We start from the raw sequence: 57,671 nt of genomic DNA, 5'->3' as shown, positions 1-57,671 counted from the left end.
AGCCTGCCCGATATCGTCAATGTGGGCGGGATCGGTGGGAGATCATCGATACTGAACCATTGTGCATCCTCTATTTCGCCCGGCTCGGGCACGATCTCGCCTGAATCGTACTCAGCCAGAAAGCCCAGCATCAGCTGATGTGGAAAGGGCCAGGCTTCAGATTCGATGTAACGGATCGACTTGAGCAGGACGCCCGTCTCCTCACGAACCTCTCTATGCACGGTCATTTCCACCGACTCACCAGGATCGACGAATCCGGCGACGCAGCTGTAGAGCCCGCGACTCTTGAGGGCCACATTCTGTGCCAGCAGCAGTTCGCCTGGTCGATAGACCGCCGCGATCATGCAGGGCGCTACGCGGGGATAGACAGGACGGACGCAGGAGCGGCAGAACAAGGCAAGCTCTTTTTCGGCATTCTCCAGCCTGCCACCACATTGCTCACAGTATCTGGTCTGCAGTACCCAGTGGCTCCATTGCACCAGGCGATTGAACAGGCGGTGTTCCGCCCGGTCCAGCTGAAACAGGGCCGTTCTGAGGGGGATGAGCGCATAGCCGGGAGGTAGGGCAAGCGCTTCCAGCTGCACCTGGTCGACGGCCAGCACCGGCAGGATGTCAGCCTCTACCGACGCTGCCTGATGCAATGGCAGTGCAGCCAGCGCGGCATCGAGATAAATCAGGAAATGCCCAACTTCCACACCTTCGAGTCCCCTCAACGCTGCAGCAAACTCGCGAACAGGCAATTCCAGCGCCGAGCCCCCGCCTGGCTGCGAGGACATGACAGAACGATCAGGCAGCACGATGTGCGAATTCGAGATCAGCATGAACTGATCGTGCCCGGCTTTTGCGAGCAAGGCTTGCGTATAGGGCAGCCGCCCGTGGAAGCCTGGACGGCCGGCCACTGCACCGGGCGGCGTCAATAAGGTGTCGAACTTTGGCAAGGCTGGTCCCCTCGTGCTTTGCGAGCCGTCGCCCGTCAAATTGGCGGGCAGAAAAAAGCCGGTTAAAGAGTAGGAAGACTTTGCTACACTTGCCGCCCAAGATGCTCTGATAAGGTAATTGAGTACCGGATGATAGCGCGCCGGCTCGCATACTTCATCATTGCCTGTACCTGCGCTGAGCTACCGGGCCTGACAACAGAACCATGCATATAATAAGTTCCTACTTTTTCACGCTGCTTCGCAAGATTCTTTTCCTTTGGGTACGCACCGATGTCATCGGCAACGATGCCAGCAAGCTTGGTCTCGATCCGGCCAGGCCAGTGGTCTATGTGTTGCAGCACAAATCTCTCAGCAACCGTCTGGTACTCGAGCAGGAAGTCCTCAAGGCTGGACTACCAAGCTCACAGGCTGCACTTCACCTGGGCAATGAAACACTCCGCAGAAGTCATTTCTTTCTGTACAAGAAGCGTGGCCGAACCTTTCGCAAACGGCCGTCACCGACCATCAGTGACCGGCTACGCAAGCTCATCGAGGCCAGCCACAGCAATGAACTGGATGTGCAGGTCGTACCGGTCACGCTCTACTGGGGCCGCGCGCCGGAAAAGGAACAGTCCCTGTTCAAGCTGCTCCTGAACGACGCCTGGTCGGTGAGTGGCCGACTCAAGCAGCTCTTCATCATCCTCGTCCATGGCAAGAACGTCTTCCTGCAGTTCAGCAAACCGGTCTCTCTCAGTCATATTCTGGCAGGCTCTCCGGATACTGCGCGAGCAACGCGCAAGACCGCCAGACTGCTACGGGTTCACTTCAGGATGATGCGTCAGGCCGTGGTCGGGCCGGACCTGTCCCACCGTAGAACACTGGTCTCGCGGCTCATTCGCATGCCGGAGGTGGAGCTGGCAATTGAACGCGAAATGCGTACCGCCAAGATTGACCGGGAGAAGGCCCAGTTGCGTGCGAAAAAATACGCCGAGGAGATCGCCTCCAACGTTTCGATTGGTGCCGTGCAATTTCTGGACATCGTGCTCTCCTGGGTCTGGAACAAGATCTACAATGGTGTCGCCGTCAGCAATATCGAGCGAGTGAAGGATGTCGCTCAACAGGGCAGCATCATCTATGTGCCCTGTCACAGGAGTCATATCGACTACCTGCTGCTGAGCTATGTGCTCTACAACAATGGCTTGATGGTGCCGCATATTGCAGCCGGGATTAACCTCAATATGCCAGTACTCGGCTCGTTTCTCCGCCGGGGTGGTGCCTTTTTCATGCGCCGCACCTTCAAGAGCAACCAGCTGTATGCAGCAGTATTTACCGAATACATGCACTCCATGTTCGTCAAGGGCTTTCCCGTCGAATACTTCGTAGAGGGCGGCCGCAGCCGGACTGGCAGAACGCTGGCCCCGAAGGCGGGCATGGTAGCAATGACGGTTCGCTCCTACCTGCGTGAACCAAAGAAAGAGCTCATCTTCGTGCCGGTATATGTCGGCTATGAAAAAATCCTCGAAGCAGGCTCGTATCTCGGGGAGCTTCGCGGCAAGAAGAAACAGCAGGAGTCATTGCTGTCAGTATTCAAGTCCATCAGGAATCTGCGTAATACCTTCGGCCAGGTCAGCGTGAATTTCGGTGAGCCCATGTATCTGTCCCACATGCTCGATCAGCATCGTCCTGAGTGGCGCGAGCAGCAACCACTGCAACCGACAGACCGGCCCAGCTGGCTGAAGCCAGTGGTTGAAGAAGTCGCCAATCGTATCGTTGTCGGTATCAACTCAGCTGCCGCGCTTAACCCCGTGAATATCCTGTCGACCTTCCTGTTGGCTACGCCGAGGCAGTCCATCGATGCCACCATTCTGATTCGGCAAAGTGAGTTGCTGGTACGCCTGCTGCGCGCCTGCCCCTACAGTGCAGACGTGACCTGCCCTGATGTCGATGGCCCGCGCTGGATCGACTACCTGGTAGAGATGGGACTGGTCGAAATACGTCCGCAGAAGCTCGGTGACATCGTCCAGCTCGATGCGCGTAATGCGATATTGCTGACCTATTATCGCAACAACATTCTGCACCTGCTGGCCCTGCCCGGCCTCATTGCGACCTTTTTCCAGCACGAGAACGAACTCAAGGCTGAGCGCCTGCACTGGATGATGGAGTCGATCTATCCCTATATTCGCTCTGAGCTGTTCCTGCGCTGGTCAGAGGATGAGCTGGCGGCCCGCGTCGACGAATGGCTGACTGCCCTGATAGAAGCGGGCATGCTATCAAGTAGCGGAGATGTTTATCATGCGCCACCACCTGGCTCATTGCAGGCGGTCTGTCTGCAGAGCCTGGCGAGAAGTATCCTGCCCACTCTGGAGCGCTACTATACGGTGATTGCCATATTGCGGCGTCACGGCTCTGGCCGCCTGACCGACCTCGAGCTGGAAGAGCGCAGCACAGCCATGGCCGAGCGCATGTCGATTCTATATGGCCTCAATGCGCCGGAGTTCTTCGACAAGACCCTGTTCCGCAATTTCATCCATATCCTGCGCTCGCAGCGGGTGGTGACCCATAATGAAGAGGGCTTCATCGTCTATAACCGGAAGCTGGATCGCATCGCAGATGAGGCACGTTTTGTGCTGGATTCAGATCTCAGACAGAGCATCATTGAAGTGGCTGAGGACCAGGTGACTCGCAAGTCTGGCCCTGGAGCTGGAGCCGCCGCCTGATGTCAGCCAGTATGGAGACCGACATGACACCAATGCTGAGCGTACTGTCAGTTGACGACCATCCGATTTATAGCCAGGGTCTGGCCCTGGCCCTGAACGCCATGAAGGACAGTCTGGTGCGAAGCCAGCACGGACCCCTGCGCTTCGAGTATGCCGATTCACTGCAGGCTGCTTCCGCTCGGCTTCAGCGCCAGCCAGGCTTCAATTTGCTGCTGCTGGACATGGTGTTGCCCGACGGCAACGGCCACGAATTACTCGCTCACCTTCAGCGACATCAACCGGACCTGCCGGTGGTCATTCTGTCGGCCAACGACTCACCCAGTGATGTCACCATGGCTATCAGCGCCGGCGCGAATGGTTTCATCAGTAAATCTGCACCCCTGGCAGAAGTCGATCAGGCGCTGTGTGACGTGTTGTCGAACAAGATCGTCACGCCGTCGAACTACTCACGGGCGACCGGGGTGGAAGCGACGGTTCAGTTGGACGAGGCCATACCGAGTCTCACACCAAGGCAAATAGAGGTTCTGGGACTATTGGCTCGAGGTCTTCCGAACAAGCGTATCGCGAGCATATTGCAGTGCCAGGAAGATACCGTGAAGAGCCATCTCAAGGCGCTCTTCAGCAAGCTGGAGGCTCACAATCGTACTGAATGTGTAAGGCGTGGTTTTCAGTTAGGTCTCCTCGGGCACAACGATAGCTGACGCTCAGGCGATTTGTTTTTCAAGTTCGCAGCCGTCATCGAACAGGTCCGAAGGCACTTCGATAATCAGCTGGGTACCTCCACGACGCTCGATGCCACTCGTCTCAGGCCCGCTCGAGGCCATGATACGGCTGGCGCGAATCTGCATGCCGAGCAGCCGGGCCAGCTCGGTGGCAGTGACCAGTCCCAGACCGGTGCCTTTTGCGTTTGCAAAGAACTCGCTCCGATCTTCGGGTGGGTCGTTGATATGGGCAATCAACTCCTTACTCAACCCGGTACCATTGTCACATATGGCAAGCACCAGGCTGTCCCCCGCTTGTTTCGGCAAGCGCACGGTCAGTTCATGACGCGTCGCTCGGGCATGCTTGACGGCGTTATCCATCAGATTGCTGCAGATTCTTTCGAACAGACTTCGGTCTGAGGCAAGTACGATATCAGGCCGGTCGACATCCCCGTCTTCAACACTAAAGAGAAAAGTGGGAAACTCAGCTTCCAGCCCGCGGAGGACATCGTTCAGACCAAACCGCTGCAGCGCGGGGCTGATGACACCAAGCTCCAGGCTGCTGAGATCAAGAAACGAGCGTAATTGTCTCTGTAGCAGGTCGCTCGATAATTTCAGATGCTGCACGATCATCAACAATTCTTCGACGTTGGGGCTTGGAGGCTCGCCCTGGGCCCGTGAGCTCTGCTGAACAGGCCGCGCCTCAGGGAGGGCCCTTACCTGATCACCTAAACCACTCAGTAACAGCTGTATGGCACCTAGTGGCTGGCGCAAGTCATGACTGGCCGAGGCCAGAAACCTGGTCTTGCTGCGGTTGTCCTGCACTGCCCGCTTTCGCGCTGACTCGATATAGCAGAGTTGACGAAAGTTCTGCCGCTCGGAGCGCTCCAGCAGAATGGCACCAATGACCCCGAGAATATTGGCGCTGAGCAGGAAGTAGGCTTCCAGAAGCCAGGAAATATGCGCAAAATCATAGGCCCAGGCCAGTGCAAGATATACCAGGGTATACCCGAAGGAGATGAGACTGGCGAGAAGCACTGGCAGTGCAATCAGGTAGTAACCGAAAGCCAGTGCGAGAAACAGTCCGTCATAAGGCACCGGCACCGCGTTCAAGTGACTGATGGTAATCACGGCGACGACACTGAGTCCGGCGGCCAGATAGCTGCCCGCATAGACTGTGAGGAACCTGTTGTATGGCCAGTCGCGATGATGCGCCCACAGCACCAGTAGCATGCACGGCGTGACTACCAGCAGACGAAGTGAAACGGTCACCGCCGCCACGCGTGCAGGGAAAAGTAGATAGTCCAGTATGCTGTAGATGATGAAGAACATCAGCACTGCAGCATAGACCAGATTGAGCCTGCGCTTGATTTGCGCAAGTCTGTACTCGCGCCAATCAGGGACGGCAGCGGTATCGTTCACACTTGTACTCACTATTTGATTATTTTTTTTATAGACGGTATCGCGATCAGCGATACCAGAACTTCCTAATGCGCGCCAGCTCTTATCAAACCACCAAGCCCATGTTGCTCCAGCACCTCGGTCAAGCGCTGACGAATGGCGGACTCCGTCTTCATCAACTGCACTTCATTCCACACCGAGACGGCGACTGACTGCGGAATACTTCTGATGACCCACTTCGTTTTGGGCAAGGTATAGGCCGACATGCTCAGCTGGTCTATACCCATGCCCATGAGCAGAATAACGGCTGCGGGATCGGCAGCCATTTCGCCGCAGAGGCTTGTCGGCAGCCCCAGCGCCTTGGCCTGAGTGACCACTGACTTTAGCCCACGCAGCACTGCTGGCTGGAACCAGCTATAGAGCTGCGAGACCTTGACGTTATTCCGGTCGACGGCCAGCAGATACTGCGTAAAATCGTTGCTGCCAATGGAAATAAAGTCAATATGTTCCGCCAGTTGATCGAGAATCAGCATGGCAGATGGTACTTCGATCATGATACCGAGTCTTGGCAGGACGATCTCATATCCTTCGCTTTCAAGTTGCAGCACAGCTTCTGTCAGCAACTGCTTGAACTCGAGCACTTCATCGAGCCGGCTGATCATCGGCAGCAGCAGACTGAGATTATTCAAGCCGATATTAGCGCGTAACATCGCCCTGATCTGGGAAAGAAAAATGCTCGAATTATCCAGAGTGAAGCGAATACCTCGCCAACCCAGGAAGGGATTGTCTTCGGTAAAGACAAAATACGGCAGATTCTTGTCGCCACCGATATCCAGTGTGCGCATGCAGACAGGCTTGGGATGGTAGGCCTCCAGCACCGGCCGGTAGATGTCCACCTGCTCGCCTTCCGAGGGGAAGGATTCATGCATCATGAAAGGGATTTCGGAACGATACAGCCCGATGCCCTGCGCACCCCTGGAGAGGCCCGGCGTGATGTCGGCCAGCAAGCCGGTATTCGCCAGAAGCGTGATGGCCGTGCCGTCTGGCGTTTCAGCTGGCAGATCCCGCAGGGCATCCAGACCCTTGAGTAACGCCGACTCCTGGGTCAGAAGCTTGCGATACTCGCGCTGTAACTGTTCAACCGGCTTGAAGATGACGATGGCACGATAGCCGTCAAGAATGGTTTCCGCCTTGTCGATCCGGTTTGGATCGAGCTCACCCACACCGAGTACGGCAGGTACTCCAAGGGCGTTGGCCAATATGGCAAGGTGAGAGAGTGCTGAGCCTTTGGTACAGACGATACCGGCAAGATGCTGTGTCGGAAATTCGGCAATGTCGCTTATGCTGAGATCGGCACCGACCAGAATGGTAGGGCCGCTGACGGCTGCGATATCATCTTCTTCCCCCCGTAACTGGGCATATACGCGCTGACCTATATGAAGGATATCCTCGGCTTTCGCCTTGAGGTAATCGTCTTCCATGGTTTCGAAAGCGCGAGCGTGATTCTTCACCGTCTTGCGCAGGGCAGTCGCCGCCGTCCAGCCAGCCTTGATATAGGTTTCGATTTCGTCGGCCAGGCTACGGTCTTCGAGAATCATTCTGTACATGCCATAGAGCGCCAGCACATCTTTGGGCAGATTACCGCGCATGCGCTCTTTCTGTTCTTTCAGGTCTTCCTTGGCGGCAGACAGCGCCACTCTGAAGCGCTGTATCTCGGCATCACGGTCGGCATCACGGTCGGCGGACACGTCGGCCAGTCTGGTATCTACAATTCCTGCAAGCGTGTGCTTGCGCTTGACCCAGAGTGCCTTGCCCATTGCCAGACCGCTGGCACCCTTGACGCCACGAAAGCGGATGTTAACGTCCGGAACACGCTCATCACGCAGATGAAGGTCGCCATTGTCCAGCGACTGATCTAGCGGGCCAGCCAACTGAGCCGCGATGGTGATTGCAAAGGCCTCCTGCTCGAGCGTGAACTTCTCGGCAGCATGCTTCTGGATGGTCAACACCCCGATCAACTTGCGGAAATGGACGATGGGGGTGCCAAGAAAGGACTCGAAAGCCTGTTCGCCAGTCTGCGGGAAGAATACGAAATTTGGATGAGTCGACGCGCGTTCGACATTGAGCAGCGCCTGGTGCTCGGCGATATAGCCCACCAGCCCTTCACCACGTGGCAGACGCACCTGATTGATAGCGCTCTTGTCGAGACCCTCGGTCGCCTTGAGAACGAAACAGTCCTCGACCGCATCAAGCAAATAGATACTGCAGACTTCAGCCTTCAGTGCCAGACGAACCCGGGAAACGATCAGTTCAAGGAGCTGACCCGGCTCGTCCAGATCGGCTGCCACCTGGAATATTTCTCTGAGGGTATTCAACGGCTCTAGCATAAAACGGGCATTCCGGATCGAGACGGCGGCAAGGTCCCTAGACTAGCAAGAAATGCCAGTGCTGAATACTGATCGCCGCTCTCCACGGCCACCGGCGCTGAAATATGCCAGATATTCAGATGCATCGGCGATTGCCATAAATTTGAAGTCTGTTACAATCCACGCTGCCCAAGAGGGTGTGCTACCAGTTTTTGTCGGTAGTGCCTTTTCAGGGTCTGTAGCTCAATTGGATAGAGTAGTGGCCTTCGAAGCCATTGGTTGCAGGTTCGAGTCCTGCCAGGCCCACCATCACTGCCCCCTGGTTCGTCCGGTCTTCATACAAGTCATTGTTTCCAGCGATCGGCAAAGCTGCCATCCGGATCGTAGCGCTCAGCCTGTTCTTGCAGATTGAAACGTCGCTGCCCCCGTGGATCGGTGCCGACCCCGGCGAGATACTGCCAGTTGCCCCAGTTACTCGCGACATCGTAATCGACAAGCCACTGCTCGAACCAGGCAGCGCCATAGCGCCAGTCCACCTGTAATTCGTTTACCAGACAGCTGGCGACCAGTTGGCGGGCACGGTTGGACATCCAGCCAGTCAGTTTCAGCTGCCGCATGGCCGCGTTGACGATGGGCCATTCAGTGCTGCCTTCACACCAGGACTTGAACGCCTGTGGATAGAAGGTCGTGAGTTTGCGCTTCTGCTGTATGCCCTTCTTCGTGAACAGGCGCTTGCCATATTTATACAGCAGCCATTGATAATACTCCCGCCACAGCAACTCGAAATACAGCCAGTAGGTCGACTCATTGCTGCCATGGGCTGCCTCATACCTGAAAACGGCCTCGGCCACCTGAACTGGCGACAAGCAGCCGGCAGCCAGCCAGGGCGACAGCTTTGATGAAAAATCCCAACCATCGAGATCATTTCTCGTCTCTTTATAACGACTGATCAGCCTGCTCTGTAGCGTGTAGTAGTTCAACTGCTCGAGGCCAGCACCTGCCCCGCCTCTGAGTCGCGCTGACAGTTCGGCAACAGGCGCCTCCAGTCCAGCCAATACTTCAGGCTTGTGCAGCTGTGGAATGTCTGGAGGACTGTCATCTGAAAGGCTACGTCTGAGTAGCAGACTGCCATCGTCAGCCTGAACCACTCGCAGGGGCACCAGACTTCTGAGGCTCTCGACCCCACCAGCAGCTGGCAGCTTCCCCAGCGTCGTCTGTCGGCGTGGCTTGCGCCCTTCGACAAGTTTTCTGAAAGGCGTAAAACCATCGGGCATGTCAGGCAGTTCGAATGGTAGCTGTTCTGGTTCGAACAGCGTACTGCCAAACTCTTCAACAAGGGTCAGGTCCGGAAAATACTGTCTCGTCGCTTCGATAGTATCGTTTTCATAGGGGCCTGGGTGGGCGCTGAGCCCAAGCGTGGTGCTGCCAGTAGCCGCCAGAACTTGTGGCAGCAGCCGGCGGGGCTGACCGTAAAACACGTGAAGCTCCTGGCCAAGCGACCACAGTGAAGAATCAAGCGCGTACAGTGACTCCAGCAAAAAGCGCCAGCGATGGTAGCCGATGCGGCGCAGTTGCAGCTCGGTATGGCTGAACAGCGAAGCATTGATGAGGTAGACACAGAAGAGATGATCGACCTCGCGCGCCATTCGCTGCAAGGCCGGGTTATCTTCCAGTCGGAGGTCGTTCTGGAACAGAAAAAGGCCGGTAATCATCAGGGCTTCCAGTAGCGCCGGCAGCTGAACGAGTACATCATGCGAGAAGACAGATTCGTTCAGACAGCTCGTTGGTGAACACTCGGGTATTTTCAGAGTAATCGATTGGCACATCGACGATATGAACACCGCCGGCCTTGAAGCAGTGCTCGAGCAGTGAAACGATATCACCCGCGGCTTCAACACGGTGACCGGCAGCACCATAGGCCTCAGCGTATTTCACGAAGTCAGGATTACCGAAGCTCAGGCCAAAGTCTTCGAAGCCTTCCTGTGACTGCTTCCACTTGATCATGCCATAGGCGGCGTCATTGACGATGAGCACGACCAGATTGAGTTTCATGCGCACGGCCGTCTCCATCTCCTGGCTATTCATCATGAAGCCGCCATCACCACAGATGGCCAGCACAGGGGTTTGTGGGTAGAGATAGGCTGCCATCATGGCACTCGGCAGGCCGGCGCCCATGCTCGCGAGTGCGTTGTCGAGCAGCACTGTGTTCGCCTTGTGGGCTTTGTAGTTCCTTGCGAACCAGATCTTGTACATGCCGTTGTCGAGCGCAATCACGCCATCATCAGGCATTACCTTGCGCACATCGGCGACCAGGCGCTGTGGTAGGACCGGAAAGGCCTCAGAGTCGCTGCGCTCCATGATCTGACGCTCGACTTCGACTTTAACCTTCTCGAAATATTCCAGATCGTGCTGGATGTCATGAGACTGATTTACCCGAGCTGCGGCCAGCGCTCGTTCCAGATCCTGCAGAGCGTTGGCGATATCACCAACGACCTCGACCTGAGGAAAATAGACACGATGAACATCTGCTGGGCTGAAGTTGATGTGAATGACTTTCTTGCCGCCAGGCTCCATGAAGAACGGTGGTTTTTCCACGACATCATGGCCGACATTGATAATCAGGTCGGCGTAATCAATGGCACAGTGGACGTAGTCCCCGCTCGAGAGCGCCGCTGTGCCCAGGAAATGCGCGTGGCGTTCGTCCACGACACCCTTCCCCATCTGCGTATCAAAGAAATAGAAGCCAGATGATTCGATAAAGCTCTGCAGAGCCTCGGATACTCTCTTTCTATTTGCCCCGGCGCCAATGAGTACAAGCGGGTGTCGGCTCTCGGCGATCAGCCTGACCGCTTCTTCGATGCTTGCGCTACTCGCCGATGGACGCCTGACGAAGCTGCGCTCGAAGATATGCACATCGCGATCAGGCAGCTCCTTCGCAATATCTTCCGGCAGTTCCAAATGAACAGGGCCAGGCCGCTCATCTTCAGCCAGCCGGAACGCCTCCCTGATCCTCGCCGGTATGTTATTGGCGTTGATCAACTGATGGGTGAACTTGGTCAAAGGCATCATCATGCCGACGGTATCGATGATCTGGAACAGGCCCTGTTTGGACTTTTTCACCGGTTTCTGTCCGGTAATCATCAGCATCGGCATGGCCCCCAGCTTGGCGTAGGCGGCGCCGGTCACGAGATTGGTTGCGCCTGGCCCAAGTGTCGACAGGCAGACGCCGACCTGGCCGGTCAGACGACCGAAGGTAGCCGCCATGAAGGCAGCCGCCTGTTCATGACGAACCAGAATGAGTTCGATGGTGGACTTGCGAATCGACTCGAGCAGGTCAAGATTCTCTTCACCAGGCACGCCAAGAATGAATTTCACGCCTTCTTTTTCGAGCGCCTGGATGAAGAGATCCGACGCCTTGATCTGCTGCACGTCCGTCGCCGATACAGTCACTTTCTCGCTCATATGGCCATCCGCTGCTGTTGAAATCCGATGAGTTGAACTTACAGCATACGAATTCTGCCGTCATCCGCGCCTCTGCCACCGATGGGCTGATTGTAAAAAGTGCCTTCATTTACCCTGGGACATGGCCAAGCGTTGTCCAAATTACAATCTGCCGCGAGGCGCCCGGGTCACTTCGAGCTCACTGAGCTGGCCACCTTCAAAGATATCAATGACATCCGTGATGGCCCCGGCAGGCCTTTGGCATGGTGGCTGTCGAGTTCTTCGATAGTCGATTGCCGACGGCAAACCAGGTTTTCTCTTCACATTCCACATATAGAATGGCACGCAAAGTGCTGATATGTAGATGAATACAACCTAAACTTCAGGGAGAGTATGGTTATGAAAGTCTTAGATCCGAAAGTTCACGGTGTGCTCGATTATCTGCTGGCAATCGCATTTCTGATTGCACCTAGCGTGTTCGGCTTTGTCGAGGTGGCCGCCACTGTGTCTTACGTCATTGGTGTCATATATTTGCTGACGTCAATAGTGACAAAGTACCCACTCGGTCTCGTCAAACTATTGCCATTTCCGGTGCATGGCGTACTGGAGGGGATCATGGCAGCGGCCTGGATCGTCTTCCCGTGGATATTTGGTTTCGCGGACGATGCAGCAGCCAGAAACTTCTTTATCATCGCTGGTGTTGGTCTGCTGGTTGTCGTGGCGCTCACTGACTATAAAGGCGTCCACGTCGAGCACAGCCATAACACCCACGCGAGAGTGTGACCTGGCAGTTTGATTGATCCAAAGGGCCCTGGCGGGCCCTTTTTCGTTTCAGTCGACTTTAGCTGCAGCATCACCGCCAGTATTGTCTGACCGGAGCGATGCAAAATCGAAAAGCTGGGTATCACATAATTGCGATGGCGCAATGTTCTGTAGGGCGGCAAACATATTGTCCAGTCGACCGGGCGTTTCGCGCTCCCAGCCCTGCAACATGTCCTTGATGTTCTGCCGCTGAAGATTCTCCTGACTTCCGCACAGGTTGCAAGGAATGATGGGGAAGGCTTTCAGTTCAGCAAACTTGCTGAGGTCTTTTTCAGCACAGTAGGCCAGCGGTCTGATGACGACGTTTCGACCATCGTCACTCTTGAGCTTGGGCGGCATGGCACTAAGCTTGGCACCGAAGAACATGTTGAGGAACAGTGTCTCCAGGATATCGTCCCGGTGATGGCCAAGCGCAATCTTATTACAGCCATTCTCCTGGGCAAAATTGTAGAGAATGCCACGACGTAGTCGCGAACATAGTCCACAGGTGGTTTTGCCTTCCGGAATACGGTCCTTGACGATGCTATAGGTATCACGTTCGACGATGCGATAGTCCACACCAAGGCGGTCCAGATATGCTGGTAGCACGTGCTCGGGAAAGCCGGGTTGTTTCTGATCCAGATTCACCGCGAGCAGGGAAAACTCAACCGGCGCACTGCGTTGTAGCGCCATAAGTATATCCAGCATGGCATAACTGTCCTTGCCGCCGCTCAGACATACCATGATCCTGTCGCCGGCCTCGATCATGCTGAAGTCGGCAATGGCCTTGCCGACGTTTCGCCGAATTCTTTTTTCAAGCTTGTTCGCATTCACTGATCCAGGACGCAGTCCGGGCTGCTGTCCTTCAGCGTCATCCACAGCTCTCAGGGGAATTCGCGCGCTCGCCGAATCTGCAAAGGCATCAGTGTACTGAACGGTGGAATCCATGGAGCGTTCAGCGGCATCTGTATTGATCGACATGGGCGTGGGTGAACCTCGAAGCGGCAAAACCGCTATGATACTACATGAGGCCAATCGTCCACAGCCTACTCATTGGCCGATATCGTTCAGCGACCAGTCATAGTTGTAATCGATATCTGCTGGCGCCTTGCCATCGGTTAACAGCCTGTCCTTGTGAAAGGCCTGCAGGTGCTGAAACAGCTCCGCCTCGGTCCCAAAATCCTCGCCGTACCAGTCGTAGATCGACGACAGTTCGAAGCGCCCTTCTCCCAGCGAGGCGACACCTTTGCGCTGGTTGATGAAGGTGCTTGCCGCAGCGTCCAGCTGCTGTTCGAGCTTATCGGCCTCGTAGGCATTTGCGGCAAGGTTCGGGCAGCCAATACTGGCGCAGTTCACGGCATAATGAATGCGCTTGTCCTGCCAGATTGGCCGCAGGATACGATGCTCGATATCGTTCAGTGTCAGCGCCTCATTCGCAATCGTGACGACTTCCTCATCCCATGGTCCCTTGTTGAAAAAACCACCCTTGACCTTCTTGATGCTGGAGACCGGGTAGGCCTCGATAACCAGCTGCACGGTGAGCGCGTTATAGAGATTGAACCAGTAAGCCATCTGCTCGGGCTTGCGTAGTGTTCTGGGATCGATCTCCGCAAGGCTAGCGATATAGCGCTTCAAGGACGCTGCGTCCTGCTTATTCACGGCAGCATAATCGACGAGGGCATTACCGCGGTCATCGTGACTGACATACCGCTCCAGAATGGCTGACCATTCACCATGGTCGACCTGACGGGTCGACTGTTCATCAGCCTTGTCCCAGAAAGACCATAGATCAGCTTCCGGCGCTGCGGAGAGGTGAGCACTGCCAAACAGGAGGCAAAGCAGGATGATAAGACCTAGACTGGAAGTTCGCGTTTGAATGCCGTGGGCCATGCGAGGTCTGAACGAATTGATCAAACTGTCTTCTCCTTGAATAAGTGGCTTGCCGAATGTCCAGATCGCTATCTCAGCAAAATACGTTCAACCGGAGGGTCGGGACCAGAAGCCTTGACCAGTGCGTTTCAGCCGATGCTCAAGATGACGTCCGAATGGCAGTGAATCGCCAGGTCAGGGCGCTGGAACTGGCAATTGAGGAAGTTTTGGTCGCCGAGCGAGGTCCGATGACCGAGCAACAGCTCATACAGAGGCTCTCCGAGGCACCATACACCCTCATCAATGCCGGCAGCCTGCGCACACAGCTAGGGCTGTTTCAGGTGCATTTCCTCATCTTCCATAGCCTCTATCGCCTGCGTGAGCGAGCGCCACGATTGCTGATCCATACCCTGCACATTGGCTTTCGAAACGCTCATTCGGATTCAGCCGGTTGGCAGTCGGATACGAAGGCCGCGGGCGGCTCTGCGATGAACGAAGCTGACTGTGTCCAGCATATGCGCGATTCAGCCGAAGCCCTGTCACGCTACTATCTGGACCTCGAACATCTCTTCTCGACGTCATCTGGTGATGTGCGTGCGCTGCTGGATAGCTTCTGGAAAACCTTCGAGACGGGCCTGACTGGGCCGTCAACAGGCTCAGCCCCTACCCTCCGGGACCGCCAACAGGACTGAGTTGGACGGTGCCGTGCCTGGCGTGGCTGAGCACATCAGGGTCATACTCGTCAGGATAAACCACGCTCTTACGCGACTGGTCGCGTTGACGCGACAGCACTACGGCATATGATTCCTGTGCAGGATCCAGTTCGATGAAGCCCTCGAGATAGGCTCTTCGAAACCAGGACTCAGGCTCATAGCTGTACACGATATCATTGAATAGGCGTACTGGATTCCAGTTCTTGTCCAGGGTTAACACAGCAGGATAGAAGAGATCAGACTTGTTGGCGTTGACGAAGGAACGCAGGCGCACACGTCGGCTATCCTGCAGATCATCCAGACTGATCACCCTGAAGAGACTGCGCCCGGTCCCGAAGCCATAGTCAGCCTCATCCGCCTCGATATTCAACACGATCCCGTCCTCACCGTCGATGTCATCGACCGGGTATTCCAGTTTTCGCATGTAATCGAGCAGCACAGTGCAACAGTCTTCGGCTAGTCTGTCGATATCACGCTCAGGCTGCGCCTCATCGAGCCCCAGTATTCTGGCAGCTTCATCATCCACCGCTTCAGGGACGTCTTGCCGTCGGAGCCATTGTTCCTCAGCCAGTATCTGCTGACCGGCGACCTCCCCTGCTGTCGCTGGCGCCACCTGACCCACATCCTCGTAGGGCCTGCTGCGAAACTGACCAGCCTCATCAATATAGGTGTAGAACTTCTGCCGTCCATCACGCTGGAAGCCAGCCTGCTCGAGCTCGGCAGCGTCGATATAGCTCTCATCGGGCTCGAAGCGCTCACCCTGCTCCTCGACAGGGGCCACCACCCGTTCATCGGCCGGTGTTGGCTGCTGTTGGGGGCTTGACGGCCCTGCCGCAGATTCGCTGTTTTCAGGAGCCTTGTCGCTCGTCTCGGCCTTGTCCACCGCGCTTTCGGCTTCTACCGGCACAGTCTCGCGTTCCGCCTCGGGGGCTTCGACACGACGAACCTCTACGCCACCATCGTCACGAATGATGGTTTCATAGCGCTCCGCCTGAGCCGGCTGAACAGTGCCAACAAGCATGAGGACAAGCACAAGCCCTCTCAGGGAGGCAGACCCTGAGCTCAGTAACATCGCCATAAGCCGAATTGTCCCATGACTAGAACTTGGTCGTGAACGAGATGGCGGCCTGCACAATCTTGGTCGTGGTTCTGATATTCAGACCGGCATACGGGTTCAGAATGATATTGTTGATGGCCGTGGAGTTGGCGTTCAAACTCGTATTTGGTGGTATTTCGACTGCTGAACGCAAATAGCCTATAGCCACGTCAATTGTTGAATCACGATCCCATTTGTAGCCCAGGCCTGCGCCATACAGTGTGGCATCGCCAAGCGGCGCCGCAGTATCGCGGCGGTTCCGTGGAATTGGCGAGTCGCGGAATTCGACGCCCAGGCGCAGATCAAGACGGCTGGTAGCGTGAAATTCAGCCCCGAGCGCCAGGTTCCAGACGTCCTGATATTCCAGCGGGAGCGTCAAGGTGGTTTCTGTAGCATTCGGAGACAGCAGTCGTGCTGCACCCAGAAACTCCAGTGGCCGGTCGAACGTAAAGTCGAAGGCATCCCACGAGCTATAGTCGGTCCAACCCAGATCGGCATTCAGCGTCAGACCATGATTGACCTTGACGCTCACGCCGGTCTGAAAATGAGCCGGATGCGTGAAGTCCATTGAAACGTTACCAGACTCCTTCGGCACACCACTTGGCAAGCCAAAGATGGCACCGCCGATAGCACCGAAGAGTGAGCCGGTGAAACGTTGCCAGAATCCTTGCCAGTCCTCCGAATACTGGACCTCAAACTGGCCCTTGAGCTTCATTTTCGCTTCACTGGTGTAGCTGGCACCCCAGCTGAACCAGTCAGTGGGCGTCCAGGTCACACCGAGCACGTACTTCGGCGACAGGGTCTCCTGGGTTTCGATGGTAATGCCACCGATGTCGTCCCAGGGGCCGATATCACCACCACACAGGCCGAGAAATGGAGCCAGCGGCTCGTTGCCTGTTTCACAGTTGAAAGCTGTCTGCAGTTCTTCCGCAACACCCACCAGCAGGTTTGGCGCCCGTGCGAAGGTATCGATGGCAATGGCCTGTTGCGAAAAGTGAATGCCCATCCCTACAGACCACTGATCATCGATCTGGTAAGCGACTGTCGGCGAAAGATAAGTAAAGCGCTGCAGCACCGCAGCCTTGGCAAGATAACGACCAGGATCGTTGTGGGAACGATAATACCCCACAAGATCCGGTGCATAGGTCATGTTGCCAAAGGTGAATTTTGAACCTGGCGGATTGTATGAAAATCCCGTTGATGGAAGAACACCCGGGCCTTTCGGCAGACGGATAATACCCCAACCGGGCAGATACGCTGCGAGCGTGATGGTTCGACCGTTACCACTCTTGGATAGAATTGGATCGTTTTCCACCCCGTCGATGCCGAAGATGTTATATCCCGGCGGTGCATCAAATTTTGTCTGGATGCTAGCCCTGATGTTCAGCAATGTCACATTGAGATTGCGACCTTCAAGTTTAGTCAGTCCAGCGGGATTGAAATGAATGGCCGCAATCCCGGGCGTGTCCGCAGTCACGGCATTGCCGAGCGCCAAGGCTTTTGGCGAAGTGATCAGGTTGGTAGCAAGCTGGGCCTGTGCCGTTTGCGTCACAAGCGCCAGCGCCAGGAGCGGAAAAGCCACGCCTTTGCTGAAGCTCTTTCCACTGGCGCGAGCGGCACAGTTCGCTGGCCGGGCGACGAGTTTCGATTTCATAGCATGAGCCCCGGCTTATTCAGCGTCTTTCAGGCCGTCGATGTTGATGGGGATCGAGACACCCAGCAGCACGTCCGGTGATTCTTCTGTGAGACCAAAGCCAACGCTGGTATTGATGATTTTCGTCTCCGATACGCGAATACCAAGCGCGAAACTCATCAGGCCACTCACCTGATCCTCAGCGGTAATTGACGCTGAGGCTCCACCTGTGCCAGTCAGTTTCAGCCTCGTCTCATCTGAATAAGACAACTGGGAAGACACGCTGAGGGACACGTCATAAGACAGGGCATAGGAGAAGCCAGTAGACAGGGACAGTGAATTCGCCGGCTCGACTTCACGCAGTATGAGACTGCCACGGACCTGATTCAGGTCGGTCTGATTCACACCATAGCTGAGCGAGAGACTACTGAAGACGACGACTGGATCGAGCACCTTGGACCAGCTCGCGCCGCCACTGAAGCTGTAGTAACCACTACCAGTGGAAATCTGACGATTGAGATCGATCTCGTAGGGGCTGGTACCAGTCTTGGTCTTGAAGCCGCCGAACAGCGTGTAGGACGCTTCACCCGGGACATAGGCGAAGGGCTGCCATCTCGCGGTGAGGGTCACATCGCCCCAATCAGTGTTGGCACGTTCTTCCTGGGTGTCGTATTTCGCCACAAGCGGTATACGTGCCGACAGGGTCAGGTTATCGAGCAGGCCGAAATCGATACTGAAACTATTGGTGAATGTGTGCTGGGCAGATGGCACGACGTCGAAGTTGCGGGGGGTCCCGTTGACAATATCGATATCGAGCCGCTGATCACCGAAATAGCTGTAGTCAAAGGCATAGGTCAGTGACTTCTTGCCCTTCTTCAGCAACGAATAATTTTTCTCCGCCGCCTGAAAGACTTCTTCCAGTTGCTGAGCGGAATCCGTATCGCCCTCGCCCTGAGTCAAGGCCTCACGAGCTTTGTCGACTGACGAGGACTCCTCCTCGGCCTGCAGATGCGGACTGCCTATGATCATAGTCGTCACAACGCCAAGACGTACTACCCAGTGTCTCATTTAAATTCCTTTCTAGTTATTGTCTCTCTGCACTGCAGGCTGATGTCCCCCGGTATGAACCGCATCGGCCAGCGCTTAGTTGCGTTTGAAGTGTAGAAACTTATTTGTATTTTCAACCGTTCCATCGGGTTTGTTCTTTGCTCGTTCGAAGGCATTCTGTAACTTGAACTGTGTCGCCTCGTGGAACTCCGGAAAGTGCCGGTAGGCATTCAGTGTAAAGGTCTGTTCGTCGATGAAGCGCATGTCCTCCTCTCTCAGCTCCAGACCGTCTATCGGCTTCGCGGTCCCGGGAAACACGATGAACAAGACATTCTGATCCCAATGCTCCTTGAAGAGTTCTTCTGTGAAGGTCATGTTGCCCAGCGAAGGATCGGCAATGAAGACACGGCCGTTCCTGACCGCCCTGACGACGACAAAGTGCTTGAAGCCACCATATTCGATAGGGACAATTGCCGGATGGTCCAGCGCCCTGAGATCTTCCATTTCTGCTTTGAACCCACCAGAGGGATAGCCGAGCGCTGTCACCAGGCGTTTGAAGTCCAGCATCGAAAAGCCGCGCCGTTCGACGATGCGATCAGCATCACCATAGTGAAGTAGCCCTTCCATGATCTGGCGCTCCTCGAAGGTCCGGCCGAGGTAGTGCTCGAGAACAGTGGTCAATGCAGCTGAACCACAACTGTAGTCGTAGGCCTGCTTGGTAATGTTGCGGAATTTCTGGACCTTTGCCGGTTCGACTTCGTAGTTATACCTGACGAATGCCAGATCCGCGTTGCTCACATTGATGCCGTACTGATGCACGTACTGTCCGTCTTCATAAGGCGGGGAGAGCACGAACTCGTCCACCGTCTTGAAGGCCAGTATCGAACCTGTGAGTATCAGAAACATAACTCTGCGCCGGGCGGTATGGTTTTCGATGATCAGCTACAGCATCGAAACGTGTCAGAACGCCCGCTGTAGCTGATAACATTTGCTTACACAAAACTTTGGCAACAGTACCCGATTATCGATCTGTTTAAAGATAACCAGTTAGCAAACTGCCCCCGCAGCGGGCTGCGCTTCTAGGGTTTTTCGACTTCAGCAGTTTCCCGCAAGCGCTGGTAGTAGAGGCTGAGCTCCTGCTGGGCAACCCTGTTCTGCAGCAGGGCCCGCAGCGTGCCGCGCTCCGCTGTAGACAGCTTTTCTTCAGGATGGCTGACATCCTGGAGGGCAATCACGAATACGGCTCCCCCTTCAGTAAATATCTCGACAGGTATCTGCGCGTCGCCCTCGGCAGGCCGCTGCATGGTAAAGGCCAGTCGCGCCGCATCAGGATGCTCACCATTCTGTCTGGCACTGTTATCGACCTCGGTCCACTCAGCACCTTCAAGTTCAGGCAGAGCTGATGCCTCAGTGGGCTCAGATTCCCGGAAGGTGTCCAGTTCCCTGGTGACCCTGGCCTGCAGCTGCTCAAGCGCCTTATCGCGGGCAAGACTCTTTCGGATATCGTCTGAGACATCTGCCAGTGGCTGTACTGAAGCCTCTTGCCGCTCAGCAACCCTTACGACGACACTATTGCTGTCATCGACCTCGATGAGCTCGCTGTTATTACCGTCCTCGAGTACATCGGCAGAAAACGCCTGGGCCCTGACAGTAGGATTACCGATGAGACGCTTTTCAAACGCATCGAGTTCGGCATCAGCTGAACCATGGATCTTGCCGGTCCGGTCGATCATGGGCGTCTCCAGCACTTCCAGACCCAACTCTTCTGCAGGCCCCTGGAGATCACCCGCGCTGTAGCTCAAGTCAGCGAGCTTCTCACTTTGCTCAAGCAGCCGACTCTCCGCCTGACGCTGACGCATCGAGTTCAGCAGCCTTGGACGAGCTTCATCAAAATCTGGTATGTCAGCAATTTCGATGGCATCAACTTTCAATATGTGGACACCGTAATCGGAGACCACTGGCTCACTGACCGCCCCCTCTTCGAGAGAAAATATCTCTTCGTCGAGCTCAGGTAAGGTGCCCTTGGCGATCAGTCCGAGGCTACCACCTTCGTCTTTGGTGCCCAGGTCTTCGGAATGCTCGGCTGCGAGCTCGGCAAAGTCCGCACCCCCTTCAAGCTGTTCCACAAGCTCCGCTGCTGCCTCCAGAGCCTGTTCTTCGTTACGGTCGTCATTCACCTCTAGCAGGATGTGGCGAACCCGGCGCTCCTCACTTCCGGTCAGGGTCGCCTTCTCTTCTTCATACAAGGCTTTGAGCTCAGCCTCCGTAGGTTCGATACCAGCGGCGACATCATCGCTATTGAGACGCACATATCTCAGCCTGACACGCTCAGGCAAAGCATAGGCAGTCTGATTGGCATCATAGTAAGCTTTGATCTCGTCTTCACCGACCGTCACGTCGTTTGCGAGTTCAGCTGCGTCAAGGCGCGCATAGGCGAAGGATCGCTGCTCTCGATCGATGCGCAGGATATTGTCCAGCTCTGCCTGCGTCACGATAGCGGTCTGACTCAGGCCGTTAGCCAGCTGGTTGAGCATCAGATCCTTTCTCAGCTCTTCACGGAAAGCTGTGGGCGAAAGTCCGATGCTACTGACCACAGACAGGAAGCGGTCCTGACTGAACTTGCCATCTACCTGCGCCTGAGGCCAGGTCAGAATGAACTGGTTGATCACCTGGTCGGAGACCGACAGCCCCAGATCCTGGGCAGCCTGAAGACGTACGCGTTTGGTCACCTCGTCTTCGAGCACGCTGCGACGGAGCGCGTTCTCATCGATCAGTGAAGGATTGAAGCCCTCACCCATCTGGTTGTAGAGCTGTCGGGTTCTGAGTTCGACAGCTCTCTGGAATTCTGAATCGGTAATGGGATCGTCATTGACCACAGCCACTTCAGGCTCCCCGCTGATACTGCCGATAATCGATTCGACACCAAAAAGCGCAAAGGTGACGACAATGAGACCGACGATGATCTTGGCAAAGGTGCCTTGGGCGTTATCGCGAATATTCTGTAGCATAAAGGGTACGGTAGCTTAACGAAGGGTGGACGAGTGTAACGCAGATTCAGCAACTGGTCAGCAGCACAGTTAGCAGACGAAAAAAAAGGCGCTATGACACGCCTTCTTTCTTAGCAGAAATGCTTAGTTCACAGCATCCTTCAATGCCTTGCCTGGCTTGAATGAAGGCACCTTGGACGCAGCAATATCAATAGCCTTGCCTGTCTGAGGGTTGCGGCCTGTCCGCGCTGATCGCTCCTTGACGGCAAATGTTCCAAAACCAATCAGCGTTACCTGATCGCCTTTGGCAAGTGTATCTGTCACAGAATCCAGAATTGCGTCCAATGCTCTGCCGGCGGCTGCCTTGGAGAGATCGGCAGATTCGGCGACGGCATCAATAAGTTCGGATTTATTCACAAAGAACCCCTTGTCTTAGAACTGAAGGTTAGAATTGTTAAAATTTAGCTGGCAATGGGCAAAGCCGGAAGTGTCTTGACGAAGCGCCTACAGACCAACATCGGTCTGAAGCCCTTGATACACAACGCTTCACAGAGCGCAAGTTATACCAACTCGCCAAAATAGGGTCAACCGATTTCACTGACCCGGCGCCCTTTTTTCAGGCCGCCAGGTCAGATCTATCGGGCTTTTTACATTTCAATGATGAGCACGGTGATCAGAATCGCTCTCTTCATCAGCGGCCTTGTCCGGCTTCTTGCCGTCTACTTCGGCAATGCGATCCTTGTCTGCCGGCTCTGCAGTGTCCTTGGAAAATGGCGTACTTTCCAGCGCGATAGCCAGCACCTCGTCAATCCAGCGCGCCGGGATAATTTCCAGCTCATCTTTGATATTATCCGGTATCTCCTTGAGATCCTTCACATTATCGTGAGGTATGACAACTTTTGTGATGCCGCCCCTGTGAGCGGCGAGCAGTTTTTCCTTCAGGCCGCCGATAGCCAGCACCTCACCTCGCAAGGTAATTTCACCAGTCATCGCAACGTTGGCATTCACCGGAATATTCTTGAGACTGGACACGAGCGCGGTACACATGGCGATACCAGCGCTGGGCCCATCCTTCGGTGTGGCACCTTCGGGCACGTGAACGTGAATATCAAAATTTTCGTGAAAATCATCCCTGATTCCCAGCAATTGACTGCGTCCGCGCACTACAGTCAGGGCTGCCTGAATGGATTCCTGCATGACATCACCCAAAGAACCGGTCTTGATGACCTTGCCTTTGCCCTTCACCGCGCTGCACTCGATGCTGAGCAGCTCTCCACCGACTTGCGTCCACGCCAGACCGGTGACCTGCCCTATCCTGTTCTCAGACGCTGCCCTACCGTAATTATGTTTCTGTACGCCAAGATAATCACCGAGATCGCCAGCGGCCACCTTGATAGCTTTGCGCTTCTTGCCGGAGGTCTTCTGTTTTCCCGCTTTGCTATCAGCTGCCTTGGTCGGCTTCTTGTCCCCAGACTCCGCCTGAATCTGCTTCATGACGACCTTGCGGCAGAGCTTCGCAAGTTCACGTTCAAGCCCTCGCACGCCCGCTTCCCTGGTGTAATAGCGGATGACTTCCCTGATGGCCTCTTCCTCGACAGACAGCTCTTCTACTGCAAGCCCGTTGTTCTTCATCTGCTTGGGCAGGAGATAGCGCTGGGCGATCTTGACCTTTTCATCCTCGGTGTACCCCGGAATGCGTATGATTTCCATTCGATCGAGCAAGGCTGAGGGAATGTTCAGCGTATTCGAGGTGCAAATGAACAGCACTTCCGAGAGATCGAAATCCACTTCGAGATAGTGGTCGTTGAAAGTATGGTTCTGTTCCGGGTCGAGCACCTCCAGAAGCGCGGATGCCGGGTCCCCACGCTGATCCATGCCCATCTTGTCGACTTCGTCGAGCAGGAAGAGCGGGTTGCGTGAACCAGCTTTCGCCATCTTCTGAATCAGCTTGCCTGGCAAAGAGCCAATATAGGTCCGTCTGTGGCCACGGATCTCCGCCTCATCACGAACACCCCCGAGTGCCATCCTGACGAACTTTCGATTTGTCGCTTCGGCTATGGACTGACCCAGCGAGGTCTTACCGACGCCTGGCGGCCCCACCAGGCAAAGCACAGGACCCTTGAGCTGACGGACACGACTCTGAACGGCGAGATACTCGAGAATGCGTTCCTTTACCTCATCAAGGCCGTAGTGATCGTCATTGAGCACTTCCGTTGCTCGAGCGATATCGTGCTTGACGCGAGTGCGCTTCTTCCAGGGCACCTGGACCAGCCAGTCGATATAGCTACGCACGACATTGGCCTCAGCAGACATGGGCGACATCATTCTCAACTTGCCCAGCTCGGCGGTTGCTTTCTTGAGCGCCTCTTCGGGCATACCCGCGGCACGAATGCGCTCTTCGATATCGTCGAACTCATTACCCGCTTCGTTGAGGTCGCCGATTTCTTTCTGAATGGCCTTCATCTGCTCGTTCAGGTAGTACTCGCGCTGGCTCTTCTCCATCTGCTTCTTGACGCGGCCACGGACCCGTCGATCAACCTGAATGAGGTCCACCTCACCAGAGAGATACTGAATCAGTTTCTCAATGCGCGCAGACAGCTGTCGCGTTTCCAGCAGATCCTGCTTCGACTCGAGCTTCAGTTCTAGGTGGGCAGATATGGTATCGACGAGACGCGAGGGCTCGTCGATGGTCTTGAGCGAATCTGCAAGCTCCTGCGGAATTTTCTTGCTGAGTTTGACGTACTCCTCAAACTTCGAGCTCATCACCTCCAGCAGGTCACTGAGATCACCCTTGGCGACATCTGGTGCAAATTGCCTGACTGTGGCCGCCGTGTAGTCATCCTGATCGAACTGCACAAGCTCAGCCCTGTTGCTGCCTTCGACCAGAACCTTGACTGTTCCATCCGGTAACTTGAGCATCTGAAGAATGGTCGCCACGGTACCGATCGAATGCAGGCCTTTACGGCCCGGATTTTCGTCTGCTGGATTTTTCTGGGCGACGAGCATGATTTCCTTGCTGGTTTCCGTTGCCGTCTTGAGGGCGACGATCGACTTGTCTCTACCAACAAAGAGAGGCACCACCATCTGGGGAAAAACGACGACATCTCTCAATGGCAGAACCGACATGCTGACCACTGACGCAGAATCACTCATAAATAACCTCGAACTGACTTGAGAGAATTGGCCCTTGTAGACTACACCAGAACCATACGAGGTTCAGCATTACGACTCAGGCTTAATCTGAAGAGAAGATGTCAGTTATTTGGGGACGAACAGCAGGATTGCAAGCCGAAGACAGCCTGGAGAACTTTAAAACAACAGGAATGAAGCGGGGAAAAGCACTGAGCGCCGCGTGAGGGCGCTCAGTGCTATAGGCAGGGAGAGAAAATGACGGAAACTGCTCAGTCTTCTGCAGAAGCCGCTTTTTGCTCGGAATTCTTATAAATCAGAATTGGATCTGACTCACCTGAAATCACGCCATTATCCACGACGACCTTACAGACGTCCTTCTGCGAAGGAATGTCGTACATGGTATGCATCAGTACGCCTTCGAGGATGGAGCGGAGGCCGCGGGCACCAGTCTTGCGATCCATGGCCTTGCGAGCTACTGCACGCAGGGCATCCTCTCGGAAATCAATGTCGACGCCTTCCATTTCGAAGAGCTTGGCATATTGCTTCGTCAGCGCATTCTTCGGCTCAGTCAGAATCTGCACGAGTGCTTCTTCATCGAGCTCAGTCAGCGTCGCGATAACAGGCAGTCGACCAACGAACTCAGGTATCAGGCCGAATTTCACCAGATCCTCGGTTTCAACATCTTTCAACAGCGCGCCAACAGCCTTGGAATCAGACTTGCTCTTCACCACCGCACTGAAACCGATGCTGCTCTTTTCTGAGCGATCACTGATGATTCGATCAAGACCTGCAAATGCTCCCCCGCAAATGAAGAGGATATTTGAAGTATCAACCTGTAGAAACTCCTGCTGTGGATGCTTGCGACCACCCTGAGGAGGCACACTGGCGACTGTCCCTTCAATCAACTTGAGTAGCGCCTGTTGCACACCTTCGCCAGAGACATCCCGCGTAATAGAGGGATTGTCAGACTTACGGGAGATCTTGTCGATTTCGTCGATATAGACAATACCGCGCTGGGCTTTCTCAACGTCGTAGTCACACTTCTGAAGAAGCTTCTGGATAATGTTTTCGACGTCTTCACCAACATAACCAGCCTCAGTGAGGGTGGTTGCATCGGCAATGGTAAATGGCACGTTCAGCAGGCGCGCAAGCGTCTCTGCAAGCAGGGTCTTACCACTGCCCGTTGGGCCGATAAGCAGGATATTACTCTTGCCCAGCTCCACTTCGCCCTTCTTGTCTTCGTACTTCAGCCGCTTGTAATGGTTATAAACGGCTACGGCAAGCGCCAGCTTTGCGCGCTGTTGCCCGATGACGTATTCGTCAAGCGTTTCCTTGATTTCCTTCGGCGTAGGCAGACGATCTGAGTCGTCCTGCGAGCCGGATTCCTGAATCTCTTCCCGGATGATGTCGTTACACAAGTCGACGCATTCATCACATATAAAAACTGAAGGCCCTGCAATCAGCTTGCGGACCTCGTGCTGGCTTTTACCGCAGAAGGAGCAGTACAGCAGCTTGCCGCCATCTTCGCCTTTGCCGTTTTTGTCATCAGCCATCATATCACCTCATAAACACCGAATCCGCGCCCGCCCGACTGTCTGCCGGCGCCGGGCCGGCAGGACGAACACCATTCACGCGCGGCCTACTACCAAACCGCTAGACTTTTGCTCAGACGGGCTGGTTGCGCTCATCCAGAACCTGGTCGATCAATCCATATTCTACCGCAGCATCGGCACTCATAAAGCGGTCACGATCGGTATCTTTGGCAATCTGCTCAATACTCTGACCAGTATGCTTAGCCAGAATACCGTTCAGCTTATCTCGCAGAGAGAGGATTTCCTTGGTATGGATCTCGATATCGGATGCCTGCCCCTGAAATCCTCCAAGCGGCTGGTGAATCATCATTCTCGAGTTTGGCAGGGCAAAGCGCTTGCCCTTGGCACCGCCAGCCAGGAGAAACGCACCCATACTGGCTGCCTGGCCCATACACATGGTGGACACGTCGGGCTTGATGAACTGCATGGTGTCATAAATGGACATACCTGCAGTCACAACACCACCTGGTGAATTAATATACAGATGGATATCCTTGTCCGGATTTTCGCTCTCGAGAAAAAGCAGCTGGGCAACGATGAGGTTGGCCATGTGGTCTTCAACCTGACCAACAAGAAAGATAATTCTCTCTTTCAGGAGTCTTGAAAAGATATCGTAAGAACGCTCACCGCGAGCACTCTGCTCAACGACGATAGGTACGAGGGCGTTCATTGGATCTGACATAGTCATTCAACAAGTTCCGATTGAAGGTGAAAGCGGAGTCGGATAGCCGACGTCTTTGATACGTCAGGGTCAGCCGATACGGCTTTTTTCAAAGACTAGATAAAAATGCCGGGAAGCGCAATCAAAGTCAGGGCCCGGCAGGCCCTGTAGTGAAGCATAGCTTTAATATTACAAGATGCCCTCTAATGGGCCGGCGAAGCGCCAAATGGACAATAGCAGGCCGAACGACCTGCTCACGCTATAACAGAAGCTTAATCTTCTGAAACGGCCTCAGCCTGGCTATCGGCAGGTGCTGCGGCGGGGCCGGCAGGCTCTTCCTTACGGATAGCTTCCTGATAGCTTACCTGAGCATCTTCCACCTTGGCATTGTCCATGATGTGCTTGACCACGAGATCTTCCATGACGACAGACTCGACCTGGCCACGCTGCTCTGCATTGGACTTGTAATATTTGATGAACTCTTCTGGCTCCTGGTAAGAGGCTGCCATATTGGTAATTTTTTCATCAACCAAGTCGTCAGTCGCCTTGATACCCTGGTCCTTGACGATCTGGGCGAAGATGAGGCCCGTTTTTACGCGCTTTTCAGCCTGGTCCTTGAACAGCTCCGCAGGCAGCTGGCTGGCCTGGATCTGGCCACCACCACCAAAGCGCTGCACAGCATCTTCACGCAGACGATCGATTTCCTGATTCACCAGAGCACCGGGCACTGCGAACTCGTTATGCTCTATCAGCTGATGAACAATGCTGTTCTTCAGCCTGTTTTCGATGGCCTGCTCGCCTTCACGCTGCATGTTTCGCTTCACTTCAGCGCGAAACGCCTCTTCGCCACCTTCCGAAACACCGTATTGGGCGAAGAACTCGTCATTGATCTCGGCCAGTTGCTGAGACTCAACAGTATGCACCTTGACTTCGAACTGAGCGGCCTTCCCTTTCAGGTTTTCAGCGTGATATGCCTCAGGGAACTGAAGTTCCAGCGTTTTCTCATCACCAGCGGAAAGCCCGATCAGCCCTTCTTCAAAGCCAGGGATCATCCGTTTCGCACCGATGATGATTTCCTGTTTCTCGGCAGTTCCACCTTCAAACGCTTCACCGTCGACCATACCTTTGTAGTCGATGATGACGCGATCGCCATCTTCAGCCGGACCAGTTTTCGTTTCCCAGTTCGCGCTCTGCTTTCGCAGGGTCTCGATCATGGTATCGATATCGGCATCAGAGACATCAGTTGACTCTCGAACCAGGGAAATCTTGTCAAGGTTGGTGATCTCGATCTCTGGATAGACTTCAAATATGGCTACAAACTTGAGGTCTTCTCCAGATTTCAGGTTCAGCGGTTCGAATTTTGGATGACCTGCAGGATTGATGGACTCTTTCTGCAGCGCAGCGATATAGGAATCGCGCATGACTTCACCAACGACTTCCTGCCTCACAGACGGCTCGAAACGTCCCCTGATCACAGACATGGGGACCTTGCCAGGGCGGAAGCCATTAATTTTGGCTGAACCTGCGGCTTTCTGAAGTCGCTTGTTGACTTCGGATTCGACGGTGGCCGAAGGCACGTCGATGGTCATGCGGCGTTCGATTGGGGAAGTGGATTCTACTGAGATCTGCATGAATGTCCTCTAAGCCTGGTCAGTACTGATTGGCTTCGGACAGCTCGCCAGGCGCGTTGTTGTAGCAATATGATCGGATATCGGGGCAGCGCCCCCATTTGCGGTAGTTATTTCGGTAACAGTATCGATAATTCATTCAGCAATTTTAATTGCCGGGCATTGCGGCGATTGGATTCCGACATTGGTGCGAAAGGAGAGACTCGAACTCTCACGCCTCGCGGCACTGGAACCTAAATCCAGCGCGTCTACCAGTTCCGCCACTTTCGCATGTCGTCAATTCGCAATCGAATTGGGGTGGACGAAGGGTTTCGAACCCTCGACCGCAGGAATCACAATCCTGAGCTCTACCAGCTGAGCTACGCCCACCATCTCCAGCATGCTGCGCCTTTCAAGCCATGACGGCCGTCTGGGCTACAACCCCTTTTACCAAAGGGCGCCGAACCTATTTTACTCTACTTACACTTAACTGACTCTCACCAGGCACAAGTACCGGTTTTGAGCTGCTTCAACGCAATTCGAGCAATATTCAGGGCCGAGATAGTAATAACGCCCTGACGTGATGTCAAATGTTTGTTGTCGCTACACTGTAAAGATAACACGATTCAATGGTGCGCCCGAGAGGATTCGAACCTCTGACCCACGGCTTAGAAGGCCGTTGCTCTATCCAACTGAGCTACGGGCGCTCATGCTCTTCGGTAGTACCGTCACAGTGAAGCGCGGATAATACGGTCTGGTGGCCGGAGAATCAATACAAGCCTGTCCTGTCCGACTCCCGGCCGAAGCGGTGCGAGCCGGTGAATGCTTACCAGCAAGGGTAAATTTCGCTACACTTGTGCCCGCCAACGAAGCCTCGAAGACACCGCCAGCTAGCGCGGAGCTTCGGCCAATGATTTCCCAGCAAGAGACCATTCATGCAGCCCGAGAACAAGTCCACTTCCAGTCACAACCATCGCCCGGCGCCAACGCTGATATTCGAAGAGGCTGTGAAGGGTGGCGCCAGACTCATTCCGGGCAAGGCGATTGCCGCCGGCATTCGCGCCGAGGTGAAGCTGGCCGTGGAGAGGAGAATTGAACAAGGCCTGCGTGTGCCAGGGCTGGCTGTCATTCTTGTGGGTCAAGACCCCGCATCTGCGGTGTATGTGAGCCACAAGACCAAAGCCTGTGAAGAGGTCGGCTTCCTGTCACGACGCTACGTGCTTGAGGCCGACGCATCACAGGCATCGCTCGAGGCGCTGATCGATGAACTGAATGAAGATGGGGAAATTGATGGCATTCTCCTGCAACTCCCCTTGCCTGCCCACCTGGAAGCAGCTCCTCTGCTCGAGCGCATCCATCCAGGCAAGGATGTGGACGGGTTCCACCCCTACAATGTTGGGCGTCTCGCTCAGCGTATGCCTGCGCTTCGCCCATGTACGCCCAAAGGCATCATCACACTGCTGCAGAAAAGTGGTATCGACCCCAAGGGCAAGGACACGGTCATAGTAGGCGCCTCGAATATCGTGGGCCGACCGATGGCGCTTGAAATGCTGTTGGTCGGCAGCACAGTCACCGTTACTCACAAGTTCACCAGCAATCTCGCTCACAAGGTCGCAATGGCTGATATTCTCATCGTGGCGGTGGGCATACCGGGCCTGGTCAAGGGAGAGTGGATCAAGCCAGGCGCCGTAGTCATCGATGTGGGCATCAATCGACTCGACTGCGGCAAGCTTTGCGGCGATGTCGAGTTCGATGCCGCAATCCAGCGCGCGGCCCTGATCACTCCTGTTCCAGGTGGCGTAGGTCCCATGACTGTGGCCACCCTGCTGGAAAATACCCTGCTCGCGGCTACGCTCAAGCCTTAGCGGCTTCGGACGGATCCACACGCTGCCAGCTGGTCCCTTCACGGGTGTCTCGAAGCCTGACACCCCGCTCTAGCAGATAGTCTCGCACTCGATCGGACTCGGCGTAGTCACCGGCGAGTTTGGCCTGTTTCCGCTGCTCGATAAACTGCTCAATGTCGGCTTCGCCAAGCTCGGCCTCACTGGTGGCCGCTGACCAGAGGAAATAGGCTTCCGGATCCTGCTCCAATAACCCAAGGCGGGCGCCCAGGGCCTTGAGCGTGGCCACTGCACTACCGAGCGGCTCACGAGCCCTGAGCAGCTTGTTGAGATCCCTGGCCGCTGTAAACAGCACGGCGACCGCACCGGCCGTGTTGAAATCATCGTTCATTGCCGCGTCGAAAGCAGCCATGTGCTCTGAATTCAGTGCTTCGACGCCTGCTCCATCCTGCTCACCAGCATCTCGCAAGGCCTGATAGAGACGATCAAGCCCCTGCCGAGCTTCGACGAGACCCTGCTCCGAATAATCAATAGCGCTTCTGTAGTGGCTGGATACGAGGAAGAAACGCAGCACTTCGGGCTGATACTTTTCCAGAATCTCGCGAATGGTGAAGAAGTTGCCCAGAGACTTCGACATCTTCTCCTTGTTCACCCGCACAGCCCCGGCATGCATCCAGACATTGGCGAACTGCTGGCCCGAGGCACATTCAGACTGCGCAATCTCATTTTCGTGATGAGGAAACTTGAGATCCGGCCCACCACCATGGATATCGAAGGACTCACCAAGCATGTCGAACGACATTGCCGAGCACTCGATATGCCAGCCCGGTCGGCCCTGCCCCCAGGGCGAATCCCAGCTCAAGGGCGGCACGCCTTCGCCCCCGCCATCACTGTCGGCCACTGCTTTCCAGAGCACGAAATCAGCCGGATGACGTTTTGCCTCGTTCACCTCAACCCGCGAACCGGCTACTGACTCTTCGACCTTCCGCCGATTCAACTTGCCATAGTCCGGAAATGCTTCGATGGAAAAGTACACATCGCCGTTGGCGGCCTGATACGCCGCGTTCTGATTAATCAGACGCTGGATCAGTTTGATAATGCCGTCAATGTGGGCGGTGGCTCGCGGCTCGGCGTCTGGCGGCAGCACACCCAATGCGCGCTCATCCTCATGCATGGCATCAATGAAGCGCTCGGTCAGGGCCACAGGATCTTCACCATTTTCGGCCGCCCGCCGGAGAATCTTGTCATCCACATCAGTGATGTTGCGAACGTACTTCAGCTGAAAACCCAATGCTCGCAGATGACGGGTGATCACATCAAAGGCCACCATGACCCGGCCGTGACCAATGTGACAGTAGTCGTACACCGTCATGCCACAAACATACATGCCGACCGTTGCGGGATTGCTGCCAGTGGCGCCTTTTAACGGCTCGAACAGGCGCTTCTGTCCACTCATCGTGTCATGGATAAAGAGCTGGCCTGTCTTTGCACCAGCTAGTGCATCAGCCGTTGTCATCAGCGCCTCCGGCCCAGGTGTCGCGCAGGGGCACAGTTCTGTAATAGACACCCGGCGACTGCGGGCCAGCCGCTATGAAATACCCTGTCCGCTCAAACTGCAGGGGGAAGCCACCGCCATCCTGCGCCAGCGAAGCCTCGCCGAGCGCGCCCTCGACAATCTGCAAGGAGTTGGGATTCAGGCCTTCCAGAAAGTCGATTTCCTTGTTGGCCTCGGGCAGTGGCTCGCTGAAGAGCCGATCGTACAGATGCAGGGTCAATGGCACAGCATGCGCCGCAGAAACCCAGTGAATGACGCCCTTGACCTTGCGATCTTCAGGATCGCGCCCCAGCGTCTTGTCATCATATTCGCAGTGAAGTTCAACAATCTTGCCGCTGGCATCTTTGATGCAATCAACACAGCGGATCACATAGGCATTTCGCAGCCGAACCTCCTTTCCAAGCACGAGCCGCTTGAACTTCTTGTTGGCTTCTTCGCGAAAATCGTCGGCTTCGATATAGATTTCCCTCGAAAACGGAACTGCGCGAGTTCCAAAATCAGGGTTCTGCGGATGCCTGGCAGCGTCGAGCATTTCCTCACGGTCTTCCGGATAGTTCGTGATAACGACCTTTAAAGGGGCCTGCACACACATCGCCCGGGGGGCACGCTCGTTGAGGTCTTCGCGTACAGCGAACTCGAGGGTGGACACATCCACAACGGCATCACTGCGGGTGACGCCTATCATGCGGCAAAAATGATTCAGCGCCTTTGCCGTGAAGCCGCGAGCTCGCATACCGGCAATCGTTGGCATGCGGGGATCAGCCCAGCCATTGACGATCTCTTCATCGACCAGGCGCTTGAGCTTGCGCTTGCTGAGTACGGTGTAGTTGAGATTCAGCCGTGCAAACTCAATCTGTACCGGCAGCGCAGGGACGTCAGGTGCGCCGAGCGCCTCGAAATCAACCTCTCGCATGACCCAGTCATACAGCGGGCGATGGTCTTCGAACTCAAGCGTACACAGGCTGTGACTGATGCCTTCGAGCGCATCGCTGATCGGATGCGTGAAGTCGTACATCGGAAAGATGGGCCAGATTGCGCCGGTCTGGTGATGCTCTGTTCGTCGAATTCGGTACAGGATAGGGTCGCGCATATTGATGTTCGGCGACGCCATATCGATTTTAGCCCGCAGCGTGTGCTGACCATCGTCGAACTCACCATTTCTCATGGCTTCCAGAAGCTGCATGTTTTCTTCGACGGAGCGCTCACGATAAGGGCTGTTCTGCCCTGGTGCTGTGAGCGTCCCACGAGTCTGCGTCATTTCTTCCGGCGTCAGGCTGCAGACAAAGGCAAGCCCCTTGTTCACCAGTTGCCGTGCAGCCTGATAGATCTCTTCGAAGTAACTCGATGCAAAGCGTTCTACGCCGAAGCTCGGCAGATCGTCGAGCTGTTTCGCGCTGGCATCCTCATTCAGCAGCCAGAGCACGTCTTCACGGATGGCGTCGATATAGGTCTGTTCTTCCTTCTCAGGATTGGTGTCGTCAAAGCGCAGGTTCATGGTGGCCCCATCACCCCGCTCTGCCACGCTGTAATTCAGACAGATCGACTTGGCATGGCCCAGATGGAGGAAACCGTTCGGCTCCGGTGGGAAGCGTGTGCGCAGGGCGGATGGAGCCAGCCCTTCCGAAAGCGCCTTGTCCACTCTGGCAAGAATGAAATTGTGCACATCAGTGTGCCGCTTTTCGTTACTGGACTCGCTACCTGACTCGCCCGTGGGCGTGCCGCTAGCATTGGAATCTGCCATGATGCTCTCTATCAACGCTGAATGAGGATCCAGAGGTGAACTCTGTGATCAAACCTGCTATTTTCCAGCAAGTTGCCTAGCTAAGCAATGGCAGAACTACTATCGAACTTCAAAGCCACACAGGAAGACTCACCAATGGTCAAACTCGAAACATCCATGGGCGATATCTACATAGAGCTCAACCATGAGAAAGCGCCAAAAACAGCAGCCAATTTCGAGAAGTATGTGAAGGAAGGCTTTTACGACGGCACGATATTCCATCGCGTCATTTCCAACTTCATGGTTCAGGGCGGTGGTTTTGAGCCTGGCATGCAGACCAAGAAGACCGGCGAGCCGATTCAGAACGAGGCCGACAATGGTCTCGGCAACAAGAAGGGCACCGTGGCCATGGCGCGAACGATGGATCCGCATTCCGCCAGCGCGCAGTTCTTCATCAATGTGGCAGACAATGGCTTCCTCGATCACAGCGCCAAGACCACTGAAGGCTGGGGCTATGCCGTGTTTGGCGAGGTCGTGAAGGGCATGGACATCGTCGACAAGATCAGGTCGGTCGAGACGACAGTGAAGGGCATGCACCAGGACGTACCAGCTGATGATGTCATCATCAAGAAGGCAACGATCGTCGACTCGGCAGAGTAAAGGGACGGCCATTGCAGTGGCGATGAAACACAGCACCTATTTCATCAGTGATCTTCACCTGGATGAAACAAGGCCAGGTGTTCTCCAGTTCTTTCACAGATTCCTCGACGCCATCGAGTCAAGCGCAGGTGCCCTCTACATACTCGGTGATTTTTTCGAGGCGTGGATCGGTGATGATGCGGCAGCACCTTGGCAGAATGAGATTGCCGACAGGTTGAAGCGGCTGAGCCAGTCCGGCTGTGACATTTTCCTGATGCACGGTAACAGGGACTTTCTGCTGGGCGACGATTTTGCGCAGCGATGCGGCGGCAAGTTGCTCCCTGACCCCTGGGTGACCGATATCCATGGGCGTAGGGTCGTGCTTCTGCACGGCGACAGCCTTTGCACGGATGACCATCGCTACCAGAAGTTTCGCAGCCTGACCCGCGACCAGGCCTGGCAGCAGACGGTGCTCGCGCGTCCGGTAGAAGACAGATTAAAACTGGCGCAGCAGTTACGAACCATGAGTCAGGCCGATAACTCGACCAAGGCCCAGGACATCATGGACGTGAATGCCCTGGCCGTGGCCGGGTGTTTCGACGCCAGCGACTGCCACCTGATGATTCACGGCCATACCCACCGCCCTGCCCTGCACGCTACGCCGGCAGCGGCATCTAAGCTTCGCCTACGCTATGTACTTGGCGACTGGCATGAGCACATGCATTATATTCGCGCAAATGACGAGGGCATCAGGCTGTTGCGCCTGTCGCCAGATCACCTGGCGAAACCGGCAAATGACCTTTGACAGCCGACGCGATTAGCCGGCCAGGAGCATGGGCGGCCCGCTATGGAAGCGGAAGGTGTCGTCGGGCGCGATGACGAGTGTATTCTCGACCGCTCGCAGTTCGGCCAGGCGCGGCTCCAGCGAATAGTCCGCCCGCGCTTCGGCCAACTCAATGTAGTGTCTGAAGTGGCGACCTTCAGAGGCCAGCAGTCCGCGATAGAAGTCAGCCAGCTCGAGATCGGCCGTGCTCCCGGTATCGCTCAGCCAGGGCACCAGCGCTGCGAAGCGCTCACAGGATCGTGCCTCTATGAAGGCGCCGACCAGCAATGCGTCTATGAGTCGATGCGGCTCATCCTTGCGAATATAGGTTTTCAGCGAACTCGCATAGCGAGAAGCGGTCTGCTGGCGGTCCTGGATCTCACGCGCCTGCATATGCGCGGCGACCTGCTCGAAATGCCTCAGCTCTTCTCGCGCCAGTTTCGACATCCGCCTGCACAGTTCAGCGTCCTGCGGATAACGGAACATGAGCTGCATGGCTGCCGCTGCGGCCTTCTTCTCGCACTGGGCATGGTCGACCAGCAGCGCATCCAGATGACTGACTGCTGCCTGTAGCCAGAGCGTCGGCGTCGAGACGCCAAGAAAGGATTTGATGTCGGCGAGCATAGCCATCAGCGGCGCTGACAGCATCTGGTCCGGTGAAGCATTGTGAGCCACTGGCATTCTTCCTGCTGATTCCTGTTTCATGAAGCTGAAAGCTTATCCGAATTCGAATTCCGACGCCCGTGCTATCATGAAGCCAGTGGTCTTCGAGGCTCGCTCCACCGCCACGCCGTCCCTGCCATCGGTAAAGATTAACTTACGCGGTCATTTCGCGTAGAATATGCGCCCGAACTGCGCGACCACTTGCGCCAGCCGAACTATCGACGTTCGTACTTTGTCCCGACACGAGGAAAGATCTGTGCTAGAAGCCTATCGCAAACATGTAGAAGAGAGACAAGCTGAGGGCGTCGTTCCTAAGCCCCTGGACGCCGATCAGGTCGCCGGGCTCGTAGAACTGTTGAAGAATCCACCTGCTGGCGAAGAGGATTATCTCCTCGACCTGCTTGAAAACCGCGTACCACCTGGCGTGGACGAAGCTGCCTACGTCAAGGCCGGCTTCCTGTCTGCCATCGCCAAGGGTGAGACCACTTCTCCATTGATCGATCGTGCGCGTGCCATCAAGATACTGGGCAATATGCTCGGCGGCTACAACATCGCCACGATGGTCGAGTTGCTCGACGACAGCGAATACGCGGGCATGGCAGCCACTGAACTGAAGCACACATTGCTCATGTTCGACATGTTTCACGATGTCGAAGAGAAAGCGCAGGCTGGCAATGCGCACGCCAAGGCTGTCATGCAGTCCTGGGCCGATGCCGAATGGTTCACCAAGCGCGAAAAAGTGCCTGAGAGCATCCGCGTTGCCGTGTTCAAGGTCACTGGCGAAACCAATACCGACGATCTGTCACCGGCACCTGATGCCTGGTCACGTCCGGACATTCCACTGCACGCGCGCGCCATGTACAAGATGGCCCGTGAAGGCCTGACCCCTGATGAGCCAGGTAAAGTTGGCCCGATGAAGCAGCTGGACGATCTCCTCAGCCGCGGCATCAAGGTCGCTTTCGTTGGTGACGTGGTCGGGACTGGTTCTTCACGAAAATCAGCCACCAACTCGGTGCTGTGGTTCTTCGGCGAAGACATTCCTGGTGTACCGAACAAGAAGTCCGGTGGTATCTGTATCGGCAACAAGGTTGCCCCGATCTTCTACAACACCATGGAAGATGCTGGAGCCCTCGTATTCGAAGCACCTGTTGACGATCTGAACATGGGCGATGTCGTTGAAATCCGCCCCTACGACGGCAAGATCCTGTCTGAATCCGGTGACGTGCTGTCTGAGTTCGAACTCAAGTCTGACGTGCTGCTCGACGAAGTTCAGGCTGGTGGCCGAATCAACCTGATCATCGGACGTGGCCTGACCGACAAGGCTCGCGAGTCAATGGGTCTGCCGCATTCAAAAGTCTTCCGTCGTCCACAGGCGCCGGCTGATTCCACCAAAGGCTTCACACTGGCTCAGAAGATGGTCGGCAAAGCCTGCGGCGTTGATGGCGTGCGTCCTGGTCTGTATTGCGAACCAAAGCTCACTACAGTCGGTTCGCAGGACACCACCGGCCCCATGACACGTGACGAACTGAAAGATCTGGCCTGCCTTGGTTTCTCGGCAGACCTGGTCATGCAGTCTTTCTGTCACACGGCAGCCTATCCAAAGCCGATCGACGTTGAAATGCAGCACACCATGCCTGACTTCATCATGAACCGTGGTGGTGTTTCACTGCGGCCTGGTGACGGCATCATTCACAGCTGGCTCAACCGCATGCTGCTGCCAGACACTGTCGGCACCGGTGGCGATTCGCACACACGCTTCCCGATGGGCATCTCCTTCCCTGCCGGTTCTGGTCTCGTAGCGTTTGGCGCCGCGACTGGTGTTATGCCGCTGGATATGCCGGAGTCAGTCCTGGTTCGATTCAAGGGCAAGAAGCAGCCTGGTATCACCCTGCGTGATCTCGTTCATGCGATCCCCTACTACGGTATCCAGAAGGGTCTGCTGACCGTCGACAAGAAGGGCAAGAAGAATGCCTTCTCTGGTCGAGTCCTCGAAATCGAAGGTCTGGAAGATCTGACCGTCGAGCAGGCTTTCGAATTGAGTGATGCCTCAGCCGAGCGATCCGCTGCTGGTTGCACTATCACGCTGTCAGAAGCTTCAGTTGCCGAGTACCTGAAGTCCAACATCATCATGCTGCGCTGGATGATTGCCGAAGGTTACGGCGATATCCGTACCCTCGAGCGTCGAGCCAAGGCCATGGAAGACTGGCTGGCGAAGCCATCGCTGATGCGTGCGGATGCTGATGCCGAGTATGCAGAAGTGCTGGAAATCGATCTGAGCGAGATCAAGGAGCCGATCGTCTGCGCACCTAACGACCCAGATGACGCCCGCCTGCTCTCCAGCGTTGCTGGCGACAAGGTTGACGAAGTCTTCATCGGTTCGTGCATGACCAACATCGGCCACTTCCGCGCGGCTGGCAAGTTGCTTGAGCAAAACTCCGAGCCACTGCAGGTTCGCCTGTGGATGTCACCACCGACCAAGATGGACGAGAAGCAACTGATCGACGAAGGCTACTACGACATCTACAAGAAGAACGACGTGCGCACTGAAATGCCAGGCTGTTCACTCTGCATGGGTAACCAGGCACGAGTCGAAGCTGGGGCCACAGTACTGTCCACTTCTACCCGTAACTTCCCGAACCGACTGGGTGATGGTGCCAACGTGTACCTGACTTCTGCGGAACTGGCGGCTATCGGTGCTGTCAAAGGCCGTCTGCCGACCGTCGAGGAGTACATGGAGTACGCTGCGAAGATCGACAGCATGTCCGGTGATATCTATCGCTACATGAACTTCCACACCATGGAAAAGTATGTCGACAAGTCGAAGGAATCAGTGACCCGCCTCTCGGCGTAAGTCAGCTGCGGAGCCTTCTTTCCAGAGGGCTCACACAAACTTTCGATCGAATCAAACCGGGCCGCGCGCCCGGTTTTTTTTGCTAGCTCTGCTATTCAAAACCCGCCGCTGCACTAAGCTCAATACTTAATCTATTTTACTTTTTCGGCGGTAAGTCCGTATGAATATCCAGTCGAAGCTCAGTTTGGGTGCATTCCTGCTCGTTCTTACTTCTGTAGTCACTGTCGGTGGATTGAGTACTTACATTGCCATCAAGGATGCGAGGGAGGAAATAGAGACCGTTGCAGGGAAACAACTCACAACCTCAGCGTCCGGCGTTGCCAATAATATTTCCGATTATTTCGCCACCATGAAGGCTCAGGTCGAAGCGTTGTCTGCTGACATTTCAATCGTGGAAGCCATGACGCAGTTCAGCAATACCTTCCAGAGCTTCCCTGACGTGCTCAATGTCACACGAGAAGAACAGGAAGCGAGTCTTCGCCGCTACTATACCAATGAATTTCAGGCGAAATACGCCAGCATCAATACCCAGGATGCCAGGAAGGCGGTTGATTTCATTCCGCGACTATCTGACGAAAGCGTTGCACTGCAGTATGCCTATATCAGCTCGAACCCCATGGTACTGGGTGAAAAAGACGGTCTCGTAGCTGACACGCGGCCAGGACGCTATAACGAAGCGCACCGCCGATATCACCCTTCCTTTCGCAATTACCTTCAAGCCTTTGGCTACTACGACATCTTCCTGGTAGACAGTAAAACTGGTCATGTCGTCTATTCAGTATTCAAGGAGCTAGACTACGCGACGTCTCTTCTCGATGGACCCTATGCCAATTCCGGACTTGGACAAGCCTTCCGTGCGGCCAACCAGTTACAGAGTGCAAATGACAGCGTTCTGACTGATTTTGCCCCCTATTACCCTTCCTTTGAAGCACCGGCAGCTTTTATCGCCTCCCCCATATATCGGGAGGATAGCAAGATCGGTGTTTTGGTCATGCAGTTGCCGATCGATCGAATCAATGCAGTCATGACCCATCACGCCAAGTGGGAAGAGGCTGGTTATGGTGCAACGGGTGAGACCTATCTGGTCGGACCGGACCAGACTCTCCGGAGCCAGAGTCGCTTTCAGACGACAGATCCCGAGGGCTATCTCGAGCTCATGCGCGCGTTGAATACGGACGCTGCCACCCTGGCAAGAATGGAGAAACTGAACACAGGGATTGGCTTGCAGACGGTGAGCAGCGATGGCGCAATCGCAGCACTGTCTGGAGAGAGTGGTATTGCGAGATACCGGGACTATCGAGATGAAGAAGTCATTTCCGCTTATCGACCACTCGAGATCCAGGGGCTTACTTTCGCCCTCTTGAGTGAAATAGAGGCTGCAGAAGCCTTCGCCCCGGTGGAAGTGATAAGGCAAAACCTGATCTGGGGCATAGCGCTGCTCTCATTACTGGTTGCCCTGCTAGGCACCGCCACCGGCTGGGTTGCTGCCAGGTTGATCAGTCGCCCGATTGCACGGGCTGCCGGCATGATGGAGGATATCGCTAGTGGCGAAGCTGATCTGACCAGACGGATGCCTGTTGAGTCGAAGGACGAAATCGGTACCTTGGCCCAGGCATTCAACAGGTTTCTGGAGCGCCTGCAGAACATGGTCTCAGAATTTGGGCAGGGGTCCTCCGAAATCGCCATTGCCGCAACGCAGCTGGAGGGAATCTCTACTGACACCAATACTTCCATCGATTTACAGCATATGCAGACCGACCAACTAGCTCCGGCCCTCACTGAACTGGCGGCATCAGTGGATGAAATTTCGCGCAGTGCTACCGGGGCTGCGGAAACGGCGCGCGAAACTTCCACCGAAATTGTAGCAGGACGAAAGATTGTTGGGGATTGTCAGCAGACAATTCTGAAACTTGCCAAAGCCGTCACCACTGCTGGTGAGTCAATTGATGCACTCAAGCATGACAGTCTCCAGGTCGGAAAGGTTTTACAGGTGATCGAAGACATCGCCGAACAGACCAATCTGCTGGCACTGAATGCTGCTATCGAAGCCGCCAGAGCTGGTGATACCGGACGAGGATTCGCCGTCGTCGCGGATGAGGTTCGCAACCTGGCCAAGCGGACCCAGGACTCCACCCTTCAGATTCATGACATCGTTACACGTTTGCAGTCTGGCGCTACCGATGCCGTGGAGATCGTAGCGAAGAGCAAATCGGTATCGGAAGACAGTGTGGACAAGATGGCTTGTGTTCATCAGACCTTCGAGACCATCCAGTCCAACGTGCTCGCCATCAGTGATGCCAGCACTCAAATTGCGCAGGCGGTGCATGAACAGCAGTATGTTACCCAGGATATGAACAAATCCATCATAGCCATTGTCGATGCGGCCGTAACGAACAAAACCGGATCCGAAACGCTTCACAACGCCTCACACGCCCTCAGCGCACAGGCTGAAGAGATCCGTACCATCATTGGACAATACAAGTGTTAGGACTGACCGAGCACTCGTTCGATAGCCTCGGCTATTGAGCTCTGTACCTTGGCCAGGGACTGATTTGCATCGATGATGATAAAGCGTCCCGGGAACTGCTCAGCACGACGCAGGTAGCCCTGCTGAACAGACTCGAAAAAGCTTATTTTCTCCTGCTCGAAGCGATCCCTTGCGCCCCTTGCCTGCACCCTTTCCAGGCCGGTGGCGGCGTCGACCTTTAGGAAAACCGTGAGATCAGGCTGAAGATCGTTGATACAGCTGATTTCAAGCTGGCGAATAACCGCCAGATCCAGCCCGCGCGCCGCCCCCTGATAGGCGTAAGTCGCGTCGGTGAAGCGATCGCTAACCACGTGCACCCCAGCCTCAAGCGCCGGAAGAATCTTTTCTTCCACATGCTGAGCCCTGGCTGCAAATATCATCAGCAGTTCGGCCATGGCACTGAATCTAAAAGTGTCTGGGCGCACCTGCAGCAGGAGAGACCTGAGCTCCTCACCCAGGCTTGTTCCACCCGGCTCACGAGTTTGCTCGACCTGACCATGTGTGCCGAGTAATTCAGCTATGAAGCGCTGGTTGGTGCTTTTCCCGGCGCCTTCAGTGCCTTCAATAGTGACGAAAAGACCTTTCCGGCCTCCGGCGTTGAAGGCCGTCTTATCATGCAGACCCAAAGCTAGTTCTCCACACGGGGGGCTGGCGCCGAACGATAGTCGTCACGTCGTTGCAACTGAAACTCTTTCACAGCCTTATTGTGCTCAGCATAGGTTTTCGAGAATTTATGCGAGCCATCGCCACGCGCAACGAAAAACAGCTCACCCGTTTCATCTGGCTGCGTAGCCGCTGAAATGGCTGCAGCACCTGGCAGCGCAATTGGTGTGGGTGGTAGACCCCTGATGAGATAGGTGTTGTAGGGCGACATCGTCTGCAAATGCTTGCGGGTGATATTACCGTCGTACGTTTCTCCAATACCATAGATCACTGTCGGATCCGTCTGCAGTCGCATGCCCTTTTTCAACCGGGTCGTGAAGACACCAGCGATGCGCTCACGTTCCTCGACGACACCTGTTTCCTTCTCGATAAGTGAAGCCAATATCAAGGCTTCGTACGGCGTTTTGAGTGGCAGGTCTGGTGCGCGGTTTTCCCAACGCTGATCGAGGACCAGTCGCAGGGCCTGGTTTGCGCGAACCAGCAAAGACCGGTCGGTTTCTCCTCGACGGTAGCTATATGTTTCCGGTAAAAACAGGCCCTCGGCGTTGGCTTCCGGGAAGTCGAGCTCCTGGGCCAGCTCGACTGCGGACTGCGCGCTGAGCGTGTGTTCGATTCGATCATGCAGGGCAAGCGCCGCGAGCATTTCACTGGTCCGCCAGCCTTCTACAATTGTAAATAGATACTGCACATTGGAGCCGCTGCGCAATAAGGCAAACACATCTTCCAGTACCATGCCGGGTTCAAAGCGGTATTCACCGGCCTTGATGCCGCGATCATAAGACTTGTACCTGCCCCAGTAGTACATGAGCCAGTCATGTTCGATGACTCCGGCGTCCGCAAGGGTTCCCGCCACTGCGCGAAGGCTTGAACCCTGTTTGACCTCAAGTTCAACTGGCTCCCGCGCTGGCCCATTCTCTTCCAGCGCACTCTGCAACCAGTACCATGCGGCCCCCGCAGCCACCAATGCCAGCAGCATCAGCAGCGCAGAGATTCTCAGTAGACGTTTCAACATCAGGGACCTCGGTTCGATTTTCGATCAGGCGTAGCCCAGCCGCTTGTTGAGCTGTACGGCAAGGTGGGCAATCTTCGGACTGAGTGGCAAATCGACCCCAGCCAGGGCATTCACTGCTCTGAGTCCCATAACGCTGTTGCACACCGCCATGCCTGCCAGCACGCAACTTGTCCAGGCCGAAGCAGGCAGTTGGTCGACAGGCAAGAAAGCTTTGTTGTACTCAGGATCAAGAATGTGCAGGCCACCTGATTGATCCAGTCGCATTCGGGTAGCAAGCACACTGTCCGGGTCTCTGTCGTCCAATGCGACCAAGGCCTCCAGCAAGGTGCTGCGCAATCCACTGCGATCAAGCAGGGGTGTCAACAAGCGCCCGTTGCTTTCAACGATAATATTGCTGCGAGTGCCTTCGGTCAGAAAGCCGAACTCATCATGCATCACGCCTTCCCAACAGTCCTCACCGTCAACATCATTAGTCACCAGCAACTCATTGGCAGCAAGTACCTGCTCAAGGCGACTGCAGTGCTTGATACCGCACAGTAGACGACTGATCATCAAACGGGTGTCGAGCATACGAAGCTTCAGGACTGAAGGAATTTTTGGCGGCAGGTGACAGCTAATGACTTCGCGAACCGGCGCAGGTGGCACCGGCGGCGCATAGCCGCGCCCACCTTCGCCTCTGGACACCTGCAACCGCACAACGACATTTTGCGAGGCATCAGAGTTTTGATCAGCATGGATGACTGCGCGGCAGCGCGCGAGCAGAGGCGCTGACTCGACACTATAATTGAGTGCCAGAGCCCGCGCGCCTCGCCTTAGTCGGGAGATATGTTCATCAAAGAGCACGGGCTCCTGATCAACAAAAAGTATGGTTTCGAAAAGCCCGTCCCCATAACGGAAACATCGATCCAGCTCTGAAATCACGCCGCCGCTCAACTGTGACCAGTTAGCGGCATCGACGCCAGCCGGGAATTCGACCAAGGCATGGGAAATACTGACAGCAGGTCGTTTATCAGACCAGGCCGCCAGCAGACACTTCCATTACCCTGAAGCAATCAGGTTCTACTGATGCGAAACGATGTAATCGATGGCATCCTGAACAGCGGTAATCTTTTCAGCTTCCTCGTCAGGAATCTCTGTCTCGAATTCTTCCTCGAGCGCCATAACCAGCTCGACAGTATCCAGCGAGTCAGCACCGAGATCTTCTACGAACTTGGAAGTCAGTTGCACGTCAGACTCTTTCACGCCCAGTTGTTCGCAAACAATCTTCTTGACGCGTTCTTCAACAGTACTCATATATTCCTCGCTTCATTTAAAACCGGCTCCGAATGCCAGAGCCGTAGTGTAACAACAAAAAAGGACCGAGGCGAAGCCTCTAGCCCATATACAGACCACCATTTACATGTATTGTTTCGCCGGTGATATAGCCCGCAGCATCGGAGCAGAGGAAGCTCACGATTGCAGCGACTTCTTCGGGCTGACCCAGACGCTGGAGTGAGGTCGCGTTTTGCATCGCCTCGCGCTGGTCAGCACTCAGATCGGCCGTCATGTCAGTCTCGATGAAACCTGGAGCCACTGAATTAACCGTTATATTTCGGGAGCCCAGCTCCTTCGCCATGGCTCGACTCAATCCTTCCACGCCGGCCTTGGAGGCCGCGTAGTTCGATTGACCGGCATTGCCCATGCTTGCGACAACCGAACTGATATTGACTATGCGACCCCAGCGCTGCTTCATCATGCCTTTGCTGAAATGTCGTGCGAGCTTGAATACGCCGCTGAGGTTGGTCGCGATCACGCTATCCCAGCCCTCATCCTTCATTCGCATCAGCAGGTTGTCTTTCGTGATACCCGCATTATTGACGAGAATATTGATGACGGTCTTGTCTATCTGCAATCGCTCAGTCAAACGTTCCAGACTCGCGGCATCACTGACATCCAGCACCATACCCGTCGAGGATTGCGCTGCCGCTCCCCCTCGGCTCTTCAAGGCCGTCGAGATGACTGCTGCGCCCGCTTCAGTGGTGGCAGTACCGATCACCATTACGCCGGCATCCACCAAAGCGGCTGCTATGGCGGCCCCGATCCCTCTGGAAGCCCCAGTCACCAATGCAGTGCGGCTCGGGACATTGTTATCAGAGTCTTTGTCGGTCATGAGCTGGCCTCCACACTCGCTTCACCTGCAATACGCCACTCCGAAGCGCGCGACAAGGCCCTTACCGCTACCGTGCGATCAATTTTCTTCAGCAGCCCGGTCAATACCGCCCCTGGCCCACACTCGAGCACAGCCGAGGGCTTATAACGCAGCAACGACTGCATGCTCGTTACCCATTGCACCGGTGTATAGAGCTGGCGAACCAGCTTGTCTTTGACCGCCGCAAGCTCATGCGCGACATCACCATCGAGATTCTGGATCACCGGCACTATTGGCGCCTGCCTGACGGACGTCTCAATAGCCTCGGCCAATTGGTCAGCCGCTGATTTCATCAGCGCACAATGACTTGGAACACTGACTGGTATCGAAATGATTCGCTTCGCCCCTTCTCCCTTCAGTTGTTCGGAGGCACGGGCAACGGCCTTACTGGTGCCAGCAATGACGACCTGACCCGGACAATTGAAATTCACCGCCGCCACCAGCTCCCTTGCCCCCATGGTCTGCGAAATATGTTCACAGACGTTGATGACATCCTGATCGTCCAGACCCAACACGGCAGCCATCGCGGTATCCATACCTGTGACTGCAGTCTGCATGAGACGACCGCGCTCGGCTACGAGGCGTGCCGCCTCTCCGAGAGAAAGAGAGCCTGCCGCACAGAGGGCGGAGTATTCGCCGAGACTATGTCCCGCCACGGCCACTGGTGCGTCGCCACTAAATCCTTCGACTTCGAATTGTCTGCTTTCGAGCATTCTGTACACAGCAATACTGCCCACCAGAATGGCTGGTTGAGTGAACTCGGTAGCATTGAGTTTAGACTCGGGACCATCGCAGACCACGGTCCACAAGTCATAGCCAAGCGCCTCAGAGGCCTCCGCATAGGTTTCAGCAATGATGGGACTCAGCTCGGCGAGTGGCTGAAGCATGCCAATCGACTGAGCACCCTGTCCGGGAAAGACAAGCGCGTAGCTCATGCAGTGTTACCTTGTATATGGTGAATCACTTTGGGAAGGCGCCTACATTAAGCATTAAAAGCAATGCTATCAAGCTCGCGGCAGACTCTGAGCGCGACTTCTGAACGAGCTTCAGAGGCCGCCTGTCGCAGCGCAGCTGCAAAGCCCCGTCGATCCGCATTGCCGTGGCTCTTGACGACCGTGCCCAATAACCCCACAAGCGAGGCCCCATTATTGTGATCAGGATCGATGCCACGGCGGATTCGGGCAAACAGCGGTCGTGACAGGCGCCTGACAAAGAATGACCACCAGTGACCGCTCAGCATCACATCGAACTGCTTCAGAATCTGCCGCGCGACCTCCTCCCCGGCCTTGAGCGCCGCATTACCGACGAAGCCGTCACAGACAATCACATTGGCATCCGAATTGAACAGCGCTCCGCCTTCCACAAAGCCACGATAATTCAGCCACTTTGCTTCCTCGATCAACCGGGCAGCCAGCCGAACCTGCTCGTTCCCCTTGATGTCTTCGGAGCCGATATTCAGCAAGGCTATTTGGGGTCTTTCAATATCATGCAAGGCCGATACGAGCGCAGAGCCCATGACTGCAAATTGAAACAGCCTCTCCCCGCGACAGTCGACATTGGCACCAAGATCGAGGACATAGGAGATATTCGATCCTAGCTGAAGCCGCTTGATGAATGCTGGTCGCTCGATGCTGGTATGCGTACCGACGAGGGCCTTGGCGAATACGAGCAAGGCTCCAGTGTTGCCCGGCGTTACGCATGCCTGCGCTTCACGCTCAGCTACACAGCGAAGAGCGTCGGCCATGCTGCTGTCGGCACGGTGCTTGTAGGCGTAGGTAGGCTTGTCGGACTTGTCGACCACACTTGAAGAGTGCCTGATCTCGAGTCGACCGGAGGCAATCATGGACTTGAAACTGGAATCAGAGACAACGGGGGAAATTGAAGGCCCAGACACGGTCTCTTTCTGGAAGACGATAATTCTGAGGGCGGGATCGGTCTCAAGCACATCGGTAATAGCTTGAAAAACAACCCCGGCTCCTCGATCACCGCCCATTGCATCGACGGCGATCGTGCAGTTCGCAGCCATTGTGGGGCTGCCTTCTCAGCAGGCCTGACTGGTCAGCTTACTCCTGCTCAGTCTCGATAACCTTTTTGCCACGGTAAAAACCGTCGGCCGTGATGTGGTGACGACGATGACGCTCACCAGTAGTCGGATCGGTAGACAGCGCAGGCGCAGAAAGTGCGTCATGCGAACGTCTCATGCCGCGCATCGCACGACTCTTCTTGCTTTTCTGAACTGCCATTGTGAAACCCCTTTCAATTCATTTTCAGGAAAATTAATTATGAGATCCGGCCGGGCCTGCCTCGCAGACCACCTGCAGAATCGGTTACCTTTTTGGACCCAATAACTTGTCCAGCCCCTCAAAGGGCCTGTGCGTTTCGGTGCTGCTGGCGGCAGACGCAGGCTCGGAGACCAAGCCTTCATTTCCTTCCTGATCAGCGGTGGCAGAGCCTACGGACACTGTGGACTGCAGGTCGCACGGCTTGAGTAGTAGATCGCCAGTATCACCTTCAACTGGCAGCGGCTCGTGATAGACGAACTGAGGCACTGTCAGTAATAATTCATCTTCGACAAGGGTGTGCAGCTCGAGACTGCCCTTGTCCAGCAATACCGGTTCATACTCGACTGGCATCGCTTCGAAATCAGCTTCCGAACGGGCCAGTCCAAAGACACGCGCCGCTTCGATATTCAATCCGACAGCCTGACCACAGCGTTGACACTCAGCAAAGACGCTGGCGCTGATGGTGCCACGAACGATCGATTGCTTGAGCTCATCCCGATCAAATTCAAAGATGCCATTGACCGTTTGCGAACTACTATCCAGCAGGACTTTATCCAGCCTTTTCAGTTGCCTGACCTGCAAATTGCCGTTCAGACTGATGCGTCTGTCGCAATACGAGTCGGCGTCAATACGCGCTGGCAATAAGGAAGCGGCTGCCTTAAAGTCCTTCTTCGGGGCGCCTTGCGCATCCGTTTCCGTCGGTTTTTTCATAGGGCGCGCATTTTAATGACAGACGCAGTCAAAGTAAAGCACAAGCCATGCCCAATCATACTCGCATCGACGTCCACCTACCGGGCAGCGCTCATGCGCCAGCTCAATATGACCTTTTCCGGCACCGCGCCAATGTATGATGAAGCCCAGGACTCGCTGCGCGAGCAGCTCAAGGGAGAGCCCGACGCTCTGGCCTGCCACCATGCCATTCAGAAAGCGCTTTCGCTGTCAGCCGCGAACGCAAATGCCGTCATTATCGGGAGCGATCAGACTGGCAGCTGCGACGGCGCTCTTCTGAACAAGCCTGGCCACCATTCAGCGGCCTTTGCGCAACTCACTTACTGTAGCGGCAAAAACGCAGTATTCCACACCGCTGCGGCAGTCCTGGTACCTCGCGACCTGGCGCTGACCAGAGACGCTTGCCCTACATCTGGCTTTGAACACCAATCCTGGTACAGCGAGGCTGAGGCGCTCTGCAGATCACAGCATCGAATTGTCACAGTCCTCGAGACCACCACCCTGACCTTCCGCAAGCTCAGCGATGAAGAGATCGACGCTTATCTGACCCTTGACCAGCCCTTCGACTGTGCCGGCAGCTTCAAGATCGAATCCCATGGCATTGGCCTGTTCTCACGCTATCAGAGCAACGACCCCTCAGCCCTCATCGGTCTGCCGCTCATCCGTCTGGCGAGCATATTGAGAAGTGCCGGGATCAGTCTGTTCCAGTCGGCCTAGCGAAGCTGCGGAAAGCTCTGCTCGACGAACAGCGCGCTAATGCCCTTGCCGATGCTTACGCCGAGCTGACCAACCAGACTCTCAAAGGGATTTTCACGCAGCGTATAATCGACCAGCTCTTCAGCGCCGATGATTTCACGCGCCACATACGACGAGCTTCCGAGACCGTCGATAAGTCCAAGGTCGAGCGCCTGCTCACCTGACCAGATGACACCCGAGTAAAGCAGTTCATTGTCGTCCGCGAGGCGATCGCCGCGTCCCTTTCTCACCTGCTCGATAAACTGCTGGTGCGTAGTCTGCAGCACGTCTTCCCACAATTCACGTTCGTAGGGCTTGACCGGAATGAAGGGGTCGAGGAAGGCCTTGTGAGCCCCTGCGGTAAAGACCCGGCGTTCGACACCAAGCTTCTCTATCGCCTCGACGAAACCAAAGCCCGTCGCCGTCACGCCTATCGAACCGACCAGACTCGCCTTGTCGGCATAAATCATGTCGGCAGCGGCTGCGATGTAATAGCCACCTGAAGCGCCAATATCAACAATGACCGCATAGGCCTGCTTGTCGGGGTGCTCGCCTCTCAGGCGTCTGATTTCGTCATAGATATAGCCCGCCTGAACCGGACTGCCGCCGGGGCTGTTGATCCTGATCACGACCGCCTTGGCATCCGGTGCTTCGAAAGCCGCTCTGAGTGCGGTAATCACACGATCGGCGCTAGCGCTCTCGCTTGCCATGATCACACCCTCAATATCGACAATAGCCGTGTGTTCACCGGGCGCTACGTTGATACCACTACCGCTCATGCTGAAACGCACGGCGAAGAAGATCATGAACAGGTAGACGAAGGTCAGCAGCTTGAAGAAAATGCCCCATCGACGTGAGCGACGCTGCTCACTGACACTTTCAGTGACCACCCGCTGTATGAGACGCCATTCCTTTTCGCTTTCAGGCCTTGAAGGACCGTGCGAGCCATCTTCAACTCTTTGTGTCATTTAATTGCTTCCATGATCAATATCAGTTTTCAGAAGAATGTTCAGGCAAACGCAGGCCTGGATCAGGGTTCCACTGTGCCGAAAGCCGCTGGTGAGGCGCATCATCCCACTTGAGCACGAGTTCGGCCGCATGGAGACAGAGCCGCTTGACGTTCTGCTCGCTGAACTGCCGGTTGACGGCCTTGTCGCCGTAGCGCTCGTCGCCAATGACCGGACAGCCGGCATAGGCCGCATGCACCCGGATCTGATGAGTTCGACCAGTTACCGGGCGCGCCTCTACCAGTGTAGCGTGCTCTGTCCGCCCTATTACCGAGAACAGGGTCTGCGAGGCCTTGCCATCGCTGGCCACAATCACACCCTTGTCCTGACCGACCAGCTTCTTCAGCGGCGCGGTAATTTCAGTAACATGCTTCGGCCATTGTCCAGCAACCCAGGCGCGGTAGATTTTTTCCACCCGGCCCTCCTGCAGCATAGACTGCAGGCGTAAAAGCGCGCGCCGCTTTTTCGCGATCAGCAGCAGTCCGGAGGTTTCCCTGTCTAGACGATGAACGAGTTCGAGAAAATGATCGGCCTTGCGCACCAGTCTCAGTGACTCGATCAAGCCGGTCTGCAGGCCAGATCCGCCGTGCACGGCAATGCCGGAGGGCTTGTTGATGATGAGCAGCAGGTCGTCTTCATACACAATATCTGTAAGGGCGTCGGCTGCGATCCGTCCCGCGACGAAGCGTTCAGACGGCGATGCCGTACTTGGACCCGCCTCCGCATCAGTGGTGGACTGCCCCTTGAAGGGCGGTATGCGCACTACATCTTCGAGCTTCAGCTTGTTGCTCGGCTTGCAGCGGCCCTTGTTGATCCGCACCTCACCTCGCCGGATGGCATTATAGATCCGCGACTTGGGCACATCACTGCAGACTCTGAACAGAAAGTTGTCCAGCCGCTGCCCATCAGCGTCCTCGGTAATATTCACGAATCTGACCAAAACCTCTCCTACTTATCACAAATGGAAAATCGGGTGAATCTGCCGTTCACATTGAAATGGTCGGGCGTGGCTAGCGGCGCGAATCGGGCGCCAGAACAGCTTACAATGCTGAAGGATTATGAAACAATGATGGCGTCGATTGAAAACAATCGTTGCAATTGCTATATTCCATCTGTCAGGCGGCGTCTATGACAGCCATCACGCACGACTCGTTGTCACTTCGAGCTCTAACCGAACTCAACAGCACGAGAGACGTGGGCCGCTAACTATACCGTTCCCGCTTTCGAAATCCAATTGCGATAGCCTGACAGCTTGCTGATATCAGCGTCCAAACCATCCAGACGCGGGCGAACATCCCTCCTAGGTGCTTGGGCTGATGCTAGCGGCAACCGTAGGCGTATCTGCTTAAGTCACCGGATTGCATTTGGTTTCACCGGTTGTGAAACACTGCTCTCAGAAGACCCGATACGCTCCATATCTCTATATACCAGAACGTGCATGACCGCTTTATGCACTGACAGAGACTTACGCCGGACCTTTCAAGGTGCGCGGCACCTGCCGCAGCATGTAGTAAGGCCAGCAATTTTGACCGAAGGGACGCGTGCCGACCGCCTCGATAGAGATCGAGGCCGCTCAGAGCACCTTTCGCTGCGGATCAATATCGGAGCCCGTCGCGCCTCCGCCGAACCACGAGTTCGACGAGCGCATCAATCAGGTCTCCGCCTCTCTGCCAGTCATGTCGCCGTCTGTACGGACAATAACAGCGACCCATCAAATGAAAAGAATGCTTATAAATGCAACACAGCGTGAAGAATTGCGTGTTGCGCTGGTCGACGGCCAGAAACTCTACGACCTGGATATTGAAGCCGCCACTCGGGAGCAGAAAAAAGCAAACATCTACAAGGGTAAAATTACCCGCGTAGAGCAAAGCCTGGAAGCCGCCTTCGTCGACTTCGGTGCCGAACGCCACGGTTTTCTGCCACTGAAAGAAGTGGCAAAGAATTATTTCGACAAGCCGCAGAACGATCAGAAAGGCGGCAAGCCAATTCTTCGTGAAGGCACCGAAGTGATTGTGCAGGTCGACAAGGAAGAGCGGGGCAACAAGGGTGCAGCCCTGACCACCTATATTAGCCTGGCGGGCCGCTACCTGGTCCTTATGCCAAATAATGCCAAGGCTGGCGGAATTAGCCGTCGTATCGAAGGCGAAGAACGCGAGCAGCTCAAGGATGCGACGCGCGGTCTTGAGACACCCAAGGGGATGGGCACTATCGTCCGTACCGCAGGCGTAGGCCGAACCACTGAAGAACTGCAGGGTGATCTCGACTACCTGATTCAGGTATGGAGCTCCATCGAACAAGCCACGGCGGCCAGAAAGGCCCCTTTCCTCGTCTATCAGGAAAGTAACGTGGTCATCCGTGCGGTCCGTGATTATCTTCGCAACGATATCGGTGAGGTTCTCATTGATAACCCGGAAGTCTATCAGGATGCGCTGACCTTCGTGCGGGCCGTTGTGCCGAGCATGGAAAACAAGGTCAAGCTGTATGCCGAAGACATCCCGCTCTTCAATCGCTATCAGATCGAAAGCCAGATCGAAACCGCCTATCAGCGCGAAGTGCGTCTGCCTTCAGGTGGCTCGATCGTCATAGATCCAACCGAAGCCCTGATTTCCATCGATATCAACAGCGCCCGTGCTACGAAGGGTGGCGACATCGAGGAAACAGCGTTTCAGACCAACTGTGAAGCTGCAGACGAAATCGCCCGACAGCTCAGGCTCCGAGACATGGGCGGCCTTGCGGTCATCGATTTCATCGACATGATGTCGAACAAGAACCAGCGTGAAGTCGAGAACCGGCTGAGATCTGCACTCGAAATCGACAGAGCCCGTGTGCAAATGGGCAAGATTTCGCGCTTCGGCCTGCTGGAAATGTCCCGTCAGCGCTTGCGGCCTTCATTAGGGGAAACCCGCTCTGAAACCTGCCCTCGCTGCGAGGGACAGGGCACCATTCGAACGATCGAATCGCTCGCATTGACCATCATCCGTTTGATGGAAGAAGAAGCAGTAAAGGATCGAACCACTGAGGTTCGCGCCATCTGTCCCGTCAATGTCGGGACCTACCTGCTGAATGAAAAGCGCATACAACTCTGTGCGATCGAGAAGCGCCTGAAGGTGTCACTGATCATCGTGCCGACACCGTCAATCGAGACACCACAGTTCGAGGTGCAGCGGATACGAGACGATGCGAGTAATCTCGGTGAAACAAGCTATACCGTTACGCCCGAAGAACTGGCTGATGAAGATCAGTCAATGGACTTCATGTTCAAGCGTGGCCCTGTTCGTGAAGAAGCTGCAGTCAAGGGTGTCATTCCGATGCCGGCACCTGCAGCCAGACCGGCTGCTACAGTCGAACCTGCACCTGCGCCGGCAACTCGTGTAGCGTCAGCGCCTGAGCAGCCAAGCCAGGAAGCGGGTCTGCTGAGCAGGCTCAAGAATAAGTTAGGCGCCATGTTTGGCGCGCATCAGGCGCCTGAGAGCCCGCCACCCAAGGCGGAGGGCGCTGCCCAGAAGCCGCGCCAGGTCCAGTCCCCAGCCGAACAGCGTGAGGATGGTCGCAGGAATAAGCGCAACGATCGTAGCCGTCCGGCTCGCAATCGCGGCGAGCGCCCCGCACGTGGTGAAGGCCGCGGAGATCAGAGTGCTGCGACAGGCCGTACTTCAGGCGAGCGCGACAACAATGCCTCACGACGGTCCCAGGCGCCGGCAAATCAAGCGGATGCCCAGACTGGTGGCAGACAAGAGCGTGAAACGGCAAAGACAGATGACAGTGCCGGAAATGCACAATCGAGCAACTCGGGCAATCGGCCCACTGGTGCTGATGGCGAGCCGAGGCGCTCGCGCCGAGGTGGTCGCAATCGAGGAAATCGAGGAAATCGACAGAATCGTCAGGCCGGCGACAACCGAAATACCGATCAGGATTCGTCGTCCGACGACAATTCCAACGATCGTAGCGACGAATCCGGTGCGCAATCTGCAGACTCACCACAAAAGGCCAGTGAATTTGCCAGACCGCGACGTAATCGTGGCAGCGGTTCCTCTGTAAAAACGCCTGAACCAACCCGGGCAGTAGCATCATCCGATGCTGCGCCAGGTCAGATGCAGGCCGAGTCTCAAACCAAACAGCCAAGAGAGCCCAAGCCTGAAGCGCCGGACACCCCAAAATCCGAAGCACAGTCCGAGCCTAAGGCAGCCTCACAAGCTGACAGCGGCGAGCAGAGAGGGCGGGACAGTTCACCAACGCCTATCGACTCGGTCAACGCCACCACTCTGAATCCGGAAAAAATAGAACAGGCAACGCGAGACGTTGTAGCCAAGAGCGCGGCTGCAGAGGCCGTGGCCTCTGAGGCAAGCGAGGGAAAAGCAAGCCAGTCTGAAGTGAAAGCAGAAGACCCCAAGGCAGCCGACACCAGACGAGTGGAAAATCGTGTGAGCCCACAGGCTCCACAGAACGCCGCCTCTACGCAGCGACCAGCTCGAACCTCCCGGGGCCAACAGTCGGCTCAGGGCAGACGCGCTCCCGCTGAGCGCGATGGTAACGTGGCTGAGTCGACTTCAGGCTCCGAAAGCGATGGCAATGTCGTCAGAGCCCATAACGATCCCCGTGAGCGAAAGCGTCGCCAACAGCAGGAAGCGGCTGGCTCTGCAGCGCAGTCTGACGGTTCGGGAAATCAGGCTGAGCCGAATGGGAATAAGACCGACGGGAATAACGATGGGGCGTCGGCCAATGGCTGATGCCAGCGGCCTGCCCCAGGCCTATCCCTACTCTCTCGATGACATGCAGCGCCTTGAGGCGCTGCTCTTCTCCGATCGTTTTCCTGACGCCATCGACTGCGTCGGACTCCACGGCCTGTGCAGTGCACTGGCCGTGGGTCCGTCTCATGATGATGCCTTCGATCTGGCCGCGTTTATCCTTGGGGCAGAATCGATCGAGTCAGACGAGCGCAAGCAAGCTGGGGAAGATAGCGTCAACTGCTCACCAGAGGAAGCGGCCTTTTTGTCTGATCGCACATCAGCGCTGGTCAAACATATACGCCGTCAACTCGACAATGAGCAGTTGCCTGCCCTGCCCGATGAGATAGAAACCGACAAGGATGCTGCCGACGAAGACAGTCAGACAGCGCTCGAAAACTGGTGCCTCGGGTTTACCGAGATCGTACTGACGCTGGAGGACCGCTGGTTTGCCGAGCAGGCTGACGAGATCGCCACGCTGATCGCACCTATTCTTGCGGTGGCTGATGTGGAGGATCTGTCAGATGACACTGAACTGGCCACGACTTCGCTGGCTGAGTTGCTTGAACGGGGCGCTGACGGTGACTTCAGCATTCCCGAGAGACTGATCGATCTCTATCTGATTTTCAACGGCGAGTAACCCGCCTTCTAGGTCAGGGCTTCGAACAGACTGGGGACTGCTCTTCGGCAGTTCGCGGGCCCTGACCCTTCCTTGAGTCCCGGCATTTCCGGGAACAGGCCAAGACGCCGCCAGGGTGTCCGAGCGCCATGATAATCACTCCCTGCAGTCTGAAACAGTTCGTGCTTGCGCGCAAGATCGGCCAGCCAGGCAGCCCTGCCCTGCTTGACGTCCGGGGTCGCTACTTCCAGCGCGCGTAACTCGCATGAACTGCTCATCTCTTCGTAATCTTCAATCAGCAGGCGCAGGCGTGTCGCCGAGAGGTTGTAGGCATCAGGGTGGGCCAGAGATACAGCGATACCACAGGCGGCCAACTCCTCAAGGAGCGAAGCCATCTCTGGCCAGTCCACGACCACGTCCCCAGCCTTGCCCTGTCCGAGATAACGGCTGAACGCTTCCTTTTCATTGCGTACTTCGCCCATGGCGACCAGGGCCTGGGCAAAATGCGGCCTGGCCAACAAAGGCGTATCCGGGAGATGCTCAACCAGATCCTGACGGCCTGTCGCCTCTGCCACTCTTTCGATGATAGTATCGGCACGCTTTCGACGTCGGCTCATCTGCGTCTCAAGCAGCTGGTTCAAACCCGGCTGATGAATATCGAGACCATATGCCAGGATGTGAATGGTCTTGCCCGACCACTCACATGAGAGCTCCGCACCAGGCTCGATGGACATCTGGTGATCAGTGCCAGCTGAACTGACCAACAAACCCTGATCTGCTTCATCAGTGCTGAACACAATGGCAGCTTCGGATTCATCGGCGCCCGCCTGCTCCCCTTCCTGAGCCAGCGCAAGCAACTCGTAATAGCCGTTCAGCGTGTCGTGATCTGTCATGTACAAGGTGGACAGACCGCGTGCAAATGCCAGTGCTGCCAGATCGCGCGGCGAATTTGTCCCGTCTGAGGCTGTACTATGACAATGACCATCAAAAGCATGTTGTTTCAACTGCAAAATACTGCTCCAACTCTCACTTTTTTAAAGGCACTCTGTGTTCTATGCTATATTTCAGATGATCGCTGATCAGATCATCACGACAGCATCGAAACCTGTCAGGCACTGCCTTCAATTTCAAATTCATCAAATAAATCGACACGACATGAAACGAGTTTCAGAGACTTCCGGGCCGGTAGTTCGAACTGATATCACACGCCCGCTCATCAATTTCATCTGTGCTTTAGGTCTTATCCTATCATTCCCTGCGCTTGCCGAGCGCAAATATATCGACGACACGCTGTTTGCACCGCTCAACAGTGGGGAAGGCCTCAATTATCGAATCGTACACAGAGGTCTCAAGAGTGGTACGCCGGTCGAGGTCATCTCCACCAACAAGGACACAGGCTACAGCAAAGTCAGAGAACCTGGCGGCGTTGAAGGCTACCTGCCAACGCGCTTTCTATCAGATCAGCCTATTGCGCGTGATCGGCTAGAGAAGCTGACCAAAGAAACCAACCAGATGCGCTCCGATTTCGAAAAAATTCGTAGCGAGAATCTGACCTTGCGAGAACGTGCCGAAGCAATGGATGGCGAGCGGGCCAAGTTGAGCAAGGAAAATGCAGCACTGGAGCGGGAGCTGAGCGAGCTCAAGCGTATTTCAGAAGGTGCTATCGCACTTGATGCCACCAACCGAGAGTTCCGTGAAACCAACGAACGACTGAAGAACGAAGTCGATTTGCTGACTGCAGAAAACGATCGTTTGAAGGAAGAAAAGAACAGCAACGCAATGCTTCACGGTGGCGGCCTGGTCGCCCTTGGAATTCTGATTGCTGTCATACTGCCGATGTTCCGGCAGCAAAAGCGAAGTAGCTGGTAGGGCCCGGGCCTATCGCCCTGCCACCAGAAAACAAGATTGAACGGAAACGACCACAGAGACCCTGAGTCATGAGAGATTACAGCGAGAAAAGAAACTTTATTCGCATGAAAGTCGATGCGCCCATCGAGCTTCGTCGCACTGCTGATGAGAATGAAGATGCCGAACGGATTCAGGGCATCTGTCGCAATTTGAGCGGCACCGGTATGGAAATACTGGTGGACGAGGAGATTGCACCTGGCACAGAGCTCTACAGCACGATGCCCTCGAACAACCCCTCCTTCCCCTCCTTTGAAACACGCATCAGCGTCTTGCGCGCTCACCCTCATGAGGACAAATACATACTCGGTGTTGAGATCACAGAAGTCGCTTCCTGAGGCGATACTGTCAGATATGAAAAAGCCGCGGTAATCGCGGCTTTTTCGTGCGTGCTTTCAGTCCTGTATCACTGCTGAACCAAGGACTGTTTCGACACAATAATGCCATTGTTGTCTGCGTAGATGAAATCGCCAGGCTGTATATCAACGCCAGCAATCTTTATCGGTA

General features: G+C 55.4%; 47 protein-coding genes and 4 tRNA genes (2 of these 51 only partly in view). 15 read left to right on the top strand and 36 right to left on the bottom strand.

Features of this window, described 5'->3' with window-relative positions; all coding sequences use genetic code 11:
• Window positions 1–938, bottom strand: the 5' portion of a protein-coding gene (gene nudC, locus ABD735_RS04405) for an NAD(+) diphosphatase (protein WP_344803646.1). Its footprint begins 46 nt before the window's first position; the window shows 938 of its 984 coding nt (coding positions 1–938); the start codon lies at window positions 936–938; its stop codon lies beyond the left edge, outside the window.
• Window positions 939–1,141: 203 nt separating this feature from the next.
• Between nudC and plsB the strand changes: the two genes are divergently transcribed.
• Both plsB and ABD735_RS04395 read left to right on the top strand, forming a co-directional pair.
• Window positions 1,142–3,634 (top strand): glycerol-3-phosphate 1-O-acyltransferase PlsB, encoded by a 2,493-nt coding sequence (gene plsB / locus ABD735_RS04400; protein WP_344803644.1) that lies wholly within the window; start codon window positions 1,142–1,144, stop codon window positions 3,632–3,634.
• Window positions 3,635–3,657: 23 nt separating this feature from the next.
• Window positions 3,658–4,335, top strand: coding sequence for a response regulator transcription factor (locus tag ABD735_RS04395; protein WP_344803642.1), 678 nt, complete (start codon window positions 3,658–3,660; stop codon window positions 4,333–4,335).
• Between the two features lie 3 nt (window positions 4,336–4,338).
• Here the strand turns inward: ABD735_RS04395 and ABD735_RS04390 are convergent, their stop codons facing one another.
• Together ABD735_RS04390 and ptsP are read right to left on the bottom strand one after the other, a co-directional pair.
• The gene (locus ABD735_RS04390) at window positions 4,339–5,757 is read right to left on the bottom strand and encodes a sensor histidine kinase (RefSeq protein ID WP_344803640.1); all 1,419 of its coding nucleotides are present in this window, start codon (window positions 5,755–5,757) and stop codon (window positions 4,339–4,341) included.
• A gap of 65 nt (window positions 5,758–5,822) precedes the next feature.
• Complete coding sequence (ptsP, locus tag ABD735_RS04385) at window positions 5,823–8,123, bottom strand: phosphoenolpyruvate--protein phosphotransferase (RefSeq protein WP_344803639.1); 2,301 nt, start codon at window positions 8,121–8,123, stop codon at window positions 5,823–5,825.
• Window positions 8,124–8,334: 211 nt separating this feature from the next.
• Here ptsP and ABD735_RS04380 point away from each other — a divergent pair.
• A tRNA-Arg gene (locus ABD735_RS04380) sits at window positions 8,335–8,411 on the top strand.
• A gap of 35 nt (window positions 8,412–8,446) precedes the next feature.
• On the opposite strand, the gene ABD735_RS04375 is transcribed toward ABD735_RS04380, so the two are convergent.
• On the bottom strand, window positions 8,447–9,814 hold the full coding sequence (locus tag ABD735_RS04375; RefSeq protein ID WP_344803637.1) for a DASH family cryptochrome: 1,368 nt from the start codon (window positions 9,812–9,814) through the stop codon (window positions 8,447–8,449).
• Window positions 9,815–9,851: 37 nt separating this feature from the next.
• Entirely contained in the window at window positions 9,852–11,564 is a 1,713-nt protein-coding gene (locus tag ABD735_RS04370; protein ID WP_344803635.1) for an acetolactate synthase large subunit, read from the bottom strand.
• Window positions 11,565–11,942: 378 nt separating this feature from the next.
• Here ABD735_RS04370 and ABD735_RS04365 point away from each other — a divergent pair, with 378 nt between their 5' ends.
• Window positions 11,943–12,326: an SPW repeat domain-containing protein gene (locus tag ABD735_RS04365; protein WP_344803633.1), complete on the top strand. Its 384-nt coding sequence runs from the start codon at window positions 11,943–11,945 to the stop codon at window positions 12,324–12,326.
• A gap of 48 nt (window positions 12,327–12,374) precedes the next feature.
• On the opposite strand, the gene ttcA is transcribed toward ABD735_RS04365, so the two are convergent.
• Entirely contained in the window at window positions 12,375–13,325 is a 951-nt protein-coding gene (gene ttcA / locus ABD735_RS04360; RefSeq protein WP_344803631.1) for a tRNA 2-thiocytidine(32) synthetase TtcA, read from the bottom strand.
• A gap of 69 nt (window positions 13,326–13,394) precedes the next feature.
• Window positions 13,395–14,258, bottom strand: coding sequence for a DUF547 domain-containing protein (locus ABD735_RS04355; RefSeq protein WP_344803629.1), 864 nt, complete (start codon window positions 14,256–14,258; stop codon window positions 13,395–13,397).
• 131 nt (window positions 14,259–14,389) lie between these two features.
• Between ABD735_RS04355 and ABD735_RS04350 the strand changes: the two genes are divergently transcribed.
• Window positions 14,390–14,905: a DNA-J related domain-containing protein gene (locus ABD735_RS04350; RefSeq protein ID WP_344803627.1), complete on the top strand. Its 516-nt coding sequence runs from the start codon at window positions 14,390–14,392 to the stop codon at window positions 14,903–14,905.
• On the opposite strand, the gene ABD735_RS04345 is transcribed toward ABD735_RS04350, so the two are convergent.
• The 13 genes from ABD735_RS04345 to ABD735_RS04285 all read right to left on the bottom strand — a co-directional run bounded on the left by ABD735_RS04345 (window position 14,877) and on the right by ABD735_RS04285 (window position 29,388).
• A complete protein-coding gene (locus ABD735_RS04345) occupies window positions 14,877–16,004 on the bottom strand; it encodes a MalM family protein (protein WP_344803625.1) in 1,128 nt (375 codons plus the stop codon). The genes ABD735_RS04350 and ABD735_RS04345 overlap by 29 nt on opposite strands.
• A 19-nt stretch (window positions 16,005–16,023) precedes the next feature.
• Window positions 16,024–17,676, bottom strand: a complete 1,653-nt coding sequence (locus tag ABD735_RS04340) for an OmpP1/FadL family transporter (protein WP_344803623.1) — start codon at window positions 17,674–17,676, stop codon at window positions 16,024–16,026.
• A gap of 15 nt (window positions 17,677–17,691) precedes the next feature.
• Window positions 17,692–18,723, bottom strand: a complete 1,032-nt coding sequence (locus ABD735_RS04335; protein WP_344803621.1) for a transporter — start codon at window positions 18,721–18,723, stop codon at window positions 17,692–17,694.
• A gap of 75 nt (window positions 18,724–18,798) precedes the next feature.
• Complete coding sequence (locus tag ABD735_RS04330) at window positions 18,799–19,608, bottom strand: C39 family peptidase (protein WP_344803619.1); 810 nt, start codon at window positions 19,606–19,608, stop codon at window positions 18,799–18,801.
• Window positions 19,609–19,781: 173 nt separating this feature from the next.
• Window positions 19,782–21,710: a SurA N-terminal domain-containing protein gene (locus tag ABD735_RS04325; RefSeq protein WP_344803617.1), complete on the bottom strand. Its 1,929-nt coding sequence runs from the start codon at window positions 21,708–21,710 to the stop codon at window positions 19,782–19,784.
• A 123-nt stretch (window positions 21,711–21,833) separates the two neighbouring features.
• Window positions 21,834–22,106: an HU family DNA-binding protein gene (locus ABD735_RS04320; RefSeq protein WP_344803615.1), complete on the bottom strand. Its 273-nt coding sequence runs from the start codon at window positions 22,104–22,106 to the stop codon at window positions 21,834–21,836.
• Between the two features lie 237 nt (window positions 22,107–22,343).
• Window positions 22,344–24,842 (bottom strand): endopeptidase La, encoded by a 2,499-nt coding sequence (gene lon, locus ABD735_RS04315; protein ID WP_344803613.1) that lies wholly within the window; start codon window positions 24,840–24,842, stop codon window positions 22,344–22,346.
• Between the two features lie 248 nt (window positions 24,843–25,090).
• Window positions 25,091–26,374, bottom strand: coding sequence for an ATP-dependent Clp protease ATP-binding subunit ClpX (clpX, locus tag ABD735_RS04310; protein WP_344803611.1), 1,284 nt, complete (start codon window positions 26,372–26,374; stop codon window positions 25,091–25,093).
• A 112-nt stretch (window positions 26,375–26,486) separates the two neighbouring features.
• Window positions 26,487–27,101 carry an ATP-dependent Clp endopeptidase proteolytic subunit ClpP gene (gene clpP, locus ABD735_RS04305; RefSeq protein ID WP_344803609.1) on the bottom strand — a complete coding sequence of 205 codons (615 nt, stop codon included), beginning with the start codon at window positions 27,099–27,101 and terminating at the stop codon, window positions 26,487–26,489.
• 245 nt (window positions 27,102–27,346) lie between these two features.
• On the bottom strand, window positions 27,347–28,705 hold the full coding sequence (gene tig / locus ABD735_RS04300) for a trigger factor (RefSeq protein ID WP_344803608.1): 1,359 nt from the start codon (window positions 28,703–28,705) through the stop codon (window positions 27,347–27,349).
• A 182-nt stretch (window positions 28,706–28,887) separates the two neighbouring features.
• Window positions 28,888–28,972: transfer RNA gene (locus ABD735_RS04295), tRNA-Leu, on the bottom strand.
• A gap of 23 nt (window positions 28,973–28,995) precedes the next feature.
• Window positions 28,996–29,071, bottom strand: a tRNA-His gene (locus tag ABD735_RS04290).
• 240 nt (window positions 29,072–29,311) lie between these two features.
• Window positions 29,312–29,388, bottom strand: a tRNA-Arg gene (locus tag ABD735_RS04285).
• 228 nt (window positions 29,389–29,616) lie between these two features.
• On the opposite strand from ABD735_RS04285, the gene folD reads away from it, so the two are divergent.
• Window positions 29,617–30,546: a bifunctional methylenetetrahydrofolate dehydrogenase/methenyltetrahydrofolate cyclohydrolase FolD gene (gene folD, locus ABD735_RS04280; protein WP_344803607.1), complete on the top strand. Its 930-nt coding sequence runs from the start codon at window positions 29,617–29,619 to the stop codon at window positions 30,544–30,546.
• On the opposite strand, the gene cysS is transcribed toward folD, so the two are convergent.
• Together cysS and ABD735_RS04270 are read right to left on the bottom strand one after the other, a co-directional pair.
• A complete protein-coding gene (gene cysS / locus ABD735_RS04275) occupies window positions 30,536–32,038 on the bottom strand; it encodes a cysteine--tRNA ligase (RefSeq protein WP_344803606.1) in 1,503 nt (500 codons plus the stop codon). The two genes, folD and cysS, sit on opposite strands and share 11 nt — an antisense overlap.
• Entirely contained in the window at window positions 32,025–33,818 is a 1,794-nt protein-coding gene (locus ABD735_RS04270; RefSeq protein WP_344803605.1) for a glutamine--tRNA ligase/YqeY domain fusion protein, read from the bottom strand. The genes cysS and ABD735_RS04270 overlap by 14 nt, the downstream gene beginning before the upstream one ends.
• A gap of 135 nt (window positions 33,819–33,953) precedes the next feature.
• On the opposite strand from ABD735_RS04270, the gene ABD735_RS04265 reads away from it, so the two are divergent.
• A complete protein-coding gene (locus ABD735_RS04265; protein WP_344803604.1) occupies window positions 33,954–34,457 on the top strand; it encodes a peptidylprolyl isomerase in 504 nt (167 codons plus the stop codon).
• Window positions 34,458–34,479: 22 nt separating this feature from the next.
• Window positions 34,480–35,241, top strand: a complete 762-nt coding sequence (locus ABD735_RS04260; protein WP_344803603.1) for a UDP-2,3-diacylglucosamine diphosphatase — start codon at window positions 34,480–34,482, stop codon at window positions 35,239–35,241.
• A 12-nt stretch (window positions 35,242–35,253) separates the two neighbouring features.
• Here ABD735_RS04260 and ABD735_RS04255 read toward each other — a convergent pair whose 3' ends face one another.
• Window positions 35,254–35,940, bottom strand: coding sequence for a MiaE family protein (locus ABD735_RS04255; RefSeq protein WP_425548574.1), 687 nt, complete (start codon window positions 35,938–35,940; stop codon window positions 35,254–35,256).
• Window positions 35,941–36,178: 238 nt separating this feature from the next.
• Between ABD735_RS04255 and acnB the strand changes: the two genes are divergently transcribed.
• Both acnB and ABD735_RS04245 read left to right on the top strand, forming a co-directional pair.
• Window positions 36,179–38,773: a bifunctional aconitate hydratase 2/2-methylisocitrate dehydratase gene (gene acnB / locus ABD735_RS04250; RefSeq protein ID WP_344803599.1), complete on the top strand. Its 2,595-nt coding sequence runs from the start codon at window positions 36,179–36,181 to the stop codon at window positions 38,771–38,773.
• Window positions 38,774–38,933: 160 nt separating this feature from the next.
• On the top strand, window positions 38,934–41,261 hold the full coding sequence (locus tag ABD735_RS04245; RefSeq protein ID WP_344803597.1) for a methyl-accepting chemotaxis protein: 2,328 nt from the start codon (window positions 38,934–38,936) through the stop codon (window positions 41,259–41,261).
• Here ABD735_RS04245 and tmk read toward each other — a convergent pair.
• The 9 genes from tmk to ABD735_RS04200 all read right to left on the bottom strand — a co-directional run bounded on the left by tmk (window position 41,258) and on the right by ABD735_RS04200 (window position 48,156).
• Window positions 41,258–41,926 (bottom strand): dTMP kinase, encoded by a 669-nt coding sequence (gene tmk / locus ABD735_RS04240; RefSeq protein ID WP_344803595.1) that lies wholly within the window; start codon window positions 41,924–41,926, stop codon window positions 41,258–41,260. The two genes, ABD735_RS04245 and tmk, sit on opposite strands and share 4 nt — an antisense overlap.
• Before the next feature lie 2 nt (window positions 41,927–41,928).
• On the bottom strand, window positions 41,929–42,975 hold the full coding sequence (gene mltG / locus ABD735_RS04235) for an endolytic transglycosylase MltG (protein ID WP_344803593.1): 1,047 nt from the start codon (window positions 42,973–42,975) through the stop codon (window positions 41,929–41,931).
• 24 nt (window positions 42,976–42,999) lie between these two features.
• Window positions 43,000–43,953 (bottom strand): aminotransferase class IV, encoded by a 954-nt coding sequence (locus ABD735_RS04230; RefSeq protein WP_344803591.1) that lies wholly within the window; start codon window positions 43,951–43,953, stop codon window positions 43,000–43,002.
• A gap of 81 nt (window positions 43,954–44,034) precedes the next feature.
• Window positions 44,035–44,268 (bottom strand): acyl carrier protein, encoded by a 234-nt coding sequence (gene acpP, locus ABD735_RS04225; protein WP_344803589.1) that lies wholly within the window; start codon window positions 44,266–44,268, stop codon window positions 44,035–44,037.
• A 79-nt stretch (window positions 44,269–44,347) separates the two neighbouring features.
• Window positions 44,348–45,124, bottom strand: coding sequence for a 3-oxoacyl-ACP reductase FabG (fabG, locus tag ABD735_RS04220; RefSeq protein WP_344803587.1), 777 nt, complete (start codon window positions 45,122–45,124; stop codon window positions 44,348–44,350).
• On the bottom strand, window positions 45,121–46,098 hold the full coding sequence (fabD, locus tag ABD735_RS04215; RefSeq protein ID WP_344803585.1) for an ACP S-malonyltransferase: 978 nt from the start codon (window positions 46,096–46,098) through the stop codon (window positions 45,121–45,123). Before fabD ends, fabG begins: the two co-directional genes overlap by 4 nt.
• A gap of 47 nt (window positions 46,099–46,145) precedes the next feature.
• Window positions 46,146–47,189, bottom strand: coding sequence for a phosphate acyltransferase PlsX (plsX, locus tag ABD735_RS04210; RefSeq protein WP_344803583.1), 1,044 nt, complete (start codon window positions 47,187–47,189; stop codon window positions 46,146–46,148).
• Window positions 47,190–47,226: 37 nt separating this feature from the next.
• Entirely contained in the window at window positions 47,227–47,406 is a 180-nt protein-coding gene (gene rpmF, locus ABD735_RS04205; protein WP_344803581.1) for a 50S ribosomal protein L32, read from the bottom strand.
• Window positions 47,407–47,490: 84 nt separating this feature from the next.
• Entirely contained in the window at window positions 47,491–48,156 is a 666-nt protein-coding gene (locus ABD735_RS04200; protein ID WP_344803579.1) for a YceD family protein, read from the bottom strand.
• A gap of 15 nt (window positions 48,157–48,171) precedes the next feature.
• On the opposite strand from ABD735_RS04200, the gene ABD735_RS04195 reads away from it, so the two are divergent.
• Complete coding sequence (locus tag ABD735_RS04195) at window positions 48,172–48,891, top strand: Maf family protein (protein ID WP_344803577.1); 720 nt, start codon at window positions 48,172–48,174, stop codon at window positions 48,889–48,891.
• On the opposite strand, the gene ABD735_RS04190 is transcribed toward ABD735_RS04195, so the two are convergent.
• Complete coding sequence (locus tag ABD735_RS04190) at window positions 48,888–49,877, bottom strand: S49 family peptidase (protein ID WP_344803575.1); 990 nt, start codon at window positions 49,875–49,877, stop codon at window positions 48,888–48,890. The two genes, ABD735_RS04195 and ABD735_RS04190, sit on opposite strands and share 4 nt — an antisense overlap.
• A 22-nt stretch (window positions 49,878–49,899) precedes the next feature.
• Window positions 49,900–50,856 (bottom strand): RluA family pseudouridine synthase, encoded by a 957-nt coding sequence (locus ABD735_RS04185; RefSeq protein ID WP_344803573.1) that lies wholly within the window; start codon window positions 50,854–50,856, stop codon window positions 49,900–49,902.
• Window positions 50,857–51,631: 775 nt separating this feature from the next.
• Between ABD735_RS04185 and ABD735_RS04180 the strand changes: the two genes are divergently transcribed.
• Together ABD735_RS04180 and ABD735_RS04175 are read left to right on the top strand one after the other, a co-directional pair.
• Complete coding sequence (locus ABD735_RS04180; RefSeq protein ID WP_425548561.1) at window positions 51,632–54,643, top strand: Rne/Rng family ribonuclease; 3,012 nt, start codon at window positions 51,632–51,634, stop codon at window positions 54,641–54,643.
• The gene (locus ABD735_RS04175) at window positions 54,636–55,280 is read left to right on the top strand and encodes a UPF0149 family protein (protein WP_344803569.1); all 645 of its coding nucleotides are present in this window, start codon (window positions 54,636–54,638) and stop codon (window positions 55,278–55,280) included. The genes ABD735_RS04180 and ABD735_RS04175 overlap by 8 nt, the downstream gene beginning before the upstream one ends.
• 8 nt (window positions 55,281–55,288) lie before the next feature.
• On the opposite strand, the gene ABD735_RS04170 is transcribed toward ABD735_RS04175, so the two are convergent.
• Complete coding sequence (locus ABD735_RS04170; protein WP_344803567.1) at window positions 55,289–56,269, bottom strand: PHP domain-containing protein; 981 nt, start codon at window positions 56,267–56,269, stop codon at window positions 55,289–55,291.
• A gap of 145 nt (window positions 56,270–56,414) precedes the next feature.
• On the opposite strand from ABD735_RS04170, the gene ABD735_RS04165 reads away from it, so the two are divergent.
• Both ABD735_RS04165 and ABD735_RS04160 read left to right on the top strand, forming a co-directional pair.
• Window positions 56,415–57,128, top strand: a complete 714-nt coding sequence (locus ABD735_RS04165) for a TIGR04211 family SH3 domain-containing protein (RefSeq protein WP_344803565.1) — start codon at window positions 56,415–56,417, stop codon at window positions 57,126–57,128.
• 68 nt (window positions 57,129–57,196) lie between these two features.
• On the top strand, window positions 57,197–57,502 hold the full coding sequence (locus tag ABD735_RS04160) for a PilZ domain-containing protein (protein ID WP_344803563.1): 306 nt from the start codon (window positions 57,197–57,199) through the stop codon (window positions 57,500–57,502).
• Window positions 57,503–57,570: 68 nt separating this feature from the next.
• On the opposite strand, the gene rraA is transcribed toward ABD735_RS04160, so the two are convergent.
• Window positions 57,571–57,671: the 3' portion of a ribonuclease E activity regulator RraA gene (gene rraA / locus ABD735_RS04155; protein ID WP_344803561.1), read on the bottom strand. It continues 385 nt past the right edge of the window; the window shows 101 of its 486 coding nt (coding positions 386–486); its start codon lies off the right edge, out of view; the stop codon is at window positions 57,571–57,573.

Origin of the sequence: Allohahella marinimesophila, from assembly GCF_039538005.1 — a bacterium.
Classification (GTDB): domain Bacteria; phylum Pseudomonadota; class Gammaproteobacteria; order Pseudomonadales; family Oleiphilaceae; genus Allohahella; species Allohahella marinimesophila.
The sequence above is the reverse complement of the archived record's forward strand: the minus strand, read 5'-3'. Positions and strand labels throughout refer to the sequence as shown.

Excerpts from the sequence above, each read along its gene's own strand:
- rpmF (WP_344803581.1), bottom strand. The coding sequence starts at position 47,406 with ATGGCAGTTCAGAAAAGCAAGAAGAGTCGTGCGATGCGCGGCATGAGA.
- mltG (WP_344803593.1), bottom strand. The coding sequence starts at position 42,975 with ATGTTGAAACGTCTACTGAGAATCTCTGCGCTGCTGATGCTGCTGGCA.
- ABD735_RS04165 (WP_344803565.1), top strand. The coding sequence starts at position 56,415 with ATGAAACGAGTTTCAGAGACTTCCGGGCCGGTAGTTCGAACTGATATC.
- cysS (WP_344803606.1), bottom strand. The coding sequence starts at position 32,038 with ATGACAACGGCTGATGCACTAGCTGGTGCAAAGACAGGCCAGCTCTTT.
- fabG (WP_344803587.1), bottom strand. The coding sequence starts at position 45,124 with ATGACCGACAAAGACTCTGATAACAATGTCCCGAGCCGCACTGCATTG.
- folD (WP_344803607.1), top strand. The coding sequence starts at position 29,617 with ATGCAGCCCGAGAACAAGTCCACTTCCAGTCACAACCATCGCCCGGCG.
- ABD735_RS04270 (WP_344803605.1), bottom strand. The coding sequence starts at position 33,818 with ATGGCAGATTCCAATGCTAGCGGCACGCCCACGGGCGAGTCAGGTAGC.
- ABD735_RS04350 (WP_344803627.1), top strand. The coding sequence starts at position 14,390 with ATGGCAGTGAATCGCCAGGTCAGGGCGCTGGAACTGGCAATTGAGGAA.
- ABD735_RS04340 (WP_344803623.1), bottom strand. The coding sequence starts at position 17,676 with ATGAAATCGAAACTCGTCGCCCGGCCAGCGAACTGTGCCGCTCGCGCC.
- ABD735_RS04200 (WP_344803579.1), bottom strand. The coding sequence starts at position 48,156 with ATGAAAAAACCGACGGAAACGGATGCGCAAGGCGCCCCGAAGAAGGAC.
- ABD735_RS04325 (WP_344803617.1), bottom strand. The coding sequence starts at position 21,710 with ATGCTACAGAATATTCGCGATAACGCCCAAGGCACCTTTGCCAAGATC.
- ABD735_RS04255 (WP_425548574.1), bottom strand. The coding sequence starts at position 35,940 with ATGCCAGTGGCTCACAATGCTTCACCGGACCAGATGCTGTCAGCGCCG.
- ABD735_RS04180 (WP_425548561.1), top strand. The coding sequence starts at position 51,632 with ATGAAAAGAATGCTTATAAATGCAACACAGCGTGAAGAATTGCGTGTT.
- ABD735_RS04175 (WP_344803569.1), top strand. The coding sequence starts at position 54,636 with ATGGCTGATGCCAGCGGCCTGCCCCAGGCCTATCCCTACTCTCTCGAT.
- lon (WP_344803613.1), bottom strand. The coding sequence starts at position 24,842 with ATGAGTGATTCTGCGTCAGTGGTCAGCATGTCGGTTCTGCCATTGAGA.
- ABD735_RS04365 (WP_344803633.1), top strand. The coding sequence starts at position 11,943 with ATGAAAGTCTTAGATCCGAAAGTTCACGGTGTGCTCGATTATCTGCTG.
- ABD735_RS04395 (WP_344803642.1), top strand. The coding sequence starts at position 3,658 with ATGACACCAATGCTGAGCGTACTGTCAGTTGACGACCATCCGATTTAT.
- ABD735_RS04245 (WP_344803597.1), top strand. The coding sequence starts at position 38,934 with ATGAATATCCAGTCGAAGCTCAGTTTGGGTGCATTCCTGCTCGTTCTT.
- fabD (WP_344803585.1), bottom strand. The coding sequence starts at position 46,098 with ATGAGCTACGCGCTTGTCTTTCCCGGACAGGGTGCTCAGTCGATTGGC.
- ABD735_RS04195 (WP_344803577.1), top strand. The coding sequence starts at position 48,172 with ATGACAGACGCAGTCAAAGTAAAGCACAAGCCATGCCCAATCATACTC.
- plsX (WP_344803583.1), bottom strand. The coding sequence starts at position 47,189 with ATGGCTGCGAACTGCACGATCGCCGTCGATGCAATGGGCGGTGATCGA.
- ABD735_RS04190 (WP_344803575.1), bottom strand. The coding sequence starts at position 49,877 with ATGACACAAAGAGTTGAAGATGGCTCGCACGGTCCTTCAAGGCCTGAA.
- tig (WP_344803608.1), bottom strand. The coding sequence starts at position 28,705 with ATGCAGATCTCAGTAGAATCCACTTCCCCAATCGAACGCCGCATGACC.
- ABD735_RS04345 (WP_344803625.1), bottom strand. The coding sequence starts at position 16,004 with ATGGCGATGTTACTGAGCTCAGGGTCTGCCTCCCTGAGAGGGCTTGTG.
- ABD735_RS04370 (WP_344803635.1), bottom strand. The coding sequence starts at position 11,564 with ATGAGCGAGAAAGTGACTGTATCGGCGACGGACGTGCAGCAGATCAAG.
- acpP (WP_344803589.1), bottom strand. The coding sequence starts at position 44,268 with ATGAGTACTGTTGAAGAACGCGTCAAGAAGATTGTTTGCGAACAACTG.
- ABD735_RS04375 (WP_344803637.1), bottom strand. The coding sequence starts at position 9,814 with ATGATTACCGGCCTTTTTCTGTTCCAGAACGACCTCCGACTGGAAGAT.
- plsB (WP_344803644.1), top strand. The coding sequence starts at position 1,142 with ATGCATATAATAAGTTCCTACTTTTTCACGCTGCTTCGCAAGATTCTT.
- ABD735_RS04265 (WP_344803604.1), top strand. The coding sequence starts at position 33,954 with ATGGTCAAACTCGAAACATCCATGGGCGATATCTACATAGAGCTCAAC.
- ttcA (WP_344803631.1), bottom strand. The coding sequence starts at position 13,325 with ATGTCGATCAATACAGATGCCGCTGAACGCTCCATGGATTCCACCGTT.
- clpX (WP_344803611.1), bottom strand. The coding sequence starts at position 26,374 with ATGGCTGATGACAAAAACGGCAAAGGCGAAGATGGCGGCAAGCTGCTG.
- clpP (WP_344803609.1), bottom strand. The coding sequence starts at position 27,101 with ATGACTATGTCAGATCCAATGAACGCCCTCGTACCTATCGTCGTTGAG.
- ABD735_RS04260 (WP_344803603.1), top strand. The coding sequence starts at position 34,480 with ATGAAACACAGCACCTATTTCATCAGTGATCTTCACCTGGATGAAACA.
- ABD735_RS04160 (WP_344803563.1), top strand. The coding sequence starts at position 57,197 with ATGAGAGATTACAGCGAGAAAAGAAACTTTATTCGCATGAAAGTCGAT.
- ptsP (WP_344803639.1), bottom strand. The coding sequence starts at position 8,123 with ATGCTAGAGCCGTTGAATACCCTCAGAGAAATATTCCAGGTGGCAGCC.
- ABD735_RS04330 (WP_344803619.1), bottom strand. The coding sequence starts at position 19,608 with ATGTTTCTGATACTCACAGGTTCGATACTGGCCTTCAAGACGGTGGAC.
- ABD735_RS04335 (WP_344803621.1), bottom strand. The coding sequence starts at position 18,723 with ATGAGACACTGGGTAGTACGTCTTGGCGTTGTGACGACTATGATCATA.